Annotated in this window: 62 protein-coding genes, 5 tRNA genes, 1 rRNA gene, 1 other RNA gene and 1 pseudogene (1 of these 70 running past the window's edge); 48 read left to right on the top strand and 22 right to left on the bottom strand. The window is 23.8% G+C overall.

Translation table 4 applies throughout. The features are described from left to right. The 4 genes in view from VBM87_RS00350 to VBM87_RS00335 are tightly spaced (at most 2 nt apart) and all read left to right on the top strand, a layout consistent with a single transcriptional unit that may run on beyond the window. Positions 1–317 carry the final stretch of a PP2C family protein-serine/threonine phosphatase gene (locus tag VBM87_RS00350; RefSeq protein ID WP_323176886.1) on the top strand. 430 nt of this gene lie to the left of the window's left edge, so the window shows 317 of its 747 coding nt (coding positions 431–747); the start codon falls outside the window, past its left edge; it ends in the stop codon at positions 315–317. 2 nt (positions 318–319) lie between these two features. Next, positions 320–1,312, top strand: a complete 993-nt coding sequence (locus VBM87_RS00345; RefSeq protein ID WP_323176885.1) for a serine/threonine-protein kinase — start codon at positions 320–322, stop codon at positions 1,310–1,312. Beyond that, positions 1,313–2,152 carry a ribosome small subunit-dependent GTPase A gene (gene rsgA, locus VBM87_RS00340; protein ID WP_323176884.1) on the top strand — a complete coding sequence of 280 codons (840 nt, stop codon included), beginning with the start codon at positions 1,313–1,315 and terminating at the stop codon, positions 2,150–2,152. It abuts the gene before it with no gap. After that, on the top strand, positions 2,142–2,804 hold the full coding sequence (locus VBM87_RS00335; protein ID WP_323176883.1) for a ribulose-phosphate 3-epimerase: 663 nt from the start codon (positions 2,142–2,144) through the stop codon (positions 2,802–2,804). The genes rsgA and VBM87_RS00335 overlap by 11 nt, the downstream gene beginning before the upstream one ends. A 35-nt stretch (positions 2,805–2,839) precedes the next feature. On the opposite strand, the gene hinT is transcribed toward VBM87_RS00335, so the two are convergent. From hinT to VBM87_RS00320, 3 genes are read right to left on the bottom strand one after another with little or no spacing between them, the layout of a single operon-like run. Beyond that, complete coding sequence (gene hinT, locus VBM87_RS00330; protein ID WP_323176882.1) at positions 2,840–3,181, bottom strand: histidine triad protein HinT; 342 nt, start codon at positions 3,179–3,181, stop codon at positions 2,840–2,842. A gap of 2 nt (positions 3,182–3,183) precedes the next feature. Next, positions 3,184–4,509, bottom strand: a complete 1,326-nt coding sequence (locus VBM87_RS00325) for a HinT-interacting membrane complex lipoprotein P60 (protein WP_323176881.1) — start codon at positions 4,507–4,509, stop codon at positions 3,184–3,186. Between the two features lie 13 nt (positions 4,510–4,522). Then, on the bottom strand, positions 4,523–6,703 hold the full coding sequence (locus VBM87_RS00320; RefSeq protein ID WP_323176880.1) for a HinT-interacting membrane complex protein P80: 2,181 nt from the start codon (positions 6,701–6,703) through the stop codon (positions 4,523–4,525). Positions 6,704–6,776: 73 nt separating this feature from the next. Here VBM87_RS00320 and VBM87_RS00315 point away from each other — a divergent pair, with 73 nt between their 5' ends. From VBM87_RS00315 to VBM87_RS00285, 7 genes are all read left to right on the top strand, one after another. Then, positions 6,777–7,349 (top strand): hypothetical protein, encoded by a 573-nt coding sequence (locus VBM87_RS00315; protein ID WP_323176879.1) that lies wholly within the window; start codon positions 6,777–6,779, stop codon positions 7,347–7,349. A gap of 94 nt (positions 7,350–7,443) precedes the next feature. After that, positions 7,444–7,878: a hypothetical protein gene (locus VBM87_RS00310; protein ID WP_323176878.1), complete on the top strand. Its 435-nt coding sequence runs from the start codon at positions 7,444–7,446 to the stop codon at positions 7,876–7,878. Between the two features lie 9 nt (positions 7,879–7,887). Next, entirely contained in the window at positions 7,888–9,468 is a 1,581-nt protein-coding gene (locus VBM87_RS00305) for a NusA N-terminal domain-containing protein (RefSeq protein ID WP_323176877.1), read from the top strand. Next, complete coding sequence (locus VBM87_RS00300; protein WP_257075899.1) at positions 9,455–9,742, top strand: YlxR family protein; 288 nt, start codon at positions 9,455–9,457, stop codon at positions 9,740–9,742. Before VBM87_RS00305 ends, VBM87_RS00300 begins: the two co-directional genes overlap by 14 nt. Continuing rightward, complete coding sequence (infB, locus tag VBM87_RS00295) at positions 9,730–11,532, top strand: translation initiation factor IF-2 (RefSeq protein ID WP_323176876.1); 1,803 nt, start codon at positions 9,730–9,732, stop codon at positions 11,530–11,532. Before VBM87_RS00300 ends, infB begins: the two co-directional genes overlap by 13 nt. Position 11,533: 1 nt before the next feature. Continuing rightward, positions 11,534–12,046, top strand: a complete 513-nt coding sequence (locus tag VBM87_RS00290; protein ID WP_323176875.1) for an adenine phosphoribosyltransferase — start codon at positions 11,534–11,536, stop codon at positions 12,044–12,046. Continuing rightward, entirely contained in the window at positions 12,047–12,643 is a 597-nt protein-coding gene (locus tag VBM87_RS00285) for a hypothetical protein (RefSeq protein WP_257075896.1), read from the top strand. Between the two features lie 25 nt (positions 12,644–12,668). Here VBM87_RS00285 and VBM87_RS00280 read toward each other — a convergent pair whose 3' ends face one another. After that, on the bottom strand, positions 12,669–13,709 hold the full coding sequence (locus VBM87_RS00280; RefSeq protein WP_323176874.1) for a YihY/virulence factor BrkB family protein: 1,041 nt from the start codon (positions 13,707–13,709) through the stop codon (positions 12,669–12,671). A gap of 1 nt (position 13,710) precedes the next feature. After that, positions 13,711–14,157, bottom strand: a complete 447-nt coding sequence (locus tag VBM87_RS00275) for an RpiB/LacA/LacB family sugar-phosphate isomerase (RefSeq protein WP_257075894.1) — start codon at positions 14,155–14,157, stop codon at positions 13,711–13,713. Positions 14,158–14,246: 89 nt separating this feature from the next. Between VBM87_RS00275 and VBM87_RS00270 the strand changes: the two genes are divergently transcribed. The 10 genes from VBM87_RS00270 to rpsT all read left to right on the top strand — a co-directional run bounded on the left by VBM87_RS00270 (position 14,247) and on the right by rpsT (position 26,065). Then, positions 14,247–16,298, top strand: coding sequence for an Mbov_0121 family peptidase domain-containing ABC transporter (locus VBM87_RS00270; RefSeq protein WP_323176873.1), 2,052 nt, complete (start codon positions 14,247–14,249; stop codon positions 16,296–16,298). Beyond that, positions 16,273–16,659 carry an MAG1140 family protein gene (locus VBM87_RS00265; RefSeq protein WP_323176872.1) on the top strand — a complete coding sequence of 129 codons (387 nt, stop codon included), beginning with the start codon at positions 16,273–16,275 and terminating at the stop codon, positions 16,657–16,659. Before VBM87_RS00270 ends, VBM87_RS00265 begins: the two co-directional genes overlap by 26 nt. Before the next feature lie 24 nt (positions 16,660–16,683). After that, entirely contained in the window at positions 16,684–17,139 is a 456-nt protein-coding gene (gene ybeY, locus VBM87_RS00260) for an rRNA maturation RNase YbeY (protein WP_257075891.1), read from the top strand. Next, a complete protein-coding gene (cdd, locus tag VBM87_RS00255) occupies positions 17,132–17,527 on the top strand; it encodes a cytidine deaminase (protein ID WP_323176871.1) in 396 nt (131 codons plus the stop codon). Before ybeY ends, cdd begins: the two co-directional genes overlap by 8 nt. Further along, the gene (era, locus tag VBM87_RS00250; protein ID WP_323176870.1) at positions 17,527–18,399 is read left to right on the top strand and encodes a GTPase Era; all 873 of its coding nucleotides are present in this window, start codon (positions 17,527–17,529) and stop codon (positions 18,397–18,399) included. The genes cdd and era overlap by 1 nt, the downstream gene beginning before the upstream one ends. Before the next feature lie 11 nt (positions 18,400–18,410). After that, the gene (locus tag VBM87_RS00245; protein ID WP_323176869.1) at positions 18,411–19,463 is read left to right on the top strand and encodes an aminopeptidase P family protein; all 1,053 of its coding nucleotides are present in this window, start codon (positions 18,411–18,413) and stop codon (positions 19,461–19,463) included. Positions 19,464–19,513: 50 nt separating this feature from the next. Further along, positions 19,514–20,950, top strand: coding sequence for a proline--tRNA ligase (gene proS, locus VBM87_RS00240; protein WP_323176868.1), 1,437 nt, complete (start codon positions 19,514–19,516; stop codon positions 20,948–20,950). Between the two features lie 15 nt (positions 20,951–20,965). Then, on the top strand, positions 20,966–21,250 hold the full coding sequence (locus tag VBM87_RS00235) for an MG284/MPN403 family protein (protein ID WP_257075884.1): 285 nt from the start codon (positions 20,966–20,968) through the stop codon (positions 21,248–21,250). A gap of 107 nt (positions 21,251–21,357) precedes the next feature. After that, positions 21,358–25,722: a PolC-type DNA polymerase III gene (locus tag VBM87_RS00230; protein WP_323176867.1), complete on the top strand. Its 4,365-nt coding sequence runs from the start codon at positions 21,358–21,360 to the stop codon at positions 25,720–25,722. A 67-nt stretch (positions 25,723–25,789) separates the two neighbouring features. Further along, positions 25,790–26,065, top strand: a complete 276-nt coding sequence (rpsT, locus tag VBM87_RS00225) for a 30S ribosomal protein S20 (protein WP_323176866.1) — start codon at positions 25,790–25,792, stop codon at positions 26,063–26,065. A 56-nt stretch (positions 26,066–26,121) separates the two neighbouring features. On the opposite strand, the gene pyk is transcribed toward rpsT, so the two are convergent. From pyk to VBM87_RS00185, 8 genes are all read right to left on the bottom strand, one after another. Then, positions 26,122–27,549: a pyruvate kinase gene (pyk, locus tag VBM87_RS00220; protein ID WP_323176865.1), complete on the bottom strand. Its 1,428-nt coding sequence runs from the start codon at positions 27,547–27,549 to the stop codon at positions 26,122–26,124. A 75-nt stretch (positions 27,550–27,624) separates the two neighbouring features. Beyond that, positions 27,625–29,004 (bottom strand): MAG1430 family protein, encoded by a 1,380-nt coding sequence (locus VBM87_RS00215; RefSeq protein WP_323176864.1) that lies wholly within the window; start codon positions 29,002–29,004, stop codon positions 27,625–27,627. Between the two features lie 9 nt (positions 29,005–29,013). Then, a complete protein-coding gene (gene yihA / locus VBM87_RS00210; protein WP_323176863.1) occupies positions 29,014–29,595 on the bottom strand; it encodes a ribosome biogenesis GTP-binding protein YihA/YsxC in 582 nt (193 codons plus the stop codon). A gap of 1 nt (position 29,596) precedes the next feature. Beyond that, complete coding sequence (locus VBM87_RS00205) at positions 29,597–30,784, bottom strand: acetate/propionate family kinase (RefSeq protein ID WP_323176862.1); 1,188 nt, start codon at positions 30,782–30,784, stop codon at positions 29,597–29,599. Next, on the bottom strand, positions 30,777–31,751 hold the full coding sequence (locus VBM87_RS00200) for a phosphate acyltransferase (protein WP_323176861.1): 975 nt from the start codon (positions 31,749–31,751) through the stop codon (positions 30,777–30,779). Before VBM87_RS00200 ends, VBM87_RS00205 begins: the two co-directional genes overlap by 8 nt. 2 nt (positions 31,752–31,753) lie before the next feature. Next, on the bottom strand, positions 31,754–32,635 hold the full coding sequence (locus tag VBM87_RS00195) for a bifunctional 5,10-methylenetetrahydrofolate dehydrogenase/5,10-methenyltetrahydrofolate cyclohydrolase (RefSeq protein WP_323176860.1): 882 nt from the start codon (positions 32,633–32,635) through the stop codon (positions 31,754–31,756). Between the two features lies 1 nt (position 32,636). Continuing rightward, the gene (locus VBM87_RS00190) at positions 32,637–35,147 is read right to left on the bottom strand and encodes a valine--tRNA ligase (protein ID WP_323176859.1); all 2,511 of its coding nucleotides are present in this window, start codon (positions 35,145–35,147) and stop codon (positions 32,637–32,639) included. A 77-nt stretch (positions 35,148–35,224) separates the two neighbouring features. Beyond that, positions 35,225–37,477 (bottom strand): MAG1360 family OppF-related protein, encoded by a 2,253-nt coding sequence (locus VBM87_RS00185; RefSeq protein ID WP_323176858.1) that lies wholly within the window; start codon positions 37,475–37,477, stop codon positions 35,225–35,227. A 41-nt stretch (positions 37,478–37,518) separates the two neighbouring features. Between VBM87_RS00185 and ssrA the strand changes: the two genes are divergently transcribed. Continuing rightward, positions 37,519–37,894: a transfer-messenger RNA gene (ssrA, locus tag VBM87_RS00180) on the top strand. A 128-nt stretch (positions 37,895–38,022) separates the two neighbouring features. Here the strand turns inward: ssrA and VBM87_RS00175 are convergent. Together VBM87_RS00175 and VBM87_RS00170 are read right to left on the bottom strand one after the other, a co-directional pair. Continuing rightward, positions 38,023–38,097 (bottom strand) — tRNA-Gln (locus VBM87_RS00175). 3 nt (positions 38,098–38,100) lie between these two features. Beyond that, positions 38,101–38,184 (bottom strand) — tRNA-Tyr (locus VBM87_RS00170). Between the two features lie 145 nt (positions 38,185–38,329). Between VBM87_RS00170 and gap the strand changes: the two genes are divergently transcribed. After that, positions 38,330–39,337, top strand: a complete 1,008-nt coding sequence (gene gap / locus VBM87_RS00165) for a type I glyceraldehyde-3-phosphate dehydrogenase (protein ID WP_323177034.1) — start codon at positions 38,330–38,332, stop codon at positions 39,335–39,337. Positions 39,338–39,365: 28 nt separating this feature from the next. On the opposite strand, the gene pgsA is transcribed toward gap, so the two are convergent. Further along, the gene (pgsA, locus tag VBM87_RS00160) at positions 39,366–40,001 is read right to left on the bottom strand and encodes a CDP-diacylglycerol--glycerol-3-phosphate 3-phosphatidyltransferase (RefSeq protein WP_323176857.1); all 636 of its coding nucleotides are present in this window, start codon (positions 39,999–40,001) and stop codon (positions 39,366–39,368) included. After that, entirely contained in the window at positions 39,994–40,560 is a 567-nt protein-coding gene (locus VBM87_RS00155) for an MHJ_0274 family protein (RefSeq protein ID WP_257075864.1), read from the bottom strand. Before VBM87_RS00155 ends, pgsA begins: the two co-directional genes overlap by 8 nt. Positions 40,561–40,664: 104 nt before the next feature. Here VBM87_RS00155 and VBM87_RS00150 point away from each other — a divergent pair. Next, positions 40,665–40,754: transfer RNA gene (locus tag VBM87_RS00150), tRNA-Ser, on the top strand. Between the two features lie 328 nt (positions 40,755–41,082). On the opposite strand, the gene rplL is transcribed toward VBM87_RS00150, so the two are convergent. Continuing rightward, the gene (gene rplL, locus VBM87_RS00145; RefSeq protein WP_323176856.1) at positions 41,083–41,451 is read right to left on the bottom strand and encodes a 50S ribosomal protein L7/L12; all 369 of its coding nucleotides are present in this window, start codon (positions 41,449–41,451) and stop codon (positions 41,083–41,085) included. Positions 41,452–41,470: 19 nt separating this feature from the next. Next, entirely contained in the window at positions 41,471–41,977 is a 507-nt protein-coding gene (gene rplJ, locus VBM87_RS00140) for a 50S ribosomal protein L10 (RefSeq protein WP_323176855.1), read from the bottom strand. A 212-nt stretch (positions 41,978–42,189) separates the two neighbouring features. Between rplJ and VBM87_RS00135 the strand changes: the two genes are divergently transcribed. Together VBM87_RS00135 and VBM87_RS00130 are read left to right on the top strand one after the other, a co-directional pair. Beyond that, positions 42,190–42,266 (top strand) — tRNA-Cys (locus VBM87_RS00135). 1 nt (position 42,267) lies between these two features. Then, positions 42,268–42,344: transfer RNA gene (locus tag VBM87_RS00130), tRNA-Arg, on the top strand. 15 nt (positions 42,345–42,359) lie between these two features. Here VBM87_RS00130 and VBM87_RS00125 read toward each other — a convergent pair. The 3 genes from VBM87_RS00125 to recA form a co-directional block, all read right to left on the bottom strand. Next, complete coding sequence (locus VBM87_RS00125; protein ID WP_416349185.1) at positions 42,360–43,733, bottom strand: MAG0480 family ComEC-like protein; 1,374 nt, start codon at positions 43,731–43,733, stop codon at positions 42,360–42,362. Further along, the gene (locus VBM87_RS00120; RefSeq protein WP_323176853.1) at positions 43,658–44,146 is read right to left on the bottom strand and encodes an MAG0490 family ComEA-like DNA-binding protein; all 489 of its coding nucleotides are present in this window, start codon (positions 44,144–44,146) and stop codon (positions 43,658–43,660) included. Before VBM87_RS00120 ends, VBM87_RS00125 begins: the two co-directional genes overlap by 76 nt. Positions 44,147–44,247: 101 nt before the next feature. After that, positions 44,248–45,258: a recombinase RecA gene (gene recA / locus VBM87_RS00115; protein WP_416349184.1), complete on the bottom strand. Its 1,011-nt coding sequence runs from the start codon at positions 45,256–45,258 to the stop codon at positions 44,248–44,250. A gap of 303 nt (positions 45,259–45,561) precedes the next feature. Here recA and rpsJ point away from each other — a divergent pair, with 303 nt between their 5' ends. From rpsJ to VBM87_RS00005, 22 genes and pseudogenes are all read left to right on the top strand, one after another. After that, complete coding sequence (gene rpsJ / locus VBM87_RS00110; RefSeq protein WP_323176852.1) at positions 45,562–45,867, top strand: 30S ribosomal protein S10; 306 nt, start codon at positions 45,562–45,564, stop codon at positions 45,865–45,867. A 30-nt stretch (positions 45,868–45,897) separates the two neighbouring features. Continuing rightward, positions 45,898–46,521, top strand: a pseudogene (gene rplC / locus VBM87_RS00105) (50S ribosomal protein L3); the annotation flags it as partial. A gap of 183 nt (positions 46,522–46,704) precedes the next feature. Then, positions 46,705–47,670: a 50S ribosomal protein L4 gene (rplD, locus tag VBM87_RS00100; RefSeq protein ID WP_257075852.1), complete on the top strand. Its 966-nt coding sequence runs from the start codon at positions 46,705–46,707 to the stop codon at positions 47,668–47,670. A 7-nt stretch (positions 47,671–47,677) separates the two neighbouring features. Further along, positions 47,678–48,151: a 50S ribosomal protein L23 gene (gene rplW / locus VBM87_RS00095; RefSeq protein ID WP_257075851.1), complete on the top strand. Its 474-nt coding sequence runs from the start codon at positions 47,678–47,680 to the stop codon at positions 48,149–48,151. Positions 48,152–48,217: 66 nt separating this feature from the next. Continuing rightward, positions 48,218–49,063, top strand: a complete 846-nt coding sequence (gene rplB, locus VBM87_RS00090) for a 50S ribosomal protein L2 (protein WP_257075850.1) — start codon at positions 48,218–48,220, stop codon at positions 49,061–49,063. Continuing rightward, entirely contained in the window at positions 49,063–49,338 is a 276-nt protein-coding gene (rpsS, locus tag VBM87_RS00085; protein ID WP_257075849.1) for a 30S ribosomal protein S19, read from the top strand. The genes rplB and rpsS overlap by 1 nt, the downstream gene beginning before the upstream one ends. Positions 49,339–49,340: 2 nt before the next feature. Next, entirely contained in the window at positions 49,341–49,679 is a 339-nt protein-coding gene (gene rplV, locus VBM87_RS00080) for a 50S ribosomal protein L22 (protein ID WP_323176850.1), read from the top strand. Positions 49,680–49,691: 12 nt separating this feature from the next. Continuing rightward, positions 49,692–50,345 carry a 30S ribosomal protein S3 gene (gene rpsC, locus VBM87_RS00075; protein ID WP_323176849.1) on the top strand — a complete coding sequence of 218 codons (654 nt, stop codon included), beginning with the start codon at positions 49,692–49,694 and terminating at the stop codon, positions 50,343–50,345. Further along, the gene (gene rplP / locus VBM87_RS00070) at positions 50,345–50,776 is read left to right on the top strand and encodes a 50S ribosomal protein L16 (protein ID WP_323176848.1); all 432 of its coding nucleotides are present in this window, start codon (positions 50,345–50,347) and stop codon (positions 50,774–50,776) included. Before rpsC ends, rplP begins: the two co-directional genes overlap by 1 nt. Further along, positions 50,776–50,976 carry a 50S ribosomal protein L29 gene (gene rpmC / locus VBM87_RS00065; protein ID WP_257075845.1) on the top strand — a complete coding sequence of 67 codons (201 nt, stop codon included), beginning with the start codon at positions 50,776–50,778 and terminating at the stop codon, positions 50,974–50,976. Before rplP ends, rpmC begins: the two co-directional genes overlap by 1 nt. Continuing rightward, complete coding sequence (gene rpsQ, locus VBM87_RS00060; protein ID WP_323176847.1) at positions 50,976–51,248, top strand: 30S ribosomal protein S17; 273 nt, start codon at positions 50,976–50,978, stop codon at positions 51,246–51,248. Before rpmC ends, rpsQ begins: the two co-directional genes overlap by 1 nt. Before the next feature lie 2 nt (positions 51,249–51,250). Then, on the top strand, positions 51,251–51,619 hold the full coding sequence (gene rplN / locus VBM87_RS00055) for a 50S ribosomal protein L14 (protein WP_257075843.1): 369 nt from the start codon (positions 51,251–51,253) through the stop codon (positions 51,617–51,619). A 30-nt stretch (positions 51,620–51,649) separates the two neighbouring features. Next, complete coding sequence (gene rplX, locus VBM87_RS00050) at positions 51,650–51,967, top strand: 50S ribosomal protein L24 (RefSeq protein WP_323176846.1); 318 nt, start codon at positions 51,650–51,652, stop codon at positions 51,965–51,967. Beyond that, positions 51,967–52,518 (top strand): 50S ribosomal protein L5, encoded by a 552-nt coding sequence (rplE, locus tag VBM87_RS00045; RefSeq protein ID WP_373456872.1) that lies wholly within the window; start codon positions 51,967–51,969, stop codon positions 52,516–52,518. Before rplX ends, rplE begins: the two co-directional genes overlap by 1 nt. A gap of 2 nt (positions 52,519–52,520) precedes the next feature. Further along, positions 52,521–52,706, top strand: coding sequence for a type Z 30S ribosomal protein S14 (locus VBM87_RS00040; RefSeq protein WP_257075840.1), 186 nt, complete (start codon positions 52,521–52,523; stop codon positions 52,704–52,706). Between the two features lie 4 nt (positions 52,707–52,710). Further along, the gene (gene rpsH / locus VBM87_RS00035; RefSeq protein ID WP_323176845.1) at positions 52,711–53,106 is read left to right on the top strand and encodes a 30S ribosomal protein S8; all 396 of its coding nucleotides are present in this window, start codon (positions 52,711–52,713) and stop codon (positions 53,104–53,106) included. A 9-nt stretch (positions 53,107–53,115) separates the two neighbouring features. After that, entirely contained in the window at positions 53,116–53,655 is a 540-nt protein-coding gene (gene rplF, locus VBM87_RS00030) for a 50S ribosomal protein L6 (RefSeq protein ID WP_257075838.1), read from the top strand. Positions 53,656–53,674: 19 nt separating this feature from the next. Next, positions 53,675–54,031 (top strand): 50S ribosomal protein L18, encoded by a 357-nt coding sequence (gene rplR, locus VBM87_RS00025; RefSeq protein WP_323176844.1) that lies wholly within the window; start codon positions 53,675–53,677, stop codon positions 54,029–54,031. A gap of 149 nt (positions 54,032–54,180) precedes the next feature. Continuing rightward, on the top strand, positions 54,181–54,681 hold the full coding sequence (rpsE, locus tag VBM87_RS00020) for a 30S ribosomal protein S5 (protein WP_323177032.1): 501 nt from the start codon (positions 54,181–54,183) through the stop codon (positions 54,679–54,681). A gap of 15 nt (positions 54,682–54,696) precedes the next feature. Next, positions 54,697–55,140 carry a 50S ribosomal protein L15 gene (gene rplO / locus VBM87_RS00015; RefSeq protein ID WP_416349183.1) on the top strand — a complete coding sequence of 148 codons (444 nt, stop codon included), beginning with the start codon at positions 54,697–54,699 and terminating at the stop codon, positions 55,138–55,140. A 91-nt stretch (positions 55,141–55,231) separates the two neighbouring features. Beyond that, complete coding sequence (locus VBM87_RS00010; RefSeq protein ID WP_323176843.1) at positions 55,232–56,989, top strand: MAG3240 family lipoprotein; 1,758 nt, start codon at positions 55,232–55,234, stop codon at positions 56,987–56,989. A 153-nt stretch (positions 56,990–57,142) separates the two neighbouring features. Then, positions 57,143–57,671, top strand: a 16S ribosomal RNA gene (locus tag VBM87_RS00005); the annotation flags it as partial.

Here is a 57,671-nt window from a genome sequence, read left to right as displayed (position 1 = left end):
TAAATAAGTTAATTTATGAAGATAATTATAAAATAACTGAAGCAAAAAAATTTCCTCGTTGAAGAGCATTAACATCTGCTTTAGGACCAACAAAAAAAACTAAAATGGAAATTTTTGATTTAGGAGAAAGTATCCATTTAATAAAAAAAATAATAGCTACTTCCGATGGTATTCATTCATTTTTAAATCATTCCATGATGGAAACTATTTTAAATTTAAATAAAGAACCAGAAATGATTTGTGAATTAATGATTAATGAGGCCATAAATAATTTTTCTGATGATAATTTAACAATAGGCATAATTGATTTGGAGTAAAAATGGCTTTTGAAATTTTAAACGATAGTAACATTTACAAAAAATACAAAGTTATTAGTGAAATTGATTCTGGCGGTTTTTCAAAAGTTTATAAAATTCAAGAATTAGATGATAAAAGTGATACTTTTTATGCCTTAAAATATGCTTTTAATAGTGACACTAGTAATTATGAACAAAATAAAAAACGTTTTGAACAAGAAATAAAAATTTATAAAAAAATTAAATCCAATTATGTAGCAAGATATATTGAGTCTTTTTTTGATGAAAAAGAACAATATATAGTGATGGAATTTGTTGATGGAGTTAGTTTAAAAAATCGTTTAGCAGAAGGTAAAATTAATCCTAAAATTGTAAGAAATTATGCTATTCAAATTGCTGAAGGTTTACAAGAATTACATACATGTGGAATAATTCATCGTGATATAAAAAGTAACAATATAATGATAACTAAAGATAAAAATATAAAAATAATTGATTTTGGACTAGCTTTAACCGATGAGAGTCAAAGATTTACACAGGAAACCAAATTAGTAGGTTCAATTTATTATATGGCTCCTGAAATTTGTGTTGCAAAATCAGTTCCTACTAGACAAAGTGATATATATGCTTTAGGCGTTTTAATATATGAAATGTTAACTATGGAGTATCCTTTTAAAGGCGCAACTTACGAAGAAACTATTAATAAACATAAATTTGCTTCTTTACCTAATTTAGCTAAAATTCTTAATATTCCCCAAGCAATGATTAACATAATTATTAGAGCAACAGCTAAAGACCCAAATAAAAGATACTTAAATATGACAAATCTTGCGAAAGATTTAAAAACTTGTTTAAATATAGAAAGATATAATGAAAAACCTTTAGATTATAAAAAAATTAGAATAAAAAGATCATTTTCTGATATTTTAAATTCTAAAAAGTTTTTATGAATAAGTTTAATAATAACGTTTTTTATAATGATTTTAACAATTATAATAATTGCAACGGCGGTGTAAATGAGAGGTCAAATTTATTCAATAAACGCAGGTAAATATACAATAAAAGATGAAAATAATAATTTTCATCTTTTGCCTGCTGCTGGCACATTCAGGTATTTAGGTGTTATACCTTTGGTTGGTGATTATGTAGATTTTGTAGAAAATAAACATATTTGAAATATTTATGAACGAAAAAATAGTTTTATAAGACCTAAAGTGGCCAATATTGATCATATAATAGTTGTAATGTCAATAAAAAACCCAGATTTTAATTCTTTTTTAGTTGATAAATATTTAGCTTTAATTGAAAACAAAAATATTGAACCTATTCTTTTTTTTACTAAAAAAGATTTGGGTTGAACTGATGAAATTGATAATTATATAAATTTAGGCTATCGAGTTTATTTATTAAACAATTTTGAAAATAATGATTTAGAGATGATTAAAACAATTTTTAAAAGCAATACTTGTTCTTTTATGGGTCAAAGTGGTGTTGGCAAAACTACTATTATTAATAAAATTTTAAATTTAAACCTAGAAACACAAGAAATAAGTAAAAAAGCTAATAGAGGCAAACATACCACAAGAATAACTAAAATTTATGATATTTACGAAGGTAAATTAATAGATACTCCTGGTTTTTCAGCTTTAGACATTAAAATGACTCAAGAAGAATTATCAAAATCATTTAAACAATTTAGAGAATTATCTAAAAAATGCAAATTTAAATGATGTTTGCATTATAACGAACCCGAAAATTTTTGTAATATTAAATTAAATATTAATAAATTGATTCCTCAATTTAGATATGATAATTATGTAAAATTACTAATGGAGATAATAAAAAATGAAAAATAATAAATATGTAACTCCCTCAATATTAAATGTTAATCCTGAAGAAAGATTAAATATGGTAAAAACACTTTTATCACAAGGTGTTACTTGAATACATTATGATGTTATGGACGGACAATTTGTTCCTAATACAGCTATTGAATTTCATGAATTAGAAAATATTAATTCTAATGCTTCTCAACACTTTAAAGATATACATTTAATGATTGAAGATCCTTTAGATATTATAGAAAGTTATAAGAACGTTGGAGATATTCTAACTTTTCATTACGAAGCTGTAAAAGATAAAGAAATTTTATTGGAATATTTGATAAACAATATACATAATTTAAGTTTAGGAATGGCTATTAAACCTAAAACTCCAGTAAGTGAAATAAAAAAATTTTTACCTTATTTAAGACTATTATTAGTTATGTCCGTAGAACCAGGAGCAGGAGGACAAAAATTTATTGATGATTCTATTAATAAAATTAAAGAATTAAAACAATTAAGACTAGAAAATAATTATACTTATTTAATTCAAGTTGATGGTGGTATAAACAATATAACAGGTCCACAATGTTTTAAAGCAGGAGCAGATGCGTGCGTAGCAGGTACTTATGTTGTAAAAAATCCAACTAAAGAAAATATAGAAAGTGTAAAATTTGGTAAATAAAAAATATCTTTAATTAAAGATATTTTTTATTTATTTTATTCCATTGGTTTTATTTTTTCTTTAACTGGAATAACATGAACATGAGTATGAAAAACTGTTTGATCCGCTATTTCATTAGTATTAATTAATATTTTAAAACCAGGAATATTTTTATCCAAAATATGCTCTTTTGCTAATTTTTTAACAATTACAAAAAGATGTTTTGTAGTTTCATCATCCATTTCAGTAATATTTTTACTAGGTTTTTTTGGGATAACTAAAAAATGGCCTTCTCTAAATGGAAAAGCATCATAAATAGCTATACAAATATCATCTTCATATAGTATTTTCGATTCTATTTCACGATCAATTATTTTACTAAAAATACTTTTTTCCATTTTTATTCCACCTCAATAAAAACTTTTTCTTTGATATTTTCTGTTAAGGTTGAATTAATATTTTTATTTAACTTAATTTTATAACCTAACTTGCTAAAAGCTTCTTGAGCCTTAGTATAGAGAGAATTATCAATAGTAGAAAAAATATAACTTAAAATATCCATTTTTTGAGCATAAGGTGTATTTTTGAAAGATAATAAAATTTTGTCTTCAGTTTCCTGATTATTTGTAGCCTTTACCAATGTTGTTTTTTCACTTTCAGCAATAGGTGTTATTTGGTTGAGATAAACTATTATTGCTTTGTTTGCAGTGTCAGTTTCATTTTGGTATGGGGAATAAGGATTTTCGGCATTTATATTAGGAATTAATTTTTTAGTAACAGGATTATAAAAACCAGATAAATTATATGTTACACCTTCATTTAAATTAATTTTGGATAAATCTTCATATGATCAGAGTAAATTATAATTAGTTATATTTTCTTTAAAACCAGAATAACCCCTTAATTCAATATCATAAATATTATTTGTTAATTTTTGAAGGCTGTTTTCCGATAACATTTTGTTAAATTCTTCAGTATTTTTTAAAAAATTGTTAAAATCGTTTGAATTAGCTATTAAACCAAATCCTTGTAAAAAGAAATCATCATCACTAATAGCTTGCGATTGATTTTTTTGTCAAATTTGAGCTATTTTTTTATCTAATGCATATTTATTTAAGAAATAAGCATCTAAACTAACCTCTAAAGTATTATCTTTTTTAAAAGTTGTATCAATTTTACTTATTTGATTTTCATTATTAATTGTTAAATATTTATAAACTAATAACATTTTACTTATTTCATTTCTTATATTACTTTGAATATTAGCTCAATAAATATTAAAAATTTCTTGATTAGGTATTTCTCCTGGTACAGTTTTTTGATTTAAAATGTTAAATTCTTTTTGAGTTTTTTCGTTAAAAATATTGGTTTGTTTAATTAATTCAATGTTATGTTTAATGAAAAAATTACTATCATTATTTAGTTTATCTTCTGAGTAAATTTGGAATGCTTTATAGGCATCATTAAAAAGTTCCTCTGAAATTTTTTGTAAATTATTTTTTAATTCATTTTCCCAATCATTTATAGTCAAATCAATATTATATAAATGCGCAATAGTCAAATTTAATCAATCTTGTTCTATTTTTTGTAATGTAATTTTATCACTTAATATTCTATCTTGTTTTATTTTACTTACTGAATCAACAGTTTTAATACATGAAAAAGTTATTAAAGGTAATGAAAAAACAGAAGAGAATAAAAATATTTTTTTTCAATTTATTTTCATCGATTGGCCTCCTTTATCTATTTTGAAAAATTTTTAATAACTCTAAAAATTTAGTATTTAATTTTTGTTCAGCAGTTTGATTATAATTATCATTATTATATGTAAAGTAGATTTTATTATTTTTTAATTCAAAATATTCATCAGCACCATTTTGTGCTCTTGTTTTCATTCATTTGCTAATATTTTCTGTAATAGTTAAAGATGTTTCATAATTCTTTGCATTTAAGGTTTTAAGATTATTTTCTTTTAATAAATTTATATCATCTATGCTATATTTTGGATTCTGCTGACCATTAAGAGAATTATATTGTGGGTGAAAAATATTTATTTTTGTTTGTAAATAATTAATAAACTCATCATCATTTAATAAAACAGAATTAATATAATTTTCATTAGTTAAAGATTGATTAATTACGTTTAAAGTATTATATTTTACTCCGGTTAAATTGTTATATTTATTGTTTAAAATGTAATCATTTTTAATCATTTGTATAAATAAATTTATCTGTTTATTTAAGTTAGTTTGATCTGAAAATAAATTTTGTATATCTATTATTGAAATACCTTTAGTTGTTAATAAGAGATAATAATTAGTATTTTTTAATTTATAAAAAGTAAATAATTGTTTGTTACCTTCTTTTTCTTTTCCAATATTAAAAGTTTTTTCGAAAAGAGGAGTTATTAATTCTGAATATTTTTGATCATATAAGCCTTCTTTAGTATTTTCATTGGCTTTGTCAAAAATATTTTGTAGCGCAGAATTGTATTTAGTAATTTGTTCTTTCTTTTGATCGAAAGTTTTAGCATTAGAAAAGTCTGGTTTTAATATATTAAATTCTTTAGTAATTGTTTCTTGAATTGTGTCAAACAAAGCAAATAAATCAATTTCTTTTATTTCAGTGTTTCCCAAAATAATATCTTTAATTGAAAGAAATGCCTTTAAAGCATCATCATTATCATTAAATAATGTTGATAGTGATACAATTCCTGAAGTACCAAAATTTTGTTTTATAGTATTATCATCAAGTGATAATTTTTGTAATAAATCATTATAAACTTTAGCTTCTGTTGGTAAATTATTATTAGTAGATAAAGTTAAGATATTTGCATATTGATTAAATGGTTTAAACATTTCTTGAACTTTTTGATAACTAAATTTAAATTCATTTTCTTCATTATTGTTAATTGGTCAAGCGAATAAAAGCGTTTTTAATGAATTCTTATCAACTGTTCAATTATCAGTGTTTTTAACTTTTGCAATACCTGGAAGCGTAAATTGAGAAAATAAATATGGATTATCATTTTTTAAATAATATTCAATAAAAGATTTAGCATCTTTTTTAGAAGGAATAAAACTTTCTGTCATAAAAGAAATATATTCATTATTAATTTTAAAGTAATTACCTTCAAAATTATTGTCAGTAATTTGTTTTAATCAATCAAAAACCTTTTCACCTTTTTTAATATTTTTATTGCCTATTTTAATATCAGTGTTAGCTGTTCTTTCAATCAAATCTTTAATAGAAATTGTTGATAATCTAAAACGTCTTAGTGCATCGTTTTTAATATGTTTAAAAACAGCATTATTAATGGCTTCTTCTGTATTGGTAGCATTATCATAATTATTAATTAAAACTTGATTATATTGAGTTTCTCAATTAGCAAAACCATAACGTTTAATTAAATTTTGTCTTGTATCTTCTAATTCGTTTGAATATTGTTCTTTTAATTCATCAATTGTTTTTAGACGTAAATCATCTTTTTTATTTTCACCTTGTTTTAATGATGAATTATATAATTCTTCATATTCTTTAGATGCTTCAACTTCTTGGTTATAAAGATAATAAATAATTTGTTTATTTAGTTCACTTAATTGTTGTTGAAAATTATTAGTGTTGTTTGATTCATTAAATGTTTCAATTTCGCCTATGTTAAAACCGATTGAAGTTTTATTTTCAGGCGAAACAAAAGTATATACATTTTGATTTTTACCTAATGGATCATTAGTTTTAGTTATTGAACCAGTAACAGCCAAAGGAACAGTTATACCAACAATTGCTATTGTCGTAAGTATAGAGCTTAAAATGATAATCGTTTTACTTTTTCTTTTTGGTTTTTTAATAATAGTTTGTTCTTCTAAATGGGCGGCGTTTTTTTTCGTTAAACGTTCAAAAAATGTTTCTTTTCTAGCCATAATTTTCCTCCTAAACAATTATGTTAATTATATTATGAAATAAGACATTCTTTATATAATTAATAGATGAAAGATGAAGAATACACAAATTCAAAATTATGTTATAAAATTAATTAATATATGTCAAAAAGAAAAAATTAATTTATATTTAAGTCCTTATTCTTATTCAATCATTCAATCGAGTAAATTTATAAGTGAACATAATTTATATTTTTCTTTATATTGAAAGGATTTTTTGTATTTAAAAAATAAATATTCAAATTTATTTATATCTAAAATTACAAAAAATGATTTTAAACATTTAGCCTATTATAAAGATGGTAAATTTACTTTTATTTTTCATTTAATTATTGATTCAACTTATCAACAAATTTGAAAATTTAAAAAAACACTGCTTTGAGAAACATTACCATTTTTAACTAAATCAAAAACATTTAATGATGTAATATGTTCATTGAACAAAAAACATAATGAAATTTATTTAATTTTAAATAATAAATTTGAAAATTCTTATTTGTTTACTAATTTAAATACAAACAATTTAAAACAATTTGAATTTGATAATTTTAAAATCAGTTATTTTAATGAATATTTAAGTAATTATTTTACTGTTAAACATATAAAAAAACATATAAAAAAATATTAATTCATTTATTTTTGTATATACTTATATTATATATTAATCAATCTCTTTTTAAAGAGTTGCAGTTGTGCAACTCTTTCGTTTTATAAGGAGTATAATGAACTGATTCTTAATTCTAAAAGAAAAATTTGGTGAAATTATTTATAGTTGCAAAATTATAAGACAAGATAATATGTTATTACTGGATGTAATTCTTGATACAAATGATTATTTGACAGTAGAACAATTTACTTCTGAAATTAATATATTTTTAGATTTAAATTATTCTTCTAATTTGAATTTTGATTATTTATCAGTTTCCACTAAAGGTAAAAAAACGGAATATGAAATTGAAGAATTAGATCAATTATTAAATGAATTCATTGAAGTACAATTATTAACTTCTGTAAATAAAAAAATGAAATTTATAGGACATTTAATTTTCAAAGACAGAGAAAACATTGTTATCAAATGGAATAATAAAGGTCAATTGAGAAAACAAGGGATTAAAATTAATAATATAAGTAAAATAAAAAAACATATTAAATTTTAAGAGGTATTTATGGCATTAAAAACAGATAGCAAACATTTAGCACAAGAAAAACAATTTTATAAAGTTATTACAGAGTATAGTTTAAATCATAATTTGCCTTTAGATAAAATAGTAGAAGTATTTAATGCTGAAACAACTAAAATAATACGCAAAAAATTAGATCAAGATGCAGATATGGTTTTTGAATTAGACAAAAAAAATAAAGTTGCAAAACTTTATAATTTGAATGTTACAGTAGTTGAGGATGATGAAGATACTTTAAAAGATTTAAATGAAAATCCTGAAACAAGAATTTATAATATTCCTTTAAATGAAGCGAAAATTTATAATCCTAATATTCAAGTTAATGATTTAATTAAAGCTCCAATTGATTTTAGTTGATTAACAAATTCAAAAGATACTAATATTAAACAAATTTTGAAAATTATTTTTCTTTCAATAATTCAAGGTATTAAATTATTAGAGAAAAGAACTGTTTTTGAAAAATATTCAATGTTAGTTGGAACTAAGGTAATAGCTGAATTTGTTACTAAAACAGATAAAGGTCATTGAAATGTTGTAATTAAGGATCAACAAGGTTTAAATGTAACTGGTTTTTTACCTAAATCAATAATGAGTGAAAAGAAAAATATTAAAAGAGGAGAAAAAATTGAAGTTATTGTAGAAAAAGTGGAAGAGGATGCTAAATTAAATCAAATAATTGTATCCTTAGATTCTCCAATAATTGTAAAAAAAGTTTTGAATGAAAGTATTCCTGAAATTAATGAAGGTTTGATAGAAATTTATAAAATTCAAAGACAACCGGGTGAAAGAACAAAAATAGCTTTAAAAAAATCAACTAATACTAATTTAGACTTTGATCTTCATGGAGCTATTATTGGAATTCAGAGTCAAAGAATTAATTCTTTAAGAAGTAAATTAGAAGATGAAAGAATTGATATTATAGAATACAGCGATGATATAAAAACTTTTATTATTAATGCGTTATCTCCTGCACAAATAGTTGATGTTGTTAAAAAAAATAATGACGAAAATAATAAAAATTATTATGTAATTGTTAAAAATGAACATTTAACTAACGCTATAGGTAAAAAAGGTGTTAATGCTTCTTTAGCTTCAGCAATTACTAATACTTTTTTAGATATTATAACAATAGAAAAAGCTGAGGAATTAAATTTAATATATAATAAATCCACTCTTGAAACATTTAATTCTCCAAAAAATAAGATAAATAAGAAAAATGTTAATAATAAACTTAAAAATAATAAATATATTAATAATTTTAATTTAACAATGGACACATTTGATAAAGATGTTGCAGCATTTGAATTAGAAGAAGAACATGATAATAAATATTATGATTTAAATTTTGAAGAGTTGTTTGAACAACATTCTGCAGAAATGTCAATTCAAGATAATAACGATGAAGAGGTTCAAAAAGAAATAATTGCAGAAGAAATAAAAGAAGATTTAAAAAACTTTAAAAAAGCAAAAAAAGTAATTGAAGAATTTAAAATAGATACTGATTTAACTAATTTTGGATTGGATACAGATATTGATTTATCTGATTTAGAAAATGAAGACTGATAGAAAAACCTTAACAAAAAGAAAATGTTTTATAACAAATCAAATTTATCCTGTCAATTTATTAATAAGAATTGATTATAAAAAAACAACGAATCAAATACAGTTAGATCTTAATAATAATCTTAAAGGACGTGGCGCATATTTTTATCCTACTAAAGAGAATTGAGAAAAAATACTCAAATTTAAAGGATTAAATAGAATTTTTAGAACTAATGTAACTAGAGATACATACGAAAAAATTAATAAAGAATTGGAGCAAATAGAATGAGTAAATTAAAAAGAAAAACTAATGATCAAGAAATTAAAAATAGTTTATTAAATATTAAAACTGAAATTAAAGATGGAATTTTTATTTTTACCAATAAAATGAGCGTTAGTGATTTAGCTAAAAAAATCAATGTTAATACTAATGATATTCTAAAAAAATTCTTTTTAAAAGGCCAATTATTTACTATAAATCATATTTTAGAAGAAGAACAAATTGCTGAAATTTGTTTAGATTATGGGTTAGATTTTCGTAAAGAGGAAAATGTTGACGCGGGGAATTTTTTAAATAACATTATTTTTGATGATAAACCCGAAGAATTAACAAAAAGAACTCCTGTAGTAACCGTGATGGGTCATGTTGATCACGGTAAAACTACTTTAATTGATTACATTAGAAAAACCAAGGTAACACAAACTGAAAGTTCTGGTATTACTCAACATACAGGCGCTTATCAAGCTACACATAAAGGTGAAAAAATTACTTTCATTGACACTCCCGGACATGAGGCATTTAAAGAAATGCGCTCTAGAGGTGCAAAAATAACTGATATTATTGTGCTTGTTGTTGCTTGTGATGATGGTGTTATGCCACAAACAAAAGAAGCTATAAATCACGCTCATAGCGCAAGCGTTCCTATGATTGTATTTGTCAATAAAATGGATAAACCTTCAAAAAATATTGACAGAATTAAAAGAGAATTATTAGAAAATGATGTTGTATTAGAAGAATTCGGTGGAGATGTTCCTGTTGTTTATGGTTCTGCTTTAACAGGAGATGGAATTAATGATTTATTAGGACAAATATTATTACATACCGATATTTTTGATTTAAAAGCAAATGCTAATAGATATCCTTTTGGCACAATAATAGAAAGTAAAATTGACAGAGGAATTGGTACTTTAGCTACTTTAATTGTAGAAAATGGAACTATAGAAAAAGGTGATTTTATTATTGCAGGAGCTTCATATGGAAGAGTTAAGATGATGATTGATCCTTCCAATATGCAACAAATAAATAAAGGACTTCCTGGTACTCCAGTAATTATTAGTGGTTTGAATTATCCTCCACAAGCTGGTGAGAGATTTATTGGAGTTTTTGATGAAAAATTGGCTAAAAAATTAGCAAATGAAAAAGCTCAAATGGACCGTAACAGCATTTTATCTAATAAAGCAATGAAAAATATTGAAGAAGGCAAAAAAATTATTAACATTATTATTAGATCAGATGTACAAGGAACTGCAGAAGCTTTAGAAAATTCATTAAAACACTTACAAAATGAAGAAGTTAAGGTGCATATTGTTAGTTCTTCGGCTGGTCAAGTTTCAAATAAAGATTTGTTATTAGCACAAGCGGCAAATGCTATTATTTTAACCTTTAATAACAAGCCTTCTTCAATTATTAAACAATTAGCAAAACAACAAGATGTAATAATGATGTCGCATAGTGTTGTTTATCAAGCAATGGAAGAAATTCAGAAATTATTAGATTCTAAAAAAACAATTATTTATGAAGAAAAACTTATTGGATCAGCTAGGGTTGATAAAATTTTTAAATTTTCAAAAGTGGGGATTATTGCTGGTAGCATAATGAATGATGGAATAGTTAAATTAGGTTGCAAAGTAAAAGTTTATAGAAATAAAAAATTAATACACGAAGGATTTATCGAAACTTTACAAAGAGAAAAAAATGAAGTTAAAGAAGTAGGTAATGGTAAAGATTTTGGAACGCATTTGAGAAAATACAACGATATTATGATTGATGATATTTTTGAATTTTACGAAGATGTAGAAGTTAAATAAAATGAATTTAAAAAAATTTATTATTGATGTACCTGATTTTCCTAAAGAAAATATTATTTTTAAGGATATTTCATTATTATTAGCAAATGGTCAAGCTTTTAATTATGCAATTTGAACAATGGCCAAAGAAATAATTAACTGTGATGTAATAGTAGCTCCAGAATCAAGAGGTTTTATTTTTGGTGCTGCCATAGCAGCAATGTTAAGCAAACCTTTTGTAATGATAAGAAAAAGTAAAAAAATGCCTGAGCCTACTTTAAAACAAGAATACATATTAGAATATGGAAAAAATCAATTAGAATTAAGTCAAAAAATTGATATACAAAATAAAACTGTTGCAATTATAGATGATGTATTGGCAACAGGGGGCACAATTGAAGCCATTATAAAATTAATTCATCAAGCTAACGCCAAAGCAACTAAAATAGTTACTTTAATTGAGTTATTAAATTTAGAAGCTAGAAAAAAACTTCAAAAATATAATGTAGAAGTTCAAACTTTAATTACATATTAAATGAAAATAAAAACACATAAAATTAAAACAATTGATATTGTATTTTTAACTGTCTATTTTTCTTTTTTTATTATTTCTGGTTTTGTTGTATATATAGGATATATTCCAATATTAGGACGCATTAATTTAACTTATTTACCTTTTTTTGTAGTACTTGCTGGTGTGCATTTAGGTTTTAAAGGTTTTTTAGTAGGTGGTTTGTCTTTTGGATTAAGTTCTTTAATTGCTGCATATATGTATGGTAGTATCAGATATCAATATATCGATATTTCTGTATTGCCTAGGTTTTTAATGAGTATGATTATTTACTTATTTTATAAATTAATAAAATTAGATAAATATATTAATATATGGGGTTTTATATTATTAGCTTTTTTAGCAAGCAATTTAAATTTGATATTAGTTTTAAGTGCTCAACATTTACACCATCAAATAAGCCCTATAAAAGGCCTATTACCAATTAATGAATGAATTTTGACACATTTATTAAATATTATTGGTGAACCTATTTTAGCAATTAATTTAGCCTTATTATTTTATAAATTTATATACAAATACCATTTAAAATATAAAGCTTATAAAGAAATTTTATATTAAAAAACTGTAAGAAAATTACAGTTTTTTAATACTTTTTATTTCAAGTAAATCAATAATTTTTTTTAATAGTAAAACTTGAATGATAAGTTTTATAATATGCTTCATTTACAATAGTTCCTAATAATAAACAATAACTTAAAAAAGAAACAAATAATCCAATATACATAAATGTACTAATAATTCCATATTTTGAATAATTAATCCAAGAAGATAAATAACCAAAAATAATTATAAATATTGCAATAGGAATTGATGCTGTTAAAGCACCAGGAAAAATCATGTTTAAAGGATTTTTAAAATTAGGTGTTAATTTATATAATAATGTGATACCACAATATAAAATTAAAAATAAATATATAGTAAAACTACAGTAAAAAACAGTATCAAATTGAGTAGTATTTTCCTTTAAATTAAATAATTTAAAAAATCAAATATATAAACAAATACTAATAAATAAATATAAACTAATACCTATAACAATAATAAAACCTTTAAAGCGATTAGTGATTAAATTACCTAATTGTTCATGTTTATAAATATAATTTTGACTATAAACTCATTTGGCAAATCCTCCCGATGCAATTCATAAAGATGTTAACAGTAATAAAATAATTGAAATGGTTTGTAAAGTGGTATTTTTAAAACTATTACTTAAATTAATTACATCATTGATTCCAGGGATAATTCTACTGAGAATAATATTAATAAAATAACTATCATAATTAGGAATTAAAGATAACAGTACTATCAAGATAGTAATAATAGGCACAAAAGAAATGAGAAAATAAAAAGCTAATGACAAAGGAATAAAAACTAAATCTTCGCTAACATATTTTTTATAAGCTCTATCAATTAATTCTTTTGTTTTATTTTTGTTTTTTCAACTATTTTTAGGAGTTGTTATTTTTAAAATTATAATTAAGAAAAAACGAATAATTTTACCTAAAATACTAAAATTATTTTCTTTATTTAAGCTAATATTCTTGTAAAAACTTTTTTGTTTTAAATTATTTTTATAGTCCTTTTTAAATTTTTTATCTTTATTATTTTTACTTTTGTTAAACATATTAAAATCTATCTATTTCGTCAATTCTAGATTGATGTCTTCCGCCTTCATATTGAGTGTCTAAATATGCATCTAGCATTTTTTTAGCTTCTTCAAATTCAGTAATACGTCCACCCATTACTAATACATTTGCATCATTATGTAATTTAGATAATTTAGCATCTTCAACACTAGTAATTCTAGCTGCTCTAATATGTTCGTGTCTATTTAAAGCATATGAAATACCTAATCCTGTGCCACAAAAACCAAGTCCAAATACGACTTCTTTATGTTCGTTGAGATAATTGGCTAGTTGGTGTCCTTGAGCAGCATAAGAAATTGATTGCGAAGCATCGGCGGGACCTAAATCAACAGTTTCATAACCTTTTTCATTTAAATAATTAGCTAATTGATTTTTTAGTTCCGCACCAGCATGATCACTTGCAAGAGCCACAACTTTTTTATTCATAAATTCTCCTTTTATCAAACTTTATACTAAAAAGTTTATTTTTTTTCTTTTTCTAACAAAATTTTACATTTATTTTAATAATAGAGATGATGAAAAATGTAAAACAATTTGATAGAAAAGATTGCGGTTTATATATTATTAAATATTTTGTTAAACATTTTTACAAAAGAGAAGTTGATTTAGATCTTTTAAAATTAGAAGCTTCTTATGGTAATGATGGTATAAATATTTATTCATTAAAAAGATTAGCAAAAAATTATAGTTTAAATATCGATGCATATAATTGTGAATTAGATTCTTTAAATGATTTAAGTAAAAAAGAATTTCCAATAGTGCTTTTAATAAATAAGAATGGCATGAATCATTTTGTAATTTTAATTAAAATTAAAAAAAATAATTTTTTTATTTATGATCCCGAAGATATATCAATACATGTTTATAATTATTTAGAATTGAATGAAATTTTTCAAAAAACAATTTTGTGTTTTTATTCTCAATTTTGAAATTCTGATAAAAATACTAACATTTCTAATCAAATTAGTTCTTTGATTAACAATAAAAAATATTCGTTTGCATTGCTATTGTTAGCTATGATTAATTTATTTTGTATTATAGGGGTGAGTTTTTATACCAAAATTATTTTTGACATAATTTTACCTAATAATTCCAAAATTAATTTATTAGCTATTTTTATATTATTTTTATTTTTAAATCTTTTCAGACATACAACTTCAATAATAAAAAATTTAATAGTAAATAAATTAAGTATAGAAATTTCTTATAATCTTACATCGTCTCTAGTTAATAAATTAGAAAATTTAAAATTAAATAATTTTTATAAATTAGAAATTTTAGATTACTTAAGACGTTTTAATTACATAGAAGTTATTGCAAATTTTAAATCTTTATTTTTATTTAATTTTATTTTCGATTCAATGTCTATAATTATTTCTTCTTTAGTACTAATGTACATTAATTTTTTTGTATTCTCAATTGTTATAAGCATTTTATTGTTTTTATATTTTTTAAATTATTTGTATCAACAAAAAATACAAAAATTAACAACAAATTTAATTAAACAAAAATTTATTGATTACCAGTGTCAAAAAAATTTTTTAGAAAATTGTTCTAATTTTAATAAGCAAGATTTATCTCATTTTTTAAAAACAAAAATGTTTATAAATAAAATAAAACTTTGGAAAAATGAAAATCAAATAAATAATATATCTAATTCAAAAAATTTTTTAAATGAGTGAATTTTAAGCAACTTAAGTCTAATTGTGATTTTTATTTCTAGTTGATTTCTTTTGAATAATAAAGGATCTTTAGGAAATATAGTTATGTTTTTAAGTCTTATTAATTTTTTAATTAATCCTTTTAATTCCTTAAATAACTTATTTGTATCAAAGAATTTATATAATGAAGCTTTTGTTGCTTTGAATTTTGTTTTAAATCTAGAAATTAAAGATTCATTAGGTTTTATTTCAATTCCCAATATACAGAAAATAAATATAAAAAAATTAGTTTATGCTTATGAAGATGGAAAAAATATAATTGATATTGAAAATTTTGTAATCGATAGTCATTTGCAAATTCGGGGTAAAAATGGAAGTGGAAAAACTACATTTTTAAATATTATTAAAAATAATCTAGAAAATTGGAATGGTTACATGGAAATTAATAATATTAATTATTTAGAAATTGATAAAAATGAATTTAATTCTAATTTTATTTTTATAAATAACAATAATATTATTCCTCAAATAAAATTAAGTGAATATTTATCATCAGGCAACAGGAATAAATTTGAGGAATTAAATAATATTTTAAATTTTGGTGAATTACCAAAATTAATAAATAAAATGAAAATAAATCTAAATATGATGTTAAAAGAAAATGCAAGTAATCTTTCTGCAGGTCAACGACAATTTATAAGTTTATTAAAATTATTTACTAAAAAATATAAATTAATAATTTTAGATGAAGCGTTTGAAAATTTAGATAATGATATTAAAAAAGATTTAAAAATAATGATAAAAGATTATCAGTGTGATGCTTTATTTATCGAAGTAAGTCATACAAATAATTTTATTTTTACAAATAAGGAGATAAATTTTGGAGAGATTAACAAGATTAAATAAATATTTAATATTTTTTCTAGTTTTAATTTTTATTTTTTCTATTGCAATAATTATTTTTATTTGTTTTTATAAAATTGAAAAAACAAAAATGATAAAACTTCAAATTAATGATTTTAAAAATCAAAAATTATTAGGCTCGCAAGAGTTAATTAATGAAGTTAATGTAAATGATTTTATTAGATTAAAATTACAATCACAAATTTACAATGTAAAAATAAAAAATATACAGTTGATTAATAATTATGTTGAAATAACATTTTATGATTTTCCTAATAATTGAAAAATTTTAAATAATTTAGAAATAGATGGATGAATAATTTTAGATAAAATATCTATATTCAAGGCATTATTTAATTTTTAACACTTGATAATATATAATAATATTATGGTTGAATTAAATATAGAAACAAATGATAGTCAATTTGAATTTTATGAAGAATTCAAATTGATTTTGAACAATTTGAAAAATTATTTTAAATTAAATCAAATTGTTTCAGTTGATGTAACAATTGTTGATAACCATGAAATACAAAAATTAAATAAAAAATATAGAGGCAAAGATTATCCTACCGATATTTTATCTTTTAGTTTTTCAGAAAATCAAATTTATAAGAATCTTCCAGTATTGCCCTTAGGTGAACTAATTATAAGCGATGAAAAGGTAAAAGAACAAGCTGTGAATTTCAATCATTCAATTAAAAGGGAATATTGTTATTTATTTACACATGGATTAGTTCATCTAATGGGGTATGATCATGAAGAAGAAAATGAAAGAATTATTATGAATAAAATAGTGGAAGATATTTTTTCGCCTTTAGGAATAACGAGGGAACATGAATAAAATAATAAAATTGCAAGAATTGTTAACAAAAGCATATTGTCCATGATCAAAATTTCAAGTTGCAGCAATTGCTGTTGATAATGAAGGCAAAGAATTTTATGGAGTTAATGTAGAAAACGCTGCATTTCCTTCTGGATTATGTGCAGAAAGATCTGCTTTATTTGGTTCGGTAGCATATGGTGGAATTGTTGGGAACTTTAAAGAATTATATATTATGGCTTCTGTAGATCAACCTACTTCGCCATGTGCAGGATGTAGACAGGTAATTACAGAATTTATGCCAGATGATGCGCTTGTAACTTTATATAGTAGAAGCGGAAATCAAAAAGTTGTATTTTCTGTTAAAGAATTAGTTCCTATGCCAATAAGAGCAGAACAAATTAAATAATGAAAATCGGATTATTTACAATTATAGGAAGACCAAACGTTGGTAAATCTTCTTTATTAAATTCAATTTTAAATTATTATTTGTCAATTGTCTCTAATACTGTTCAAACAACAAGAGATACAATAACAGGAATTTATAATGAAAATGAAACACAATTAGTATTTCTTGATACTCCAGGTATACATAAACCTTTGAACTTATTAGGCGAGCAATTAAATAAAGCAGCTTTTTCTTCGATGGAAGATATAGATTGTGTTTTGTTTTTATCGCCAATAAACGAGCCTATTGGTAAAGGCGATTTAGTAATATTAGAAAAAATCTTAAAATTTGAAAATAAAATAGCAGTTATAACTAAATTAGATCTTGCTAAGCATCCTAATGAAATAGAAAAAAAATTAAAAGAATTAGAAAAATTTAATTTTAAATATATTACTTCTTTATCTCAACGTAATTTATCTTCTATAAAAAGTTTAATAGATTTATTAAAAACTTTTACTTATGAAGGACAACCATACTATGAAGACGATTATATAACAGATAAATCTATGAGATTTATAGCAAAGGAAGTAATAAGAGAATCAGCAATTAATTTTTTACATGATGAATTACCGCACTCTATAGCAACTGAAGTTTTAGAATTTAATGAACATGATGAATTAATTGAAATTAACGCACTTATATATGTAAAAAAAGATTCACAAAAAGGTATGCTTATTGGTAAAAACGGAACAATGATTAAACAAATTGGAATATTATCAAGAAAAAAAATGCAAAATCTTTTTAACAAAAAAGTAACTCTTAATTTAAAGGTAAAAGTTGCTAAAAATTGAGTTGATAATAATAAAATATTAAAAAAATTAGATTATATGTAATAAAGGTATTTATGAATTTAAAAAGGTTAAATAAAATATTCGATAATGAAAAAATAGATGCGTTAGTTTCATCTTCTCCACAAACTAGATTATGATATTCTAAAGTTCAAACATCTGATGGATACATTATTATAGAAAAAGACAAAGCGTATTTATTTGTTGATTCACGATATATAGAATATGCAAAAAAATATGCAAAAAATGTTGAAGTAGTTTTACTTGAAAATTCATTAACATTAAAAGATTTTTTTGAGAATAAAAAATATAAAAAAATCGCTCTTGAAAAAGATTATTTAGTTTATCAAGAATATGAATATTTAAAAAATATAATTAACCCAAATGAAATTGTTTTTATTTATGGACAAGATTTAAGAATTATTAAATCAAAAGAAGAAATTGAAATAATGCAAAAAACCATCGATATTTCATTAAAATCATATGAAGAATTATTAAAATGAGTTAAACCAGGAATGACAGAAAAAGAAGTAGCTGCTAGACTTAATTATTTAATGAAATTAAATGGAGCTGATAAAGAAAGTTTTGATGAGATTGTGGCAACATCAAAAAATTCCGCTGAACCTCATCATCACCCTACTGATGATATTTTAATAGAAGGAGAATTATTAAAAATTGATTTTGGTGCGTTATATAAAGGATATAGTGCTGATATTACAAGAACTATTATATTAGGTGGAGAAAAAAAAGTTAACAATCCTGAATTACTAAAAATTAAAAAAATAGTTGAAGAAGCAGCAAAATTAGGAAGAGATGCCGTGAAACCTGGTATTTATGCAAGTGAAATAGATAAAATTTGCAGAGATTATATTATCGAACAAGGTTATGGAAAATATTTTGTGCATTCAACCGGACATGGATTAGGTATAGATGTTCATGAAAAACCAGGAGTATCTAAATTTTCAGATGTAATATTAGAGCCTGGTATGATAATAACTGTAGAACCTGGTATTTATATTGAAGGTTTAGGCGGTGCAAGAAATGAAGATGATGTATTAGTTACAGAAACTGGTAGATATGTGTTTTCTCAATCTAATGAAAAATCTTAAAAATAAGTATTTTTGTTTAAATAAATAAATTCTATATAATAAATTTGAATATGAAATTATTGAAAAATATAACTCCTATTGAAGAAGATTTTGCAAAATGATATACTGATGTTGTTAAACAGGGCAATTTAATTGATTATGGTCCTGTTAAGGGTACAATTATTTACAAACCTAATTCATTTGGTATTTGAGAATTAATACAAAAAAACTTAAACAAAATTTTTAAAGAAAAAAATGTTCAAAACGTTTATTTACCGTTATTTATAACTGAAAAATTATTCAATACTGAAAAGGAACATGTAAAAGGCTTTAATCCAGAATTGGCAACAGTTACTTATGTAGGTGATAAAAAATTAGAAGAAAAAATATTTATAAGACCTACTTCAGAAGTACTTTTTGCTAATTTATTTAAAAATTCTATTGAATCTCATAAGGATTTACCAATCATATATAATCAATGAGTCAATGTAGTTAGATGAGAAAAAACTACTAACCCTTTTCTAAGAGGAAGAGAATTTTTATGACAAGAAGGACATACTTGTCATTCTAAGCCTATGGAGGCAAGGCAGTTTACAAAAATGATGATATCTATTTACGCTAAGTTTTTAAAAAATTACTTAGCTATTCCAACAATAATAGGGAAAAAAACAGCCTATGAAAAATTTGCCGGTGCTTGTTCTACATACACTGTGGAAGCCATGATGAAAGATGGTAAAGCCTTACAAGCTGGTACAAGTCATTACTTAGCTCAAAATTTTTCTAAACAATTTAATATATCTTTTAAAAATGAAAATAATGAGAGAGATTATGTGTATCAAACTTCATGAGGAGTGTCAACAAGATTATTAGGAGCAATAATAATGACTCATGGAGATAATAGAGGTATTATAGTACCTCCTAAAGTAGCTCCAATACAAATATCAATTATTGAATTATTTTCAAATAAAAATCCTGAAATTCATAAGGTTGCTTTAAATATTAAAAAAGAACTAAGTAAACAATACCGTGTTTTTTTAGATGATACAGATAAAAATCCTGGATTTAAAGCTTCTAATTCTGAAATACAAGGAATACCAATTAGAATTGAAATAGGACCCAAAGATATTGAAAATAAATCGGTAACTGTTGTAAGAAGAGATACACTGGAAAAACAAAATATATCTATAGATAAATTAAAACATGAAATAAAAATAATTTTAGAATCTATTCATAATAATTTATATGAAAATGCCAAAAAAAGATTAAATGAAAATACAGTTATATTAACTAATTATCAGGATTTTAAAATAGCAATTAATAATAAAAAATTCGTAATTGCTCCGTTTTGTTGTTCTGGAAAAATAGAAGAAAAAATTAAAGAAGAAACAGGTGCTACCACCAGATGTATTCCTAAAAAAATTAATAAACCATTTAAAAAAGTTAAATGTATTTATCCAGAATGTAAAACATTAACAAATAGATATGTAGTATTTGCTAAATCTTACTAAATTAAGAGGTGAATTATGCTGATTTATAAAAGAGTTGAAAAAATTTGTAAATTAGAATTAATGAGAGCAAAAGTAAAATATTATGATCAAAAAACTACAAGAAAAAAAGAATTAGAACATTTTTTCACATATAATACAAAACGAGCTTTGAATTGTATATCAGAAACTGATAGATTTATAATACTTAATCAGTATTTATCATTAAATGTAGATCCTTATTGATATAAAAAATATTTTTCCAGAACTACATATTATAAACTTAGAGCAAAAGCAGTAAAAGAATTTAATGATTATTTATAAAAAACTATTCATAATGAATAGTTTTTTATATAAGTACATTTTATTTTTTAAGTAGTTATTTTATCTTTAATTGAAATATTATAAAAAGTTTTGGTAAACTTAAAATTATGAATTCAATAAATAATATTAAAGAGTTATCTCAAACTTTAAATATTTCTTTTCCTTCTTCTTTTAATAATGCATTAATAACTTCAGTAAATTTAGATGAAGAATCTAATAAAATATATATTGATATAGCGTTAAATCAATTAACAAACTATGAAGAAATCCAATCTTTAAAACAACAAATTATTAAGAAGTATGAGAATAATGTATTTTTAAATTTTAGTTTCTCAGATGAGCAATATCAAAAAGAATATATTTATAATTTTTTGCAAAGTACAATTAAGAAAAGTAAATATGCAATGTTTACTAACATTAATGATTTCATACATTTTAACAATGATAATTTATATCTAATAACAATAAAAACTAATAATATTGATAATGAAAATCAAAAAAACAAAATTAAAGAATTGTTCAATAAACTTATAAGATGAGGTTATGATAAATTAACATATGAATTTAAATATATAAATTTAGACAATTCATATAAAGAAACAACAAATTTTTTGTATAGTGAAAAAGAAATTCTTAAATATAAAGAAGCAAAAAATATTAAAAAAAATGAAAATGATTTTTCTTTTTTTACTAATAATAAAGTTAAAATTGATACATTACAATATAAAAATAATACTAGGTATAAAAATATGAAATTATCTGAAATTAAACAATTGGATAATAATGATCATTTTATAGAATCTGAAGCTTTAATATTTCAACAAGATTATAAATTTTTACCCAATTCAGAAAATAATAAACATTTATATATTTTTTGAGTTACCGATTTTAATGATGGATTACAGTTGCAATTATTTACTAAAGAACCTTTAAGTCAAGAAGAAAAAAATATTTTAAAAGATAATAATTGAATTAATTTTAAAGGTAAGTTAATTTCTAAATTTCAAAACGATAAATATTCTCAAATATTATATTTATCAGATTTTAAAATAGCAGAAAATGCTAAATTAAATAATATAGATGATTATGCTGGTAAAAAAAGAATTGAATTACATGTAAGTAGTAAAATGAATACTATGGATGGATTATTAAATCCAGAAGAAATTTTAGAGATTGCAAAAAATAACAATATGGTTGCAGTAGGGTTAATGGATGCAAATGGTTGCCAAGCCTATCCTAAATTTTTCGAACAAGCTAAAAAAATAGGTATTAAACCTATTTATGGTACAGCATTAAGTTTTTTAACTAATGATTTTAATATTGTCAATGGTGACAAGAATGATAATAGAAATTTGAGAGATTTAAATTATGTATCCTTTGATATAGAAACGACCTCTTTAATGCCACGATATGGCAATATAATTGAATTTGGTTCTATGGATATAGAAAATTTAAGATTAAAAAATAGTCAACAATTTTTTATTAAAACTAATAAATTACTAAGTGATTTTACAACTAAATTAACAGGCATAACTAATGAGGATTTACTAAATGGCTTACCAGTAATTCAAGCATTAGAAAAAATTTATGATATTTTAAATAATAAAATTGTTGTAGCTCATAATGCTAAATTTGATTTTAATTTTTTAAAACAAAAATTTTTAGAATACAACAAACCTTTTCCAAAATTTACTATTATTGATACATTGAAAGTTTCAAGAATATTATTTGAAGATACCAGAAAACACTCATTAAAAGCTTTAGCTAATCATGTAGGTATAGATTACAATGACGAAGAAGCGCATAGAGGTGATTATGATGCTAAAGTTTTAGCTGAAGTTTGAACAAATTTAATTACGCTTTTAGAAAAGAAAAATATTATTACTCTTCAAGATTTAGCTAATTATAAAAATGATTCGTTGATTCAAAGAGAATTTACTTATGAAATTAGCACAATAGCAAAAAATAATTTTGGATTAAAAGAACAATTTGAATTATTAAGCAAAACATTAACTAATGAATATTCAAGTTCACCTAGAATATTTTTAGAAGAAATTAAGAAAACAAAAAATTTATTATTAGGTTCTTCTACTTTAAAAAGTAGATTAATTGAAGATTATTTTTTTAGCAGTGATGAAGTTTTTGAACAAACTTTAGATATATATGATTATATAGAAATTCCCGCTCCACAAGTTTTTGATCATTGAATTGCTTATGATTATTTAACTAAAGAAGAACTTTACAAAGGTTTAAAAGATATTATTTTCAAAGCTAAAAAAAGAAATAAAATTGTAATAGCAACTGCAGATGTCAAATATTATACATTGCACGATAAACAGGCATATGAAATAATTGTTTATTCCAAAGGTATAAATAACGTCAGACATTATTTATATGATTATGCTAAAGCAAAAGAAAATAAATTAATTATTCCCACGCAAAATTTTTTAACCACTAAAGAAATGTTAGATCAATTTAGTTTTCTTGATGATAAAAATTTAATAAATGAAATAGTTATTGAAAATACTCATTTAATTTCAGAAATGTGTGAAGATATTGAAGTAATTAAAAAGGATTTGTTTAAACCAAATTTCGATAATTCAGAATTAAAACTACAAGAATTAGTTTATAAGAATGCATATGAAAAATATGGCAATCCTTTACCAAAACATATTTTAGAACGAATACAAGCAGAATTAACACCAATTACTACTCATGGATTTTCAGTCATTTATTGAATAAGTCATGTATTAATAAAAAATTCTTTAGACAGAGGTTATATAGTTGGTAGTAGAGGATCCGTAGGTTCTTCATTAACTGCTTATTTAGCTAATGTTAGTGAAGTTAATCCACTGCCACCTCATTATTTATGTAAAAAATGTAAATATTTTGAATTAAATTCAAATATTGAAATAACGTCAGGTTTTGATTTAGATACAAAAAATTGTCCTAATTGCAATGTCTTATTAGATACAGATGGACAAAATATTCCTTTTGAAACTTTTTTAGGTTTTGATGCGGACAAAGTACCTGATATAGATTTAAATTTTTCAGGAGAAATACAACCTTTAATTCATAACGAGATTAGAAAATTATTTGGCGAAAGCAATACTTTTAAAGCTGGAACAGTGCAAACGGTTGCGGATAAAACTGCTTATGGTTATGTTAAAAATTATTTAGAAGAAACTAAACAAGAATTTAGTGAAGTTTTAATTAATTATTTAGCAAATAAAATAAAAGATTTAAAACGTAATACTTCACAACATCCTGGTGGTATTATTATTGTTCCCAAAGAATACAGCGTATATGATTTTACTCCAATTAATTATCCAGCTAATGATGTTGGAGCAGAATGAAAAACAACTCATTTTGATTATAAAGCTATTCATGATAATTTATTAAAATTGGATATATTAGGGCATGATAATCCTACAATGATTAAATTTTTAGAAAAAACAACTAACATAAAAACATCACAAATACCTAAAAAAGATTCGAAAATAATTTCATTATTTAGTTCTCCTGAAGCTATGGGAATTAAATCAGAAAATATTAACGGAGAAAAAACTGGAGCACTAGGTATACCAGAATTTGGTACATCTTTTGTTAGAAGAATGTTAGCTTCTTCTAAGCCTAAAACTTTTGCTGATTTAATTTCACTTTCTGGTTTATCTCATGGCGAAAGTGTATGAACTAATAATGCGGAAGATTTAGTTGTAAAAAACGGCTTTAAATTAAGTGAGGTTATATCTTGTCGTGATGATATTTTAGTTAATTTAATGAAAATTGGAGTGGATCGTACTAATGCTTTTAAAATAATGGAAAAAGTGAGAAAAGGTAAAGGTTTGTCATTAGAAGAAGAAGAATTTTTAAAAAAACATAATGTTCCTACTTGACAAATAGATAGTATGAAAAAAATAAAATACATGTTTCCTAAAGCACATGCAGCTGCTTATGTTTTAATGGCATGATGAATAGCTTTTTATAAATTGAATTATCCTTTAGAATTTTATGCTTCATATTTAAGTATTAGACCTGATAATTATGAACTTGAAAGTATGATAGACGATAAATATGGTAATAAAGTACTTTTAAAATTAAAAGATTTGAAAAAACAAGAATCACAAAAAATTATCAGCAGTACACAAAAACAATTAATACCTGTTTTCGAAATAATACAAGAAATGTATGCAAGAGGGTTTAATATTGTTAATATTTCATTAGAAAAATCATTAGCAAATGATTGAATAATTGATAATAAAAACAAATGCTTAATACCACCTTTTATTGCTGTTACTCAATTAGGTCAAGCTGCGGCTGAATCCATTGTACAAGCTCGTAGAGAAAGTAATTTTATTTCTATAGAGGATTTTAAGAAAAGAACTAAAATTAATTCAACTCTTTTAAAAAGATTAAAAGATCTTGGTGTTTTTAAAAATTTAGATGAAACTAATCAAATGAAATTGTTTTAATTTTTTTGTGTATAATATTAAATGATTTTTCTATAAAAATTATATACAGAAAAAGAAGGAGGTTATAATGGCTAACATTAAATCTAAAGTAAGAAGCATTAGAAAAATGGAAGAATTTAGATTGCGTAACAATGCGATGAAAACTCGTGTACGTAAGGCAATTAGAGCTGCTCGTGAAGCTATTTTAGCAAAAGATGAAAATGCAAGTGAATTAGTAGCAAGAGCTCATTCATTAATTGCTAAAGCTGTACAAAAAGGTACTTTCCACCCAAATAAAGGTGCTAGAAAATCTTCTCGTTTAGATAATTTTGTTAATGCTCAAAAAGCTAAAGAACAAAACTAATAACCTCAAAATTTCATTTAATAATAAAAAGCGCTTTTAAAAGGCGCTTTTTATTATTATCATTCTAATAATTCTTGATTATCTTGGTAAATTAAAATTTTATCATTTGATTCGAGTTTAAAGGTATTAAATAATTCCTTTACATTGTTAATATTATTTTTAACTTTACTAAATAATTCTTCACTATTTAAAATAGGTCATACACCATAAACTACTCCATATTTAGTAGTTAATTCATTTTTATCTAAAACAGGAATAATAATTGTATTTGGTCTATATTTTGTTAATTCTTTAATTATTTCTGGATATTGAGTAACTAATACAAGATATTTATAATTATTATTTTTAATTTTAAGTGCTAAATCGTGTGCGAGTTTTTGTGTAAATTCGCAATTGCAATTACTTTTAGAAGCTTTATTAAATTCTTTTTCATAATTATCAATTTGATAAAATTCTTCTTCAGCTCTTTTGTTTATTGTAGACATTGTTTTTACAGCCAATTCTGGGTATTTTCCTGAAGCGCTTTCTCCAGAGAGCATTGTTGAATCGGCTCCTAATTCAGTTGCGTGATATACATCTGTTACTTCAGCTCTAGTTGGGTGAGGATTATTTTCCATTGAATCCAACATTTGTGTAGCTACAATAACATATTTACCAGCCTTACGACATTTTTCAATCATCATCTTTTGAACTACTGGTACTTCATAATAAGGTATTTCTAAACCTAAATCGCCTCTAGCTACCATTATACCATCAACTTCTTCAATTATTTCATCTATATTATTTACACCTAATTGACTTTCAATTTTAGCAATAATACCAATGTTTTTTCCATTATTTTCATTAAGAAGAGTTCTTAATTCTTTTACGTTTTGTGCAGAATTTACAAAAGAAGCAGCTACATAATCTATTTTTTCTTTAATACCGAATAAAATATCATTTTTATCTTTTTCACTAAGAAATGGTAAAGAAAAATCCACGCCTGGTAAATTAATTCTTTTGTTTGTTTTTAAATAATGATTGTTAAAAGTTTTTACTTCTACTAAACCAGATTCAACACTAATTACATGTGAAGTTAATTTTCCATCATCAAAAAGAACAATATCACCTACTTTTAAATCTTGAGACATATCATAAGAAACAGTAATTTCATTATGAGTACCTTCTAATTTTGAATAAGCTTCAGAAGTGGTGTGAACTTTTAAAATTGTATTAGCTTGAATTTGTTGTCCACCATCTTTCATTTTGCCAATTCTAATTTCTGGTCCTTTAGTATCCAACATTAATGATATAGGAATGTTTAATTCTTTTGAGATTTGTTTAGCAATATCAAATTTAGCTTTTTGTTCTTCATGTGTTCCATGACTAAAATTACCTCTTACACATGTTGCACCAGCTAAAATTAATGATTTCATTACTTCATAATTTTCAGATGCTGGCCCAATTGTAATTACTAATTTACTTTTTTTATTAATCGTAAACATTTTTCCTCACTTTATTATTTTTGTAATTCATTTATATATTTTACTTTTTAATTAAGTTATTTTTAAAAAGATATTTTAATTATTACTATTTTTAAATGTTTTTTCTAACGTGTAAGTTCCAATAAATGATAATATGCCGTTTAAAGGACTTTTATTTTTTAATTCTATTTTAAAAGCAAAAGTTGCACTACCTGTTTGATTATTATAAGTAACTAAAGGAGTATTTCGATTTTTTTCTTCTGTTTTGATGGTGCCTGTTAAAGGATCATTTAAATAATATTCAACACTATAATTAATTTGGTCTTCTTGAGAAGAATTTAGAATAAGGTCTAATGGTTTATATAATCCAGTTGCAGTATTTTTTTGAATATCATTGCTATTAGCATTTTGATAGTAAATTAAATTATCTTCATTTGGGACACTTTGAGATAAATCTGCATTATTCAAAATATTTATTTTAACTTTGGCTGCCATAGCTTTTAGTTCTTCAAAATTAAATTTAATTAACTGTTGTTGCGGAGTAATTATTTTTAAGTTTTCAACTGCAAATAAATTTTCTATTGAAGCAACCGGTACAATTTTTTCTAAATAATAATTAATTAGTAAATTATTATTATCCACTTTAGTAAATCAAATACTTTTATTTTCATTTATTAGATAATGGTTTTTATTTTGATAATTTTTTATATCATATTTAATTAATGATTTTAATTGTTTATTATTTTTCTCAATTTCAATTTCATTTTTTTCATCTTTTTGTGGTAGTTGTAAAAATAAAATGTTTAAGTTAGGTATTAAATTTTGTGAATAGTCTATATTTAATTTTTCTGTAGCTTGAAAATCTCAAAGACGATAATTAATATCTGTATTTTCAATTTCACTGTTTTCGTATTTTTTAAATCCATCAATTACATAAATAAATTGTTTCATTAATTTAATTCTTTCGTTTTGAGATGAAAAATTATTATTATTTTTATTTTCTAAATAAACTTTAAGAAATAATTTCCCCTCTTTATCATTAGCAAAAGATTGATAATAAATATTATATTTACCATCGAATGAAGAATTAAATAATATATCAATTGGTTTTTTATCCTTTTGTTCTAAAACAAAAATTTTTTCATTAGATCTTTTTTTATTGCCCTGAGCAGGATTTATTTCTAATTGTTCATGTCAAAAAGCACTATTATTTTTATAATTAGGATCCTGAATTTGGTTTTCTTGAAAAACTTCTTTTGAAGAATAAACAAATTCACTAGCAAAATGTTTTGTCAAATCTAGTTTAGAAATATTATTAGTATCATAATTAATTTTAAAATGATAATTTTTCATAATATTATCTAATTTGTCATTTTGATTTGTTTGAACTGTTAAAAAAGTTAATCCAGTAATAGTAATAATTCCAGCAGTAATACCGCTTATTAAAAGTCCTAATTTTAATTTAAATCTTTTCATTTGTATTCCTTAGTTATATAACAAATGATCAATGTAAGTAATTAATTCATTTGTATTTATATTTTTTGTAGAAGAAATAAAAAAAACATTATTAACAAAATTTAAAAAATTGTTATTAATTAATTCATTGTGTTTTACTATTAATTGATGTTTTTCTTTTTGGTTTAATTTATCTATTTTAGTATAAATAAGATCAATGGGTCAATTAATGGATCTCAAAAAATTAATATATTTTATATCAGTGTTAGTAATACCAGTTTTAGAATCAATTAGTCATAATAAATGTTTTTTAGTATTTTTATCACTTAAAAAATTAAAAATATTTTGTAGCATTAAAACTTGTTTATTTTTAGCTAATTTTGCAAAGCCATATCCTGGCAAATCTACTATGATTTTATCATTATTGTCAGTAAAATAATTAATAAATTGAGTTCTTCCAGGTTCTTTAGATACATAACTAATGTTTTGCCCTGTAATAGTATTTAAAAGCGAACTTTTACCTACGTTAGATTTTCCTCATAAACAAAGTTGTAATTCAGTTGTATTTAATCAATTTTCTTTATCAGGAGCCGATTTTACAAATTTTCACATTTTATAATAATTTAATCATATCTTGAGCAATCATTAATTCTTCATTTGTTCTAATTACAAAAATTTTAACTTCACTATCATTAGCGCTTATTAAACTTCAATCTTTAACTTTATCGTTATTAATTTTTTGATCAATTTTTATTTTTCTAAAAAATAATTTTTCACAAACTTCTTTTCTTAGTTCAGATTGATTTTCACCAACTCCGGCTGTAAAAACTATAGCATCAATTTTATTTTCTAACTTATTAGCATAATTAGCCACATAATCAACAATTTTTTGCACGTATAAATCATTAGAAAATTGAGCTTGTTTATTGCCTTCCGCTATGGCTCTTTGAATGTCTCTTGTATCATTTGAAAATTCAGAAACGCCTAATAAACCTGACTGTTTATTTAAAATGTTTGTTACTTCTTCAACAGATAATTTTTCATTTTTGCAAATAAATTCAATAATTGAAGGGTCAATATCGCCTGTTCTAGTACCCATCATAATTCCAGCTAAAGGAGTAAAACCCATTGAAGTATCAATTGATAAACCATTTTTAATAGCACAAATACTTGCACCACTACCAATATGTAAACTAATAATATTAGGTTTTTTAATATTTAAAATTTCTGATACTTTATTTTTAATAAAATTGTGACTTATTCCATGAAAACCATATTTTTTAATATTATATTTTTGTGTTCATTTGTAAGGAATAGGATAAATACTATTTAAAAGTGGAATACTTGAGTGAAATGAAGTATCAAAAGAAGCTATTAAAGTTGCATTTGGCATAACTTCTTTAAAAGCATTAATGGCTTGTACTGCTCCAGGATTGTGCAAAGGAGCATATATTGAACATTGATTAATTAATTCAATAGTTTGATTATTTAAAATTGTACTTTTATTAAAATAAGGACCACCATGTACGACTCTAAAACCAATAGAAAGTATTTCATCAATATTTTCAATAACTTTTAATTCAGATAAAAAAGTTAAAGTTTGTTCTACTGCTATTTGATGATTACTTAAAATAAGAGTTTTTTCATAAACTTGATTATTATATTTAATTGTTATTTTACTATCGGTTAAAAATATTCTTTCTGTAAGAACATTTGCAATAACATTTAAACTATTTTTTTCAAATAGTTGCATTTTAATTGAACTACTTCCAGCATTTACCACTAGCAATTTACTATTCATTTTCACTCCTTAATTGATAACTAGTTATTAAAATTGTATTTATTATATCTTTTAAATTAGCGCCTCTCGAAATATCTGTAATAACTTTATTTGTTCCTAAAATGAAAGGACCATAAGCGTTAAATTTAGCTAATTGAGTAAGAGATTTATAACAAATATTTGCAGCTGCTAAATTAGGAAAAATAAAATTATTTATTTTTTGAAAAGAAATATTTCTAATCTTTTTTTCTCAAATTATTTTATTTATTGCTGCATCAAATTGTATTTCTCCAATAGAAAAAGAATTGCTTTGTTTTTCAAAAGCCTGTGCAGCGTTAAAAATTTTTAAATTATTCTTAGTTTGTGCACTGTTTAAAGTAGAAAAACTTAAAAATGCAGTTTTGGTTTTTATATTTAAATTTTGCAAAAATTTTGTTGATAATTTTGCAATGTTTATAATTTGTTCTTCAGAAGGTTCTGGTATTACAGCAACATCTGTAAAGTTAAATAATTTATTTTTTTTATGTAATAACATAGCAGAAGTTAATGTTTTTTCTTCTGTTAAATCTAATACATCTAAACAAGCCTTTAAAATTATATTAGTTGGTGTATCAATACCTCCTATTACAGCATCAAAAAAATTATTCTTTAGTAATAAAAGAGCTTGTATTGAATAAGTTAAAACTAATTTTAAAATATTTTGATGGTCTAAATCAAAAATTTGATTTTTTTGTAAAGTTTTAGTTTTTTTAATTTGAACATAATAATTAATTAATTCTTTAATGTTATTAGAATTAGCTTCTCAAATTAAATTATTATTTATGTCATAAATATTATTATTCTTTTTTAAAAAGAATAATTTTAAATTAGTTTTTTTATAAATTTTTTTAGCAGCTTTGATGAATAAAGGATTTTCACCTTCTATAAATAAAATTTTACTAAAATTATTTTTTGTTTGTAATTTAATAGTTTTTAAGATACTATTCATATTTAATTTATTAAATCTAAATGATGTCTAACAGCTAAAGCTAAATTTTTAAATAAACAAACAACAGTTAATGGTCCGATTCCTCCTGGTACAGGAGCTAATCCGCTAATATAATTTTCTAAATTAGTTGTATCAACGTCACCAACTAATTTTAAATTACCATTTTCTTGTTGTACATAAGTAGTTCCGACATCAATAACAATAGCATCTTCCTTTAAATTATTTTTTTTAACTAATCCAGGAACTCCAGCTCCAGAAACAACAATATCATTTGTTTCTAATCCTTTAATTGTTGATTTTTTATTATAAGTAGAAAAAATTGAATTTTTGCTTGCCATTTTTTTTAATAAATGTGCAATTGGTTTTCCTACTAAAGCGGATCTACCAACTATGCCTATTTTTTTATTATTTAAATCTATGTTATAAAATTCTACTAATTCTTTAACAGCTAGTGCAGTAGCAGGAACAAAATGAAAATAATTTAACATATCTTTTTCATTGTAAAAACTAAATTCATTTTTGCTACTTAAACCATCGATATCTTTATCATATCTGACACTATCAAGAATTACCTTACTATGGATTGTTTCAGGAACGGGTAATTGTACGATAATGCCATCAGCACTTTCGTTTATAGAATCAATTTTTTTAAGTAAAATTTTTTGGTTAATGTTTTCTTCAAATTTATATAATTTCGCTTCAACGTTTAATTCTTGAGCTTTTTGAATTTTATATTGTATATATTTATTTGAAGCGTCATTGTCACCAATTTGAATAATTGCTAAAATAGCTTTTCTTCCTAGAAGTTCATTTAAAAAAATAAATTCTTTTTTTAATTCTTCTGTTAATTTGTCAGTTATTTCTTTACTTTTATATAATTGCATATTAACATTCCTTTCCCTTGAGTAAATCAAGCTCTTTTTGATATGCTAATAAGTTATTTTTGTACATTTGTAGTTTATTTTGTTCTTCTAAAATTTTATTTTTAGGAGCTTTTAATAAAAATTGTTCATTTTTTAATATATTCTCTGCTCTAGTAATTTCATTTAAACAAAAATCAATTTTATTGTTTAAATCTTTAAAATAATTATTTTTTTGTTCATCATTCATAAGAATATATAACTTGATATTATTTTGAGCGATTAGAAAATCTCTATTGTCTTTGATTTTAGCATTAGCTAATTTATAAATTACTTTTAAATCAAAATTTGTTAATAAAATGTCAGGATAGAAATAAATAATATCTTTTTTACTAATTTGCTTAGTTTCTCTATACTTACGAAGTAAATCTACTATTTTAAAAACATTTTCTAAATCGCTATGATTACTTCTTTTGCGACATTTCATTTTAACTTTTTGAACATTTTGCTCTAAAATTTCTTCTTTATATAAAGTTTCAAATAAATAATCAGTTAAAAAAGGCATAAACGGATGTAAAATAATAAGAAGTTTTTTAAAGTTTTTTAAAATTTCTTTTTTATTAACTGAAACTTTAAGTACTTCAATATATCTAGAAGAAAAAATATCATTAACAAATTTTTCTATTTCTGCTCCTATTATTGTTAATTCATATTTATTCATAGCTTTTATTATTTTTTGTCTAAGTTCATGAATTTGATCTCTTATTCATTGATCTGCAGGATTAAATTCATTTTCATCATTTAAATTTTCAATGAAACGAGCAATATTTCAAATTTTATTAGCAAAATTTCAACTCTTTTTTAAACCTTCTGTGGAAAAATTAATATCTAAACCCGGAGTAGAATTTGTAACTAAATATCATCTTAAAGAATCGGAACCATATTCTTTGATTAAATCCATAGGATCAACACCATTATTCAATGATTTAGACATTTTTCTTCCTAATTGGTCTCTTACTAAACCATGAATTAAAATATTTTCAAATGGTTTTTTATTCATTAATTTTAAACTTAAAAAATACATTCTTGCGACTCAAAAGAAAATTATGTCATAGCCTGTTACTAACAAATTAGTAGGAAAATAACGTTCTAACATTTTATTTTCTGTAGGTCAACCTAAAAAAGAAAATGGCGTTAATGCACTACTAAATCATGTATCTAATACATCTTCATCTCTTTTTCAATCTTCGCCAGGAGATTCTATTTGCACCTTAATTTGATCATCTTTATATCAAGCAGGAATTTGGTGACCTCATCATAATTGTCTAGAAATAGTTCAATCATGAGCATTTTCCATTCATTTTATCAATGTTTCTTTAAATCTTGAAGGAAATATATTGACAGCATCAGAACTATCAAGATGATTTAATAATTTTTCTGATAAATCTTTCATTTTAACAAATCATTGTGGTCTAACTAAAATTTCAATTGGAGTATCTGATCTTTCTGAATAGCCTACATTAGAAATAATTTTTTCTATTTTTAATAATAAGTTATTTTTTTCTAAATATTCTTTAATTACTTTTCTTGCATTTTCTCTATTTAAATTATTAAATTCTTTTATATTAGAAATAATTAAACCTTCTTGATTTATCGTCTCAATAATTTCTAAATTATGTTTTTTAATTAAATCAATATCAATTTCAGAATGAGCTGATAATTTCATTAAACCACTTCCAAAATTTATATCAACATATTCGTCAGCTATTAATGGAATAATCTTTTTAGTTATTGGATGAATAATTTTTACATTTAATAGGTTTTTATATCTATGATCTTTAGGGTTATATACTACTGCTACATCGCTTAAAAGAGTTTCCGGTCTAGTTGTTGCTATTGTTAAATATTCTGAACTATTTTCCAAGTAATATTTAATATAAAGCATTTCTTGTTCAACACTTTTATTAACTATTTCTATGTTAGAAATAGCTGTTTTTAATTTAACATCTCAATTAATTGCTTTAACATCACGATATATTAAATTTTGATTATATAAATCAATAAAAGTTTTATTTACTGCAATATTTGATTTTTCATCTAAAGTAAATCTTTCTTTTTCATAATCTAATGAAAGTCCTAGTGCTTGTCATTGTTTTCTAAATTTGGCTGCATATTCTTCTTTTCAGTTTCACACTCTTTTTAAAAATTCTTCTCTTCCTAAATCATATTTAGTTAAATTTTCATTTTGTAATAATAAATTTTCTATTTTGCTTTGTGTAGCTATTCCTGCGTGATCCATGCCAGCTATATAAAAAGTATCATAATTTTCCATTTTTTTAAATCTTAAAATGGTATCTTGTAAATATGTATCAAACGCATGCCCTATATGTAATATTCCTGTTACATTAGGAGGTGGTAATAATACTACAAAAGGCTTTTTAGTGTCATCGTGAATACTAAAATATTTTCTTTTTATTCATTTTTTAGCTATTATATTTTCAAAGTTTTCTGGCGAATATTTAATATCAAGTGACATATAATTTGCTCCTATATTTGTAAATAATTAGTTCTTATAATTATATTATTTTTTTATTAATAATAAAAAACAAGCTTTTAAGTTTGCTTGTTTTTATCCTGTTTAGCAATAAAAAAACTAGTATTTTCCAAAGGATTTTGTAAATCGTAATTATAGTATTGTGTTTTTTGATTTAAATCAGCTTCGCTTGTAAAAGCAAAAGAAATAGTTTCTATATCTTTATTTTGAATTGAATTAACTATATTGTTGTAATTGGTTATTACATAGTGTTGTGTACTTATCTCATAATTATCAGTTAAAAAATATTCACTTAATTTCATATTTTTTGTTAAATAATAATTATTAGTATTTTGCTCTTTATTAAAATTATAAAAACTGTTATTTAAAATTTTATTGGTATTTCCATATTCTAATTCTCTATTTTGAGAAAAAAGATACATTTGTTCAAATAAATTTTCATCTAACAATGAGTAACGATTTGTAATAAAAATTAATGTAATATTGTATTTTTTACATATATTTTTAATATTTACTAATTCGTTTTTAATATCTCAATTAGGATTATCTAATATAAATAATAAAGAAGGTTTTTCCATTATAAAGGATAAAATTATTAGTTCTAATTTATCTTTAAAATTAATATCATTATTCAAATTTATGATTTTATAAAATTCAATTTTTGAATCATAAATTATTGTAAAAAAATTAGACAAAATTATTAAATCATAAATTAATTTTTTACTAATTTTTTTATTTTGAAAAATAATATTTTTATATTTAAGTAAAAAATTAATTAATGGAATAAATGAATAATAATGAACTATTCTTTTTTTTAATTCAAGAACTAATGAATTATTATCATTATTTTTTACAATTTTGTTATAAAAATTTTTATATTTATTCATTAATTGTATTAATAAATCATAAAATAAATCAATATTATCCAAACATTTTTGATTATTTTTAATGCTTTTAATTAAGTTTATTTCAATATGTTTGTTTTTTCATTCGTTTTCTATTTTTAAATCAAATAATTTAGCTTGTAGTTTTGTAAAATTATTTTTATCTTCAATATTTACATAACTTATAGTTTGTTTTTTTTTGTGTATTTTTAATTCATTTTTTAATGAAATGATTTTATCTAAAATATTTTCTAAATTTCTTTCATTTTTATCTTGATAGCGTTCAAAATTAAAATAAAATTTTTCTTTAATTGTGTGCTTAATTGCTTTTTCAAAATCATTTCCATAAATAGAAAGATTGTTTGAAATGAATAGTTTTACGTAAAAAGCTAAATCATAATGGAATAAATTAAGAGTTTCTTTATTCATTTGAATAATAATATTTTTATGTTTTTTTATTAATTTAATTAAAAAAGAAGAAATTGCAAATTTTTTATACAAAATATAATATTCGGAACTATTTTTATTAACATATTTTAATAATTGTTTTTTTATAAATAAATTTTTTCTATATCAATTTAATATAGCATTATATTGTGAAGAATTTTTTAGTTCTAAATTATTTTTTAATAAATTCTTATAGAAATTTAATTTAGTTTGTAAACTTTTTTGTTCAATTTCATTGATTAAAAAAGTCTCTCCTTTTTTATTAATAATTTCTAGATATTTTAAATTATCATCTAATAATTTAATCTGAGTATCACCTAAAAAGTCTTCAGCATTTTTAGTTTTATTAATAAAAAAATTTAATTTTTGATTTAATGAATTTAAAATATTGAAAATAAAATTAAAAATTTCTTCTAATAATATATCGTTTTCAGCTAACAAATTAAAAATTTTTGGATCCTTATTTAATAAATATTCATCAATAGTTACTTTGAATTTTTTTATAGCATTATCTAATCGTTCGATAAAATAATTAATTTTTTTATGATTAGATTCCATTGAATTAAAAATAATTTTTTTAATTAAGTTTTTATACTTATAAAATGTTTTTTCAACTAATTTAATTTTTTCTAAATTTATTTGATAATTTTTTTTAAAATCAAAATATTTAAATAAAATTGGAGTGATTTGTGAATTATTGTTCATTTTATTTAAATTTATTTCTTTTACATAATTAAGAATTTTTTTATTTTTAAAAATATACTCACTATTATTTTTATTATCTAGTATAAAATTACAAATAGCTTTTTTAGAACTAATTAATTTTTTTATGCAATTATCTTGGAAAAAAAAATTATTTTGATCTTTAATATAAAAAACTGTAGAAATATTTTGGTAAATATTAATTTTTTTAATTGCAAAATAACTATTATTAAATCGTTCAAAATAATTTTCAAGAGAAAATAATAATTTTTTATCCATAATAAAAGTATAATAAAATTAAATAAAAAAAAATTAAAAAAGGGGATGAAAAGGCTTCGACATACTAAAAGTTTATTATTCATCAGTAGTGTGGTAGACTATAATACTTCTAGGCTTTATAATCGCAAAAGATAAAAAAGTTAAAGAACTTAATGTTCAAAATTTATTAGTTGCACAAAGTGCAATGCAATCAAATCTTGTATTTGCTTAGTCAAAAGCTACAAGTGGCTTATAAGATTTTAACCTTGAATCTTCTAAGTTGGCTAAAAAGGTGAAGTTTGAAATTGATTTAATTTCATTACTTGTTATTTTGTTTTCTTTTTTAAAACAAGTAATTACTTAAAAAGAAATAAACTGTAAAAAGTGAGTTTTAAGTTTTTATTATGGACACGGGTTCAACTCCCGTCATCTCCACCATATGTTTTTAAAATAAAAAACACAACTTAATAAATAATTTAACAAGTTGTGTTTTTTATTTTAAAAATTTTAAATATCAAAAAAAAAAAAAAAAAAAACGATAAACGTTTTTTCATTTAATTATGATATGGCTGCCCCAGTTAGATTCGAACTAACGCATGACGGAACCAAAACCCGTTGCCTTACCGCTTGGCTATGGGGCAATATGGTGGAGGGGGAGGGATTCGAACCCCCGAACCGTGAGGAAGTGGGTTACAGCCACCCGCGTTTGGCCGCTTCGCTACCCCTCCATAAGCATTAATATTATACTATGAAAAAAATAATTTTTAAAAAATATTTATTTAAATAGAAATTAATTTAATAATATTTATTTTTTGATTTATTTTATAATTAAAATGAATACAAAATATTTTAATTGAATATAAAGGAAATAATATTATGAAAAAAATTGCAATAAATGGTTTTGGGAGAATAGGACGTTTATTCTTTCGTCAACTAATTGACCAAAAAAATCATGATTTAGAAGTAGTAGCTATTAATGATTTAACTGATCCATCTATGTTAGCTCATTTATTAAAATATGATACTTCATTTAGACAATTTAATGGAAATATTGAAGTAAAAGAAAAATCAGTTGTAGTAAACGGAAAAGAAATAGCCATATATAGTGAAAAAGATCCAGAAAATTTACCTTGAAAAGAATTAGGAATTGATATAGTAGTCGAATGTACTGGTTTTTTTACTAAAAAAGAATTAGCTAATAAACACATTATAGCAGGAGCAAAAAAAGTATTAATTTCTGCACCTGCAGGCTCAGATGTAAAAACAGTAGTTTATAATGTTAATCATGAAGAACTTACTCAAGATGATTTAATTGTTTCTGCTGCTTCATGTACAACTAATTGTTTGGCTCCAGTTGTAAAAGTTTTAAGTGATAATTATGGTATATTAAATGGTTACATGACAACTGTTCACTCTTATACTGCAGATCAAATGTTACAAGATGGACCACATCGTAAAGGTGACAAAAGAAGAGCAAGAGCTGCGGCAGCTAATATTGTTCCTTCTACTACTGGCGCTGCCAAAGCAATTGGTTTAGTAGTTCCAGAAGCAAAAGGTGTTTTAGATGGTGCTGCTTTAAGAGTTCCAACAATAACTGGTTCATTTGTTGATTTAACTGTTGAATTAAAAACACAACCTACAGTTGAAGAATTAAATAAAAAATTCGCAGAATCTGCTAATGAATCTTTTGAATATAATACAGACGAAATAGTTTCTTCTGATGTTATTGGTTCACACTATGGTTCAATATTTGATGCTACATTAACTAAAATACAAGAAGCTAATGGCAAAAAATTATATAAATTATTTGCTTGATATGACAATGAATCTTCATATGTTGCACAATTAGTTAGAACAGCTAATTATTTGGCTAATTTATAAAAAAATAAAAAATAGTATTATAAAAATACTATTTTTTATTTACAAATTTAATATAAGGTTGTGCTTTTTTATAATATTGTAATGCACTAATTCAAGCAAGAATGGCAGCACAAATTAAAGGAATATTAATAATAAATTTAATTCAAATTTGGTCTAAAACATTAAATCAAGCACTAAAAATAATAAATATTAAAATAATAATAATACCAATAGTAATTAAAAAAGTTTTTCATTTGGCTGTTTTAATGGCTGCAACATCAATTTTATTTTTACTCATTACTACTCTTAAGGCCGCCACAAAAGAATCTCTTATTAAAAATAAAGAAAAAATAAATGCAATAGTTCATTCTTTCATTACAATGCCATAAATAAAAGCCAAAGTAGTGATGATTTTATCAGCAACGGGATCTCATAATTTACCAAAATTAGAAACTAAATGATATTTACGAGCATATTTACCATCAAAATAATCTGTAGTCATTGCAATTAAATAAATAACCATGAATAAAATAGTAAAAACAGTAGTTAAAATTTTAGATTGATAAGTTTGAAGAAAAAAAGTCATAACTAAAATAATAAATAAAGGAATTGCTAATAATAATCTTATTAAAGTTAAGATATTAGGAAGATTATAATATATTTTTTTATCGTGATTTTTATTCATTTTTTTGAAGCTCCATAGTATAAAATAAATTAATTTCTGTCAATGCTTCTTGATATTCATTTGATGTATTATCAATAAAATTTGTTTCAATTAATTGATTTATTCTTTGCAAAACATTTTCAATTTTTTTATTTCATAAATTACTTCTTGTATCTCTTAATTGAATATATAAACTTAGTAAATCATTTTGACTATCTGCATTAACAATATATTCTTTAAAATTTTTATCTGAAGCAAATGTATTTAAAAATTTATGTGCTACATCAACTATTTGACCCATTTTATATTCACCAATTGAAGGTTCAAATTCTTGTATTAATTGATTATTTTTATCAATTAATACTTTTAATTTAGCTAAGTATATTTTTTTAAAATATGATGCTCTATTTTCAAATTCGATTTTATCTTTTTTCATTTTATTCTTTTTCATTTTGTTTTTAATTGAAGAATAAATAAGAAATATGATGATAATGACAACAACTACACCTAAAATAATTCAAGTGCCTGCTCCGCTGAGAATATTGCCAATATTTTGTGTGGTAGAAGGATTAGTTTCCATTATGTTCCTTTCTAATATTTAATTATTATATTATATTAATTTATTTCTTTTTTTATTCTTATATTTGTATTAGTCTAAATAATGCAATATAATATTTTTATTAACGGTGGTTGCTTGAGCGGTTGAAAAGGGCGGTCTCGAAAACCGTTAACGTTGTAAAACGTTCAAGGGTTCAAATCCCTTACCATCGGCCATATAAAATTTATAAAATTGACACATTTTTAAAGAATTGTAAAATGTGTCAATTTTATAATAATAATTCTTATTAACTTTAATGCCATTGATTAAAAAAAAGTTAAATAACAAATTGAATCATAAATTAATTTAACAATATCACTAATATTTGTTACTTTAAAAAATGTAAAAAAAAATAGATAACTTGATTTGAAAATTTTAATATATATAATGAAACCAAAGAAATAAATATGTTAATAAAATATTAATTTTTAATTGGTTGGATATAACAACACATATTAAAAAAATGCCGCTTGGCATTTTTTTAATATGTAATATATAAATTAATTATTTAATATCTACTGAAGCACCGGCTTCAACTAATTTAGCTTTAATATTTTCAGCTTCAGCTGGAGCAATGTTTTCTTTAACAACTGCTGGTAAAGCTGAAACTAATTTACTTGCATCCATTAATGGAATATTCAATAATTCTTTAACAGCTTTAACAATTGGTAATTTTTTACCATTGTCCGCAACAATAACAACAGATACTGATGATTTTTCTTCAGCTTCTGCTGCTGCAGGAGCGGCTGCCACAGCAACTGCAGAAGGATCGATACCAAATTCTTCTTTCATTGCTTCAACTAATTCCATAACTTCTTTAATAGACATTTCTTTTAAAGCTTCAATAAATGTTTGTTTTTCTAATTTAGCCATAACTTATTTATCCTTTCGTTTATTGTTCTTTTTGTTCACTGATTAATTTAAGTGATAATGAAACTTGTTGTAATGGTGTGATAAGTGAGCGAGCAAGTATTGTAAGTGCTTCTTCATAATTTGGTAATGAAGATACATATGAAACGCCTGCTGCGTCAATAACTTTATTTTCAAATATACCAGCTTTAGGAACTAATAGTTTATGTTCTTTACTAAAAGCAGCAAATAATTTGAAAGCAGCTAAATCGTCACTATTGCTGAAAGCAAATATATTTGGTCCAACTAAGTGATCATTTAATTCTTCAAAATTTGCTTCAGAAGCAGCCAATTTAAATAAACGATTTTTATAAACTTTGATCTCAACGCCACTTTTTTTAGCTAAAACACGTAACTTTGTTAATTCACTTACGCTTAATCCACGATATTCGGCAACTACTAAAGATTTAGCGTTGTTTAAATTAGTTGTTATTTCTTTAACAATTTCTTTTTTAGCTAATTTGAAAGCAGATTCTTTTGCTAAATGCATTTTTCTCCTTTCCGACTATAATAAGAGCAATACAAATTTAAGATATACACTTGGCAACCAATTAAGTTTTCACTGTTGCTGTCTACATGTATTGCTAAAAATATTTTAATTTATTTTTTAAAAAATAAAAATAAATATTTTATTTACTAGTGTGTTATAATAATAATGTAATTTGCAGAAATAATGGTTATAATGTATAATTAACTTGCTGTGGCACCATAGCCAAATTGGCCAAGGCAAGAGTCTGCAAAACTTTGATGTACGGGTTCGAGTCCCGTTGGTGCCTCCATGATCCCATAGCTCAATTGGACAGAGCGTTTGGTTACGGCCCAAAAGGTTAGGAGTTCGACTCTTCTTGGGATCGCCATATATAAAAAACTACCTAAAGGTAGTTTTTTATTTTTAATTTATATAAAAACATTAAAATAACAAAATAAACAGGATATATTCAATAGAATTGAATATTATTTTCTATGTTAATGACAATATTTATTTTATTTGCTATTATTAATAATTCATCAAGTAAATAAAACAGAAAATTTAAAAAATATTGGCTTCAAAAGAATAATAATGAACATATGTATATTAATTGTATTATAGGTGCTAATAAAATAGTTCATAGAAAACTAAAAAAAGGCAAATTTTTATTTAATATTATTAAAATAGGATAGTTTAAAACTGAAATAAAAAACATAATTATAATGTATGTAAATATTTTGTTTAACTTGTATTTTTTTAAAAAATCTCATAAAAACATTAAGAATACAGTGTTACTAAATGATAATAAAAAACCCACATTATAAATTCATCTCCAGTTAATTAAAATTATTATAAACATAGAAAAAATTAATATTGAATATTTACTTATATAATATTTTTTGAAAAAAATATTTTTTATATCAATAAGTATTTTAAATATAAAAACTCTTAAAGCTGAAATAGGATTATTTAATAAAATAATGTAATTTAAAATTAAAAAATAAAACACACAAGTAATTATTATATTTATAATTTTATTTTTGGTTTTAAATAATGAAACAATTAAAAACAAGATATCTAAGTGAAAACCAGATACAACAAATAAATGATTTAAACCCAAATTAGTAATGTTTTCATTTAAATTGTTATTATTACTTTTTATCCCATAAAGAAAATAACTTCAATATTTATTAAAATAAGGTAAATTAGAATTGAATTTATTGATAAAATTGTCAAATAAGTTATATTCACTTCTAATAACATTTTTTAAAACTGGATTTTTTAAAATATAAAGAATATTTTGTTCTTTAGTTCAATTAAAAAAATTGGAATTATTAAAAATTTCAATTTTACCTTTTATTTCAATCAAAGAAAAAACACTCAGTTGTTCTCTTTGAATGTGTTCATTTTTAAAAACTAAAATATTAAAGTTATTGTAATTAATCAAAAAATATTTATCTTTGTTTATTTTAATGGTAGAGATGATATTATAATTTCCATCTTCTAAAAAATTATTTTGATTAATAAACAATATTATTACTATTAAAATAAAAATTTGTGAAATCACACATAAAAAGATTGATTTTTTATATAAAATTAAATTCAATCAAAATACTGGAATTATAAATATGTATCATATTTCAAAAGAAAAAATAAAAATATAATCTATTAATAAAGTAATAATTAATATATTTAAATCTATTAAATGACAAAATTCTGTTTTATTTTTTCTAGCGTTTTCTTTCCTAAACCTTTTATTTGTAATAAATCATTTCATTCTTTAATTTCGTTTTTTTCAATTTTTTCATAAATATTTTTAGCTATTTTTTTATTTAGACCAATTTTAGTTAAATAATCGATTGATTTAATTTGATTTAAATTTAATTTTGAATGTGTATAATTTTCTCTTTTAAAAGGTATTTTAATTAAGGTATCAGAAAAATATTTTATATTTTCATTAATTTGAATTAAATCAGCATTATTTTTTAATTTAATTTGCTTAATTATTTCCTTTAAAGAAATTCCTTTGTTAACAAATAAGGAATATTCTTTTTCTACTGCACCAATAATTTTTATTTTAATTTTATTAGTAACACTAGATTGCTCTATTTTATTTACTAATTTTGTATCATTTTGTGTATATGTAAAATAACTTACTAATAAACTAAAAAATGATACTAATAACCCCATAAAAAATCATTTAAAGTATTTTTTCTTCACATTTTAAATTTTCTTTATTTATATTTTTTAATAAAAAATGAACAATTAACAAAATATTGTTCATTTTATTTTTATATTTTTTCTAAAATCATTTTTTCAATCTCATTAAAAAAATCTTTATTTTTAATTAATAAATCTTTTAAATTTTTTTTACCTTGAGCAATATTTTTTCCTTCAAATGAATATCATGCACCTTTTTGAACAAAAATATCGCAATCTAAAGCTAATTCAATTAATTCTGATATTCTATCTATTCCTTTGCCAAAAATAATTTCAGTTATAAAACTTTTGTATGGAGGAGCCAATTTATTTTTCACTACTTTAATTTTTATTTCATTACCAGTAATATCTTTACCCTCAACAATTGAAGTGCTTTTCCTTACTTCTAATCTTATTGATGAATAAAATTTTAAAGCTCTACCACCAGTGGTGGTTTCAGGATTACCAAAATATACACCAATTTTTTCTCTTATTTGATTTACAAATATAACTGTAGTTTTATTTTTATTTAATGAAGCTGTAATTTTTCTTAATGCTTTGGACATTAATCTAGCTTGCAAACCAATAGAAGATTCATGCATATCTCCTTGTAATTCTGTTTCTGGAACTAAAGCCGCAACACTATCAACAATAATTAAATCAATTGAACCTGATTTAGTTAAAATATCGACAATTTCCAAGGCTTGTTCTCCACTATCAGGTTGACTTATAATTAATTCGTCTAAATTAACTCCCAAATTTTTCGCATAAATAGGATCCATAGAATGTTCAGCATCAATATAAGCTGCTATTCCACCTTTTTTTTGAATTTCCGCTATTGCGTGCAAACAAAGAGTAGTTTTACCACTACTTTCGGGACCAAATATTTCAATTATTCTTCCCTTTGGATATCCTCCAATACCTAAAGCTTGATTTAATAAATAAGATCCAGAGGAAAAAATTTCTATATGCTCATTTAAATTATTTTCGCCTAAAATTCTTATCGATTCATCACCAAATTTTTTAGTAATTTCTTTTAATGTTTCAACAATATTTTCTTGTTTTATTATATTTTTTTTATTTTCTGTATTTATTTCATTCATTTTCTAACCTCCTTATATAAATAAAATTTAAATATTATTTGAAACACTATTTAAAAGTACAAAAAATAAACAATTTACTATAAATTTAATACATAAATTATAAGTTTTTAAATTCTAAAATATTAATTAAAAAATTATTTAGAAATAACTTACTTTTTGTATTCAAAAAAATAACTTTGTTTTATAATTGAAAAGTAATATTACAGTGATATATAAGGTTGTCGATACACCAAAAAGAGTTGTTGAGGGTTAATCGAGTAAATTTATATGGAGTAATGTTCTTTAAGAACGAAAGGAGACAACGTGAGTAAATTAAATATTAAAGTAAAATCATTTGAACATACTTTAGTTGATTTTGCTGCTAAAAAAATTATTGAAATTGCTAAAAAAGAAAATATAAAAATTAGCGGCCCAGTAGCTTTACCAACTAAAAGAGAAGTTGTGACTATTTTAAGATCAGTACACGTAAATAAAAAATCACGTGAACAATTTGAATCAAGAACTTATCAACGTTTAATTGTTTTAGATAATGCTAGTGATAAAGTAGTTGATCAAATTAAAAGATTTGAATTACCTGCTGGTGTTTTAATTAAAATATCACAAAATTAATTTAATTTATTATTTTAAGAGGTGAAAGATATGAAAGGAATCTTAGGACGTAAAATCGGAATGACCCAGATTTATACTGAAACAGGTGATTCTATTCCTGTGACAGTAATAGAGGTTCAACCGAATGTTGTGTCTAAAATTCTCACTGTTGAAAAAAATGGTTATGTAGCAACTCAATTAGCAGTAGGAGAATTAAAAGAAAAAAATGCAAATAAACCCCTAAAAGGTCAATTTGCACAAGCTAATACAACACCTAAGCGCTTCGTTAAAGAAATTCGCAATATGGAAGGATATGAATTAGGTTCTTTCGTAAATGTAAATATCTTTAGTGCTGGTGATTTAGTTGATATTACAGGTATATCTAAAGGTAAAGGATTTGCTGGTACTATTAAAAGATGAAACCAACACATTGGTCCCAAATCACATGGTGGTGGTGGTGGTAGCAAACCTATTAGACAAACAGGTTCAATCGGTGATATAAGTGGTAACCGTGTTGTCAAAGGTATGACTATGCCGGGACATCTAGGCGCAGAAAAAGTAACTATTCAAAATTTAGTAATTGTTAAAGTTGATTTAGAAAACAATTATTTATTAGTTAAAGGTTCTGTTCCTGGTGCTAATAAAAGTTTATTAGTTATTAAACAAGCTATCAAAGGATTGCCAAATCCTAGCGCTATTAAGTTAGTTGATGTTAAAGAAGTTATAAAAATGAATGAATTAGTTGAAAAAGCTAAAAAATTTAATATTGAAGTTACAACAGGAATGCATTCTTCAGAATTAGAAAAATTAATTTTAAAAGCTGAAGAAGAAAAATAATCTGAAAAATAGAGGAGAATTATGGCTGAAAAATCAACTTTAGAAAAATACTATATTTCAGAAAAATTTGATAAAGAACGTAATGTAACTTTCAATTTAAAAAAAGCTAATGTAAAAAAACACACTAACTTTAAAACTTTTACTCAAGCAGTAGAAGAATTTATAAAATTAAGTGAAAAATCTAAAAATGATACTAGAGTATGATTCCATAGAGACGGAGCATATAGAGGATCAGTTGGTTTAGACAAGGCAAAAGTAATACTAAATAGAGTAAATGAAGAAAATGTAGAAAATCATAAAGCAATTGAATATATAGAAAAAGAAAATTTAGTAGATAAATCAGTTGCTAAAGTAACAAAAGAAAAAATAGATTTTAATAAATTATCTAAATTAAACTTTGATACTACAAATCTTCCAAAAGAAATTTTTGCATTAAATAAAATTTATTCACAAGCCATTTTTGATTCAATTTTATCTGAAAGAGCATCGAGAAGACAAGGAACACATTCTGTTAAAACTCGTGCCGAAGTAAGAGGAGGTGGCAAGAAACCTTGAAGACAAAAAGGAACAGGTCGTGCTCGTGCCGGTTCGACTAGATCACCGATATGAGTAGGTGGTGGTAGAGCTTTTGGACCTAGAATTGAAAAAAATTATGATTTAAAAGTTAATAAAAAAGTTAAAAAATTAGCCTTTTTATCAGCTTTAACATTACTTGCAAATAATAAATCAGTTGTAATTGATGATTTTGTTATAAACAGTATTAAAACTAAAGATGCTGTTAATAAATTAAATTCATTAGGTATTGCTAATTTAAAACATATTTTAGTTGTTTCTAATGATGAAAATGTATTATTAGCATTATCAAATTTAAAAAATGTTTTAGTAGTAAAACCTTCATCAGTATTAGTGGAAGATTTAATTTGAGCTGATGTTTTAGTGCTTTCAAACGAAGGATTAGAGTTGTTTAAACAAAAAGGAGTTAAATAATTCAAACATGGAATTAACACAAGTTATTAAAAAACCTATTCTTACTGAAAAAACAAATAATTTACAAAGTCAAAATACATATACTTTTGAAGTAGATTATTCAGCAAATAAATATCAAATTAAAAATGCTGTTGAACACATTTTTCAAGTTAAAGTTTCTTCAGTTAATACTATTAAAATTGATAAAAAATATAAAAGAGTAGGTCGTTTTGAAGGTTATTTAAACCGTTATAAAAAAGCTATAGTAACTTTAAAAGAAGGATATGTTATAAATTATTATCCTAACGAGAACGAAGCACAAGATAAGGTTAAAGCAGAATTAAAAGAAACTCAAAATCAAATTACTAAAAAACAAAATGCTGATAAAGAAGCAAAACTAGCTGAAAAAATAGCTCAAAAAAAGGCAAATACAATTAAAAACAAATCACAAACAAGTAATGCAAGTAGAAAAACAGTAAATAGAAGTAGAAAAGAAGCATAGAGGATACTAATATAATTGCTTAAAAGAAAATTCCTCATCTATTTTTAAGCAAAGGAGAAAGATAATATGGCTATTAAACATTATAAGCCAACCACCAACGGTCGTCGTAATATGTCTTCTCTTGACTATGCTGCTAATTTAAGTGGCCATGATCCTGAAAAATCTTTAATGGTAATTTTAAAGAAAAAATCAGGACGTAATAATCAAGGGAAAATCACCGTTAGACATAAAGGTGGTAGAGTAAAAAGATTTTATAGAATTATTGATTTTAAACGTAATAAAGATAATATTCCAGCAACTGTTAAATCAATTGAATATGATCCAAATCGTTCAGCAAATATTTGTTTATTAACATATGCTGATGGAGAAAAAAGATATATATTAGCACCACAAGGTATTAAAATTGGTCAAACTGTTATTTCTGGTGTAAATGTTGATATTTTAATAGGAAATGCGTTACCATTAGCAAATATTCCAGAAGGAACAATTGTTCACAATATTGAAATGCAACCAGGAGCTGGCGGACAAATAGCTCGTTCAGCAGGAACAAGTGCTCAAATTCTAGGTAAAGATGATGATGGTAAATATGTTATTTTACGTTTAAAATCAGGAGAAATGCGTCGTATTTTGGCTCGTTGCCGTGCAACTATTGGTTCTGTAGGTAATGAAGAACATTTACTTGTAAATTTAGGAAAAGCAGGAAGAAATCGTCATTTAGGTGTTAGACCTACTGTAAGAGGTTCAGTAATGAACCCTGTAGATCACCCACATGGTGGTGGAGAAGGTAAACAACCAGTAGGACGTAAAGCCCCACTTACTCCTTGAGGTAAAAAAGCTTTAGGAGTAAAAACTAGAAAAACTAAAAAAGCTTCAAACAAATTAATAATAAGAAGAAGAAAGGATGCTAAATAATGGCTCGTAGTCTTAAAAAAGGTCCTTTTGCTGATGAACATTTATTAAAAAAAGTTCAAGCAATAATTGAAGGCAAAGTTAAAAAAGCTCCAATAAAAACTTGATCAAGAAGATCAACAATTTTTCCAGATTTTGTTGGATTAACTTTTCAAGTTCATAATGGACATAAATTTATTGATGTTTATGTAACAGATGATATGGTTGGCCATAAATTAGGCGAGTTTGCTCCTACAAGAACATTTTCAGGCCATGGCGCTGATAAAGGGAAAAAATAATTATGAAATCGCAAGCAAAAGCACTTGTTAAAACACAACGTATTAGTGCTAGAAAAGCTAGACTTGTAGCAGATTTATTTAGAAATAAAGATGTTAAAGTAGCTTTAGGAATATTACATAATACAAACAAAAAAGCTTCAGAATTATTTATTAAACTTATTAATTCAGCTGTAGGAAACGCAACTAACAATCATGGAATGGATGCTTCAAAATTATATGTTAAAGAAGTTTTAGTTAACGAAGGGCCAACACTAAAGAGATTTCAACCTCATTCACATGGTAGAGCATTTTCAATTTTAAAACGTACAAGTCATTTATCAATTACATTGGAAGAAAGATAAAAGGAGATATTTATGGGTCAAAAAGTTAATCCAAATGGTTTTAGATATGGTATAACAAAAAATCACAATACTGTTTGATTTAGCGAAAAAGCTAATTATGGGAAATTATTAGTACAAGATGCTAATATTTATAAGTTTTTTGATAAATTAGTACGTAAATATCAACTTGGTTTAGTAAAAATTAAAAGAAATGCTCAAAATAAAATAACTGTTTTATTACACACACCATTCCCAGCTAAAATTTTAGGTGAAGGTGGGAAAAATATTGAATCATTAAGATTGAATTTACATAAATTTTTAAAGAACAAAAATCTTGATATTAATTTACAAGTAATTTTATTAAAAGAACCAGCTTTAAATGCACGTTTGGCTGCTGAATCTATTGCTCAAAAATTAGAAAATCGTGAAAGTTTCAGAATAGCACAAAAATTAATAATTAACGATGCTTTAAAAGCAGGTGCTAAAGGCATCAAAACCGCTGTATCAGGTCGTTTAAATGGTGTTGATATGGCTAGAACCGAAGGATATTCTCGTGGAGAAATGAAATTACATACTTTAAGACAAGATGTAGATTTTGCTAGAGCTATAGCAAAAACTACTTATGGCGCAATTGGAGTTAAAGTCTGAATATCAAAAGGTGAAGTTAATTTAGAAGGAGAAGAATAATGCTTCAACCAAAAAGAACTAAATATCGTAAACCTTTTTTAGTTAATCCATTAAAAAGAAAAGCACAAAAAGGTAATAAAATTTCATTCGGAGATTTCGGTTTACAAGCAACTACTGGTTCAATTATTACTGCAAGACAAATTGAAGCAGTTCGTATAGCTATAACTCGTCGTATGGGACGTGAAGGTCAAGTTATTATACGTATTTTCCCTCATTTTCAAAAAACATCTAAACCAATAGGTGTTCGTATGGGTTCAGGAAAAGGAAGTCCAGAATTTTGATATGCTTCTGTAAAAGAAAATACAGTAATGTTTGAAGTGTCAGGAGTTAAAGAAGATGTAGCTCGCGATGCTTTAAGATTAGGTGGTCATAAATTACCAGTAAAGTGAAGAATTTTATCTGTTGAAGATACTAAGGGAGGACAACAATAATGCTTTTTAAAGATTTACAAACCAAGTCATTAGAAGAATTAAAAAAATTAGTTGTGGATTTAAAAGCAGAATTGTGAACACTAAAATTTAAAAATGCAACTACTAGTCTTGACCAAACACATAAAATTAATTTAATCAGAAAAGATATTGCAAAAGTTTTAACAGCTATTAGACAACATGAAATTAAAGGAAATAAATAATGGAAAGAAAGACAAAAACTCGTAAAACACTACAAGGTAAAGTTACTTCTGTTAGAGGTGATAAAACTATTTTTGTAGAAGTTGAAACATATAGATCACATAGATTGTATTCTAAACGTTTTAAAACTACTAAACGTTTTGCTGTTCATGATGAATTAAATAAAGCTCAAATTAATGATATAGTAATTATTATGGAAACTAGACCATTATCAAAAACAAAGCATTTCCGTTTAGTTGAAATTAAACAACATGCTTCAGAAAGTGAACAATAAAAATGTTATTGGAACTTTCTAAATTAAATGTAGCAGATAATTCTGGTGCTAAAGAAGTTGGTTTAATTAGAGTTTTAGGCGGAAGTCGTAAAAAAACAGCAAATATTGGTGATGTTATAGTATGTTCTGTTAAAAAAGCAATTCCTAATGGTATAGTAAAAGAAGGTCAAGTAGTAAAAGCCGTTATTGTTAGAAGTACATATGGAATAAAAAGAGCTAATGGTTCTCATATAAAATTTGATGATAATGCAGTTGTAATAATAAAAGAAGATGGTTCATTAAGAGGAAGTCGTGTATTTGGTCCTATTGCTCGTGAATTACGTGATAAAGGTTATTTAAAAATTGTTTCATTAGCTCCTGAAGTTTTATAGATTTAATATATTTAATAAAAAAGAGGAAATATGAAATTTAAAAAACATGATGAAGTAATTATTATTGCTGGTTCACATAAAGGTAAAATTGGAACAATTGAAAAAATTGATGCAAAGAAAAATCTTGTTTGAATCAAAGATATTAATAAAGTAACCAAACACGTAAAACCAACTCAAGGTCAAGATGGACAAATTAAACAAATAGAAGCTCCTATTCATGCTTCAAATCTTTCAATTTTAGTAAAAAAAGCAACTAAAAATTCTCCTGCAGTTTATTCGAAAATCGGTTATGAATTCAAGAACGATAAAAAAATAAGAATTAATCGTAAAACTAAAAAGGAACTTTAATTATGAGTAATTTAAAAATACATTATCAAACTAAAGTTGTACCTGCATTAATTGAAAAATATAATTATTCTTCTGTAATGCAAGTTCCACGTTTAGAAAAAATAGTTCTTAATATGACCGCTGGCAAAGAAGTTTCAAATTCAAAAGCAATCGAAGAAGTATTAAACGAATTGACCGTTATTTCAGGACAAAAACCTTTTCAAACAAAAGCAAGAAAATCTAATGCTTCATGAAAATTACGTGAAGGAATGCCAATGGGCGGAAAAGTAACATTAAGAAGAGAAAGAATGTGAGATTTTCTTGATAAATTAATAAATGTGGCAATGCCACGTATACGTGATTTTAAAGGTGCTAATCCTAAAGCATTTGATAAACACGGTAATTATTCATTAGGTATAAAAGAAGAAATTATTTTCCCAGAAATAGAATTTGATAAAATTCGTCGTATTAAAGGATTAGATGTTCAATTAATAACTTCAACTAATTCAAACGAAGAAGCAAGAACATTATTAGAATTAATTGGTATGCCTTTTGCAAAAGGAGAAAAATAATAATGGCAAAAAAATCATTAAAAGTAAAAGCATTAAAACACCCTAAATTTTCTACGCGTGCTTATACACGTTGTGAATTATGCGGTCGTCCACATGCAGTTTTAAGAAAATATAAAATATGTCGTATTTGTTTCCGTAATTTAGCCCATGAAGGAAAAATACCCGGCATGAAGAAAGCGAGTTGATAGAAAAATGTTTATAACAGATCCGATTTCAGATATGATTGTGCGTATAAAAAATGCTAATCAACGTAAATTTAAAACTGTTAATGTTCCTTTTTCAAATAAAAAAGCCAAAATTCTAGATATTTTATTAAATGAAGGTTATATAACATCTTATTCAGTAAAAGGCGAAGGTAAAAACAAAAACTTTGAAATAGTTTTAAAATATAAAAATTCACAAAGAGCTATTATTGATTTTAAAAGAGTATCAAAACCTGGTTTAAGAGTTTATGCTTCTGTTGATAAATTACCATCTGTTCTTTCAGGTTATGGAACTGCAATAATTTCTACATCTAAAGGTATAATGACTGATAAACAAGCCCGTAAGGAACATGTTGGCGGTGAAATAATCGCTTACATTTGATAGGAGGAATTAATGTCTCGTGTAGGTAATCGTGTATTAATTATTCCTAATGATGTCAAAGTTACTTTAGATCAAACTAAGTTAAGCGTTCAAGGACCACTTGGTGAATTAACTAATGAATTTAGTCCATTGATTAAAATAAATATAGAAGAAAATAAAATTAGTACATTACGTGCTAATGAAGAAAAACATACAAAACAATTACATGGAACAACTAATGCTTTAATAGCAAATATGCTTTTAGGCGTTTCTAAAGGGTTTATTAAAGAATTAGTTATTAAAGGTGTTGGTTATAGAGCAACATTAAAAGATAAAATTATAGAAATAGCAGCTGGTTATAGTCATTTAGTAAATGTTAATATTCCTAATGATGTCAAAGTAGAAATTAATAAACCAACTGAAATAACTATTAAAGGTATAAATAAAGAATCAGTTGGCCAATTTGCTTCAATTATTCGCAGCGTTAGAAAACCAAATCCATATTCTGGTAAAGGAATAGCATATAAAGATGAAGTGATTCGTCGTAAAGAAGGTAAAACTTCTGCTAAATAAAAAATAAAGGAAGGAATTTATGTCTCAATTATCTCGTAATAAAGCACGTAAAGTTAAACACTTACGTGAAAGACAACATATTTTTGGAACAAGTAATAAACCTCGTCTTAACGTATTTAAATCACATCAAAATTTTTATGCTCAACTAATTGATGATACTACTGGTAAAACTTTAGCTTCTGTTAGCACACTTGAAAAAGGTGTTTATAAAGGAAATGTTTCTTCAGCAAAAGAAGCAGGCAAAAAAATGGCAGAGTTAATTAATAATTTAGGAATTAAAGAATTGGTATTTGATAGAGCTGGTTATATTTATCATGGTCGTGTTAAAGCTTTTGCTGAAGCAGTTAGAGAACATGTTAAAGGAGTTAAATTCTAATGACAGAAAATAAAGAATTAAAAGTTGAATCAACAAAAGAAATAGTAAGAAAAATTAAAAAACCTTTTGTAGTAAAAGAACAAAACACAAAATCAACTCAAAATAGCTCATCAGAAAGAAAACCAAGATTTAACAAAATTGACAAACCTTTAAAATTTGAAAAAAATGATAATGAATTTAGCGAAAAAGTTGTTAATATAGCTCGTGTAACTAAAGTTGTTAAAGGTGGTAGAAGATTTTCATTTGCTGCTTATGTTGTTGTAGGAGACAAAAAAGGTCGTGTTGGTTTTGGACATGGGAAAGCCAATGAAGTACCAGATGCTATTAAAAAAGCTATTAAAGATGCAAAAAATAATTTAATAAATGTGCCAATTTTTAAACAAATAACTGTGCCACACATTGTTGAAGCTAAATTTTTAGCTTCAAAAGTAATGTTAAAACCTGCTCCAAAAGGTAAAGGAATAGTTGCTAGTGGAGCTGTACGTTCTGTAATAGAATTAGCAGGATATACTGATATTTACACTAAAACTTATGGTTCTCGTTCAAAGGCAAATATAGTTAGAGCAACATTAAAAGCTTTAAAATTATTAAGAACTCCAGAACAAATTGCTTTAGTTAGAGATAAGAAAGTTGAAGATCTATTAAATTAGTTTATAGGAGTTAAAATGCAAGAAATTAAATTAAATTCTTTAAAAGCAACTCAAGGATCTAGAAAAGAAAAACATCGTGTAGGTAGAGGTCACGCAGCTGGCAAAGGTAAACAAGCTGGAAAAGGTCAATCAGGTCAAAATAAACGTCACGGACATAGATTGGGATTTGAAGGTGGTCAAACTCCTTGATTTAGAAGAATTGGTAAACGTGGTTTTAATAATATAAATCACATTGAATATCAAATTATTAATTTATCTGATTTAGAAAGATCTTTTAACGATAACGATTTTGTAAATTTAGAATCTTTATTTAAAGCTAATTTACTAAAAAGATCATTACCTGTTAAATTATTAGGCAAAGGTACTTTAACTAAAAAATTAAAAGTTGAACTTCATGATGCTTCTGAAAGTGCAATAGAAGCAATTAAAAGTAATGGTGGAACATTTATTTATTTATAAAATAAAAAACTCTTATTAATTATAAAAAGAGTTTTTTATTTTACTTTTTATGAAAAAAGAAAGTAAAATAAAGTTAAAAAGAAAGATTAAAATGAAAAAAATAAAAAAATTTCTTAGTATATTAACTCCTTTTTCTTTATTTTTAACTATAGCATGTCAAGAAAATAATTTAGTTCATATAAAAATTAAAGAATATTTAAAAGAATTAAAATTTGAAGATAATTTAACTTTTGAACAGATTAAATTATATTTACAAATAAATTTGAAAGAATTATTTGATTATCAGATTAAAAAAATTACTTATACTAATAAACAAATAAATATAGACGATTTATTTGTTTATGAATACGATTTTGTTGAACCTAAAAAATTCATTATAGATAATAATAATTATTTATTAAATTCAACAAATAAACATACTTTAAAACTTAATGATTTATTTCTTTTTAATTGGAATCCTGAAATATTAACTTTTAATAATTACTTAAATAATTTATGAACTGAACACAATTCTAATAATTATTCTTCACTTGATTTAATTTTGCCAAATATTCAATATTTAATTTATATAGCTTCAATTAACAATCCTTTAAATTTTAAAAATAAAATTTCTATAACAAAATTAAGACCAAGTGCTTTTATATTAAATAAAGAACAACATTTTTATTTATTAAAAACCTTAGAATTTTATATAAAATATTTTGAAATAGATTCTCTAAGTAAAAATTTTTATTTAGATTTTGGAATTTTAAACAAAATAAATGAAAATTTATTACAAATTTCTTTGATTATTTTTGATGAAAATAATAAATTAATTTTTAAAAGTGATAATAAAATTTATATAACTAATTTTATTGATTATTCTCAATTATTCAGTAGATACGTTAATAAGATAAGTGGGGAAATTTTATCATTAAATATTAATGAACATGATGATATTTCAAATATTCAACTTAATGAAAAATTTAATGATATTAATTTAATTTTTGAAAATAATATATTTAATATTATTGACTTTGATTCTTTATTACATCCAAATGAAATATATAAGGAAGTTAATTTTAATGTTTTAAAATATCTATTTAATGAGTTAAAAGAAAATATAAAAATTATCACTAATGGTCAAATTAATAATAATTTAATTATTGATAGATTAGAAGATACTAATTTATTAAATAATACTTATGCAATTGCAAAATTAATAGTTTTTGACAAAATTGAAAAAAAATATTATCCTTGGTATTCGGTTAATTTTACTTCACATCATCATTTATTAAATGGTTTTTATATTAAAAATGAATTAAATTTATTAAATAATAAAAATAGTGAAAATTATTTTGGGTATCAAACATATCAATCAAATCAAAAAATAAAATTTGTTAATCCTGATATTTTTTTTGAAAATAATTTAATTTTTATTTTAAATTTTTTAATTAAAAAAAATATGTTTAATTCACAATTATGAAATTCTCAAAATATGAATAAATTGTCAAATATTGAAATAGTGCACAAAAAAGATATTTATGAAAAAAGAATAAGTAATCTTATATCACAATTTGTTTTATTATATGCAATAAATAATGGTTCTTTAATTAAAGAAGTTAAAGTTTCTATTGATCCTGATAATGATTTTTCTTTTAAAAATTATCCTTTAGGAATAATACCTATGAAAATAGATTTCATAGATGATAAAAATCAATCAATGTTGAATTCAAATAATAAAGATAATTTGTTTTATTTAAAAGGTTTTAAAGGTTTTGAATTTTCATTTGATGATATTAGTGAAAATGAAATTAATATTCAACCCTTAGAAAATCAAGAATTAATTTTTATCGAAAGAATTATATAAACAGGCTTGCCTGTTTTTTATATTTGAAAAAAAATAAAAAAAACTTGTAAAAGTTTAAAAATTTGTTAAGATTAAAACGTTCTTATTTATTTATGAAAGTAAATAGAATAGATGTTCTTTGAAAACTAGATACAAATAAACATGACAGTCAATTTTTTCGAGAGTTTGATCCTGGCTCAGGATGAACGCTGGCTGTGTGCCTAATACATGCATGTCGAGCGAAGTTCTTTTTGAACTTAGCGGCGAATGGGTGAGTAACACGTACTCAACGTACCCTTTAGATTGGGATAGCAAGTGGAAACATTTGATAATACCGAATATGCAATTATTTCGCATGAAATTATTGTAAAAGAAGCCTTTAAAGCTTCGCTAAAGGAACGGGGTGCGTAGCATTAGCTAGTTGGTATGGGTAATGGCCTACCAAGGCAATGATGCTTAGCGGGGTTGAGAGACTGAACCGCCACACTGGGACTGAGATACGGCCCAGACTCCTACGGGAGGCAGCAGTAGGGAATATTCCACAATGGACGAAAGTCTGATGGAGCGACACAGCGTGCAGGATGAAGGCCCTATGGGTTGTAAACTGCTGTGGTAAGGGAAGAAAAAGTAAATAAGGAAATGTATTTACCTTGACGGTACCTTATTAGAAAGCGACGGCTAACTATGTGCCAGCAGCCGCGGT

The sequence above is a fragment of the Mycoplasma sp. 744 genome, from assembly GCF_034863305.1.
GTDB lineage: Bacteria > Bacillota_I > Bacilli_A > Mycoplasmatales > Metamycoplasmataceae > Mycoplasmopsis.
The sequence above is the reverse complement of the archived record's forward strand: the minus strand, read 5'-3'. Positions and strand labels throughout refer to the sequence as shown.